The sequence below is a fragment of the Thalassospira sp. SN3W genome, from assembly GCF_038070535.1.
Lineage (GTDB): Bacteria > Pseudomonadota > Alphaproteobacteria > Rhodospirillales > Thalassospiraceae > Thalassospira > Thalassospira xiamenensis.
Window position 1 is genome coordinate 3,331,046 of sequence record NZ_CP121124.1, and the last position, 56,856, is coordinate 3,387,901.

The following is a 56,856-nucleotide window of genomic DNA, read 5'->3' on the forward strand; positions in this document are numbered from 1 at the left end:
GGATGCCGATCTGGTGGCCGATCTGGTGGTGGTTGATATCGCGCCCGTTGACTATGATCATGACTATACCGGCTATATCAATGCGATGAAGTCGGTGGATTTCGATGTGGTATCGCGGCGCGCCGAAGTCGAAGACGCGCTTGTCCGTGGCGTCTCGGAAAAGGGCGTACGTCAGTTTCTGGCGCAGAATGTCGCAACCGACAAGGAAAGCGGCAAAATGTCATGGCAGGTCAATATCGATGCCATGGCAAACCACCTTTCCGACATTACTGGCTGGCCTGAAACGGTGGGGGCCAGTTTTGATCGCGATGTGCTGTTCATATCCGGGGCCAATTCGCACTACGTCGATCCCAAGGATCGTGATCACATCAAGTCGCTGTTTCCCAAGGCGGCCTTTACCAGCATCAAGGGCGCAGGCCATTGGGTTCATGCCGAAAAACCCGATGCGGTATTGCTGACCCTGTCGGCATTTCTGAACCGCTAACGGATATTTTGACATGACAGAGCTTCCCAAAGGTTGGAACTTGCCGGAAAACGACGATATCCGCGTTCAGGACATCGAATGCCTGTCGGACAACTGGTATCACCTGTACCGCGTCAGCTTTGATCTGCGCCGCAGCAACGGCGAATGGCAGAATCAGCAACGCGAAGCCTATGACCGGGGCAACGGGGCGGGCATCCTGCTTTATAATCGCGGGGCTGGCACCGTGGTCCTGACACGGCAATTTCGTCTGCCATCTTTTGTGAATGGCAATGAAAGCGGCATGCTGATCGAAGTTCCGGCGGGTTTGCTTGACGACCGCGATCCGGCATCTGCCGTGATTGCCGAAGTCGAAGAAGAAACCGGCTACAAGATCGGCAAACCGCAAAAGGTGTTCGATCTGTTCATGAGCCCCGGATCGGTCACTGAACGCCTGCACCTGTTTGTGGCCGAAGTCACAAGTGACAATCGTGCGGGCGAGGGCGGCGGTTTGCATGAAGAGGGCGAGGATATCCACGTGCTTGAAGTGCCCTTCAAGGACGCACTGGCCATGATCGCGGATGGTCGTATCAGGGATGCCAAAACCGTCATTCTGTTACAGCACGCCTTGTTGAAGGGGCTGTTTGATTGATGTTTTTGCAGCTTTACCAAGGTAATTCGCTACCATCATAGGCAAAGAAACCGCCGCTTTGTGATGGTTGCAGCCCGTCAATCACCATCAACATATTGGCCGTTGCCAAATCGGGGCTTTGTACATTTAGCCCCGATTTGGCAAACGGGCCCGAAAGGCCGGTATCAACCGTGCCAGGATGCAGGGCGACGCAGATGGCATTGCGTTTGCTGCGTGCAAGTTCGATGGCGGTGCATTTGACCAACTGGTTCAATGCGGCCTTTGCGGCACGATAACCGTACCAGCCGCCCATCCGGTTATCGCCGATGCTACCGACCTTTGCCGACAGGGTGGCAAATACCGATTTGCCGTCGCGCGGCAATAACGGCGTGAAATGCTTCATCAGCAAAGCCGGGCCAATGGCGTTGATCAGAAACGATTTCGCCATGTAATCGGCATCGATCTGGCGCAATGATTTTTCCGGCTGAAATACCTCGTCATGCAGATAACCGGTGGCATCGATGATCAGACGAACGGATTGGTTCTTGGCAGATGCCTTATCACGAACAAAGGCGGCGGCATTTTCGATGCTGCCGGGATCGGCAAAATCAATGGCTGGCTGGGTGCCGCGCGATAGTTCGATCACACCATCGAACCGGCCACAATCGCGAAGATGTTTCACAAAGGCCCGGCCGATGCCGCCGGTTGCCCCGATTACAATTGCGATGCTGGCAGCATCAAAACTTTGCAGTTTGGGGGCGGGTGGTATCGACATGATCTGATCCCCGATCTGGTTTTCTATCCTGTCTGTTTTACGTAGGCAAAACCGTGTTGGTTTATGGATTGTCACAGTAACGGATTGCACCCGTCTCAGATGCGTCAGTTATCATTTATCTTTCGCAAATCAGGGACAATCCAATGCCATATGTTTTTAGCCAGGCCGCCGATACCGAAGCCATCGCCGAACGGGAATGGGGCAAAGCGGCTCAGATCATGTTTACCGGCTTTTCATCGTGCATCGGGATCATGGCAATCAAGAACAATGAGGTCATCGGGGTGCATCTGCCACTGCGCGATGGGAATAACGCGGTGACCAATGACGATATCGATACGGCAATCGGATTGCTGGATGGTGGGGCGTATCCTGTCGTGATCGGATCGATCAGTGCATGGGAAGCATCGGCGTCTGCGGTCTATCAGCATCTGGTCGATACACTGCATCCGGTTGAACAATATGCCTATGGTGATGGTACCTATGGCGGTGAAATCGTCAATGGCCGGATTCAGCCGCGCTTTTGACGTCAAGCTGACTGATGATTGGGGCGGGAACACATCCCCATATCCCCCGTCTCAGGCATCAAAGCCAAAAGCCGCCCCGGATAAGGGCGGCTTTTGAGTGTTCTATTCATCCGAGGATCGGGGCGCTGCCTATTCGGCGGCTTCGATCCGGGTCATGTCGGGGGCGCTTTGGCGGCCTTTGCCCTGCTGGTCGTGGCGGCGGATGAAATCCTTGATCCGCGGGCTGATCTGTTCGCGCCAGCGACGGCCGTTAAACACGCCGTAATGACCAACGCCCTTCTGGATGTGATGCATGCGCATATTATCGGGCAGATTGCTGCAAAGCTTGTGCGCGGCACGAGTTTGTCCCATGCCGGTGATATCGTCGCGTTCACCTTCGACCGTCAGAAGGGCGGTCTTGGTGATGGCGGACGGTTCAACCGGAACTCCCTGCCAGCGCATCGTCCCTTCGGGCAGCTGATGTTCGTGGAACACGGCTTTCAGCGTCTGAAGATAGAACTCGGCACTCATATCCATCACTGCCAGATATTCATGATAGAAATTGCGCTTGGCATCGGCGCTTTCGCCGTCGCCTTCGACAAGATGGGTGAACATCTCGTGGTGGGCGGAAACATGCTTGTCCCAATTCATGCTCATGAACCCGGCCAACTGCATGAAGCCAGGATAAACACGGCGCATCACACCGGCATGGGGCAGCGGTACATGCGAAATGACATGGCGTTCAAACCAGTCCAGACTGTGCTGTTTGGCGAAATTGTTGACCTCGGTCGGGTTTTCACGCGTATCGACCGGGCCGCCCATCAGGGTCATCGATGCCGGCTGGCACGGCTCGTTACCTGCTGCCATTAGCGATACGGCGGCAACCACCGGAACGGATGGCTGGCACACTGCCATCAGATGCGTATTCGGGCCCAGCTTGCGCAGGAACTGCATGACATAGTCGATATAGCTATCAAGGTCGAAATGACCCAGATGCACCGGCACCGTGCGCGCATCGATCCAGTCGGTGATGTAAACATCGTGATCGGGCAGTAATGCCTCGACCGTGCCGCGCAGAAGCGTCGAGAAGTGACCGGACAGCGGGGCCACGATCAGAAGCCGCGGATCGTCGGGTTGATTTTTAAGGTGATCGGTTTCGCGTTTGAAATGCAAAAGATTGCAGAACGGTTCGCTGTGAACGATTTCCTCGGTCACGGCAACGGTTTCACCATTGATGATCGTGGTATCAAGGCCAAATTCAGGCTTGCCATAACGATGCGTGATATGGGTGAACACATCAAACGCGGCGGCCGCCGCACGGCCCTGATGGGTATAGGCAAGCGGGTTGACCGGATTGCGCAGCCACTTCTTGCTGGCATCTGCCGCCATCCGCAATGGACTGATGGTGGCGTGCTGCAGTTCATAGAGATGGTACAGCATTAATCTCTCACTCCCCGGCGATGCAAAGGTTCGGTGGTGGGGTGCATCGACCGTGTTGGTCCCCGGCTGCATTTTTCCGAAAGGATTTCCGGTGGGCAGGCCTTCTGATTTTCGTAAGTTCCGAACCCGCGTCCGGCCGTTTTTTGCGGGTGACCATCCGGGGTTCAGCTGATTGCGGGCTAAGACACCGCAAAATCACGATAAACAGAAATCCTGCAATTCATCAGAATCCTACGATACTTCAGGTTTCAATCAATAGCCTAAAAGTATGATGAATTTCCAAACTTTCGTTTTTCACCTTGATTCAAACCAACATTCGGGGTGCTGTCGAGTGAAATTTTGCAATGCAGCGTAAGTTGTTGCGTTGCAATAATAGTTTTTCCCTGAAAGATGAGGTAAATCCGTCCTGATCTATGCAATGGTATAGTATCTGCGGGACTCGAGGTCCGAAAGAACCAATCAAAGAAAAACGCTGCTGTCGGGGAAACAGCAGCGTCAAGTAGCGCGGAATAACGAAAGTAATATGCAGGTTACAATTTACGTGACCCGGACCGATGGAAGAGGGACGACCGACAGACGGGACAGGGTATGGGTGCGGGGTTGCCTGCCGGTCGTCACCCTGGATGGGAAGTCCATCCGGGTCTCGTAAAAGGTATGAGCTTTGATCAGATCAGACCGCGAAGGGTTTGCGCCATTCCCAGTCCAATCACGAACAGGAAAAATCCGGTGCTTCCGACCACGGCGACCGTGCTGCAAAGCTCGTTTAGGCGGTTCGGATTTTCAAGCAACTTCATCATGGCGATGTCCTCCTCAATCTGTCTGAAGAAACCATACTGATCCCGTTTTGTTCTCACAAGAACAAAATTAGAACAAAGGCCGATTAAATTGTTAAGTTGATGTTTTTAAATGAAATTTATTTGTTCTCGATGTTCTCTTTTTACTGCTGAAAATGAGAACATCGATGGTGAACACTGTGTGTCAGGTCGAATGAAACCCGCAGAAAACAAAGGCTTTACGCGAGTCTTCAAGGGGGTGGGCCATAGGAGAACGCAAAATGGAACATCGTCGCATTCCAGATGTTCCGTATTGCTTCGCAGGACCTATTCTGCGGCGGATGCCGGAATGGCTGTGCGGCGGTCCGGGACACCGTCGACCTCGCTTGGCAGCGGGCGGGCCGGAACGGCGCCGATGCGGGCATCGGGCATCGGTGGGTGATCGGGGAACTGGCCATGAATGCGAATGTTTTCGCGATAGTCGCTGGCTGATTTTCCGCGATACTGGCGAAAACGCCGGTTGAAGTTAGACAGATTGCTAAAGCCGTTATTTTCGGCGATCTGATAGATCGGAAGATCGGTGCGCGATAGCTGCACGCAGGCCCGCGAAATCCGGTATTCGTTCAGATATTCGACAACACTGCGCCCGGTATAGCGTTTGAACAGCCGGTAAAAACTGCTTTCACTGACCCCGGCAACATCGGCAAGCGATGAAACCCGAAGCGGTTCAGCATAATGGGCATGAATGAAGGCCAGTGCGCGATCCACCCGGATAGATTCGCTATTCTTCCCGGCTTCGCCGCCAAAATTGGCCGATGCCAGCGGTTTGTCGATCCCGGCAAGCAGGGCTTCAAGCAGTTCGATCATCAGGATAAAGCGCCGCCGCGGTTTGGCATCATCAAGATGCGGGCAGATTTCCCGAACCTGTTCCACGGTTTCATCGCGAAAGGAAAGACCGCGGCGCGCACGGGCAAACAATTCGTGAAAATCGGCAAATTCAACAAAATCCCGCGTGAGGTTTTCGACCCATTCCTGCGACAGCCAAAGCACATAAACCTCGATCGGGCGGGACGGATCAATGCGTTTGCATTCCCAAAGATGGGGCAGGTTGGGGCCGACCATGGCGAAATCCAGCCCGTCAAACGTCTGCCGATGATCGCCAATCAACCGCGATCCTTTGGCGTTGAGCGTCAGGGTCATTTCATATTCGGGGTGCTGGTGCCAGTTGCAGCGAAAATCATCCCAGACATAGTGAAAATAACCCCAGCTATATCCCTGTGGATTCGTGATCCGTTCCTGAATGATCCGCATATCGTCCTACTATTCGTGTCCTGATCGCCGCGAATTTGCAGAATAGTATCATCCTTTGAAGGATATGACACTTTGAAAAGGTGCGATGAGGCGTATCCTTTTTCAATCGGGCGGCTTCGCGCCGGGAAGCAATCACCAAAACAGATTGCAGCCGGTGATTGCATCTGGGGTTCCGGTACGGGTGCCCGACCCGGACAAAAAGACCAATCAAAACGAACAAAAGCAGCTGCCAAAAGCTGTATGGGAAAACCGATAACATCCTAGGGAGGTCTCAATGACCTTGATGAAAAAATTGCTCGCAACGGCGGGCGTTCTTGGCGCAGCTTTCGTGATGGCCGGACCGGCCAATGCCGCAAAAATTTCTATTTCCTGTGGTGCCGTCGGCCAGGAACTTGCGCTTTGCCAGGAAGGTGTCGATGCATGGGCAAAGCAAACCGGCAACGAAGTTGCGGTAATTTCCACCCCGAATTCGACTACCGAACGACTGGCGCTGTATCAGCAGATTCTTGCTGCCGGATCATCCGATATCGACGTGTTCCAGATTGATGTGATCTGGCCGGGGATTCTTGGCAACCACTTCATCGATCTTAACGAATACATGGCGGACGAGGCCAAGCAGCACTTTGAGGCCATTGTTACCAACAATACCTTTGAAGACCGGCTGGTCGCAATGCCGTGGTACACGGATGCAGGCGTGCTGTATTACCGCAAGGATCTGCTGGAAAAGTACGGCGAAAGCGTTCCTGAAACCTGGGAACAGCTGACTGCGACGGCTCAGAAAATTCAGGAAGGCGAACGCAAGGCCGGTAATGACAAGATGTGGGGCCATGTGTTTCAGGGCCGCGCCTATGAAGGGCTGACCTGTAACGCGCTGGAATGGGTGGTTTCGTTCAATGGTGGTTCGGTGGTCGAACCGAATGGCGATATTTCGATCAATAACGATCAGGCAAAAAAGGCGATTGAAACCGCATCAAACTGGGTCGGCACCATTTCCCCCGAAGGCGTTCTTGGCTATGCCGAGGAAGAAGCGCGCGGTGTGTTCCAGTCAGGCAATTCGGTTTTCATGCGCAACTGGCCCTATGCCTGGGCATTGGCCAATTCGGCAGACAGCCCGGTCAAGGGCAAGGTCGGTGTTGCTGCCCTGCCCAAAGGCGCTGAAGACGGCCGTTCGGCCGCAGCCCTTGGTGGCTGGCAGCTCTCGGTTTCGAAATATTCGGAAAATCCGAAACTGGCGGCCGATCTTGTGAAGTTCCTGACATCTTACGGGGAACAGAAACGCCGTGCGATCAAGGGTTCCTATAACCCGACCATTGCCGATCTCTACAAGGACGAGGAAGTCCTTTCTGCCAATCCGTTCTTTGGCGATCTGTACGAGACATTCACCAGTGCGGCACCGCGCCCGTCAACCGTGACCGGTTCGAAATACAATCAGGTATCAAGCGAGTTCTGGCAGGCGGTGCATGCATCCTTGTCGGGATCGCAGAACGCCGATCAGGCGATTACCGGACTTGAACGCAACCTGAAACGTGTGAAACGTTCCGGCTGGTAAACAGGGTTTGCAACACCGGGAGGCTCTTGTTTTCCCGGTGTTGCTCCAATCCTGTTTTCGTACCGGCTTTGCTTTGGCCGGTTTGATGGATGGCGGTCATGATCGATCATCCCCCTTCAAGATCAAGAGCGGTTCCCATGGCGCAAGCTTCGTCCCTGACGCGTGCAAGACGGCGTTCGGCATGGCTGTTTTTAACACCGATGCTGGTCATTCTTGCCGCAGTGGCCGGTTGGCCGTTGCTGCGGACTTTCATCTTCGGTTTTACCGATGCAAATCTTTCCGACCTTGGCAATTATGGCTTTATCGGCTTTGAAAATTTCTATGCGGTTTATGACGGCGAGACGTTCGGCCTTCTGGCCGATCCGGAATGGTGGCAGGCAGTCTGGAACACGATTTACTTCACCGTGATTTCGGTTTCGCTTGAAACGGTGCTGGGTATCATTGTGGCCCTTGTCCTTAATCAGGAATTCAAGGGGCGCGGTCTGGTTCGGGCGGCGGTTCTGATCCCGTGGGCGATCCCGACGATTGTATCGGCCAAGATGTGGAACTGGATGCTGCATGACCAGTTCGGCATCATCAATGATCTTCTGATGTCACTGGGGCTGATTGCATCGCCGGTTGCCTGGACAGCCAATCCCGATACGGCAATGGTCGCGGTAATCATGGTCGATGTCTGGAAAACCACGCCATTCATGGCGCTTCTGACACTGGCGGCCCTCCAGATGCTGCCAAGTGACTGTTACGAGGCCGCCCGTGTCGATGGCATTCATCCGATCCGGGTGTTTTTCAAGGTGACATTGCCGCTGATCAAACCGGCATTGATGGTCGCCGTGATCTTCCGTGCCCTTGATGCATTGCGTGTGTTTGACGTGATTTATGTTCTTACGCCGAACAATCCGAACACCATGACCATGTCGGTCTATGCCCGGCAGCTTCTGGTCGATTTTCAGGAAGTCGGATATGGCTCGGCGGCATCAACACTGCTGTTTCTGGTCATCGCCTTTTCGATCATGGCCTACATGATGATCGGTCGGGTCCGGCTTGACGAAGGGGGACATTAAGATGAACCGCAATGTCAAATCCCTGATGATGAAGACGGGGTTCTATCTTTTGGTGGCGGTGATCGTGATCTTTGCCGTTTTCCCGTTCTACTATGCGATCCTGACCGCGTTCGAAACCGGATCGGCGTTGTTTGACGTCAATTACCTGCCGGAAAGTTTCAGTTTCTCGAACTATCTGTCGGTATTCGAAGGCCAGCCGTTCGGTCGCAACATCTTCAATTCGATCTTTGTCAGTGTGATGGTTGTGGCCCTGTCGCTTTTGATGGGGGTAACTGCGTCCTATGCGCTTGCGCGGGTTAAATTTGCCGGGCGGGGATTGTTGCTGGTGACGATCCTGTCGGTGTCGATGTTTCCGCAGGTCGCAGTGCTGTCGGGGATGTTCGAACTGATCCGGGCGGTTGGGCTTTATAATTCGATGTTCGGGCTGGCGATTTCATACATGATGCTGACCCTGCCATTCACGGTCTGGATCCTGACCGCCTTCATGCGCGAATTGCCCCGTGAACTTGAAGAAGCCGCCGTGATGGATGGGGCAAGCCCCTGGACCGTGATCACGCGCGTGTTCCTGCCGGTCATGTGGCCTGCCATGGTGACCACCGGGCTTTTGGCCTTCATCATGGCATGGAACGAATTCCTGTTTGCCCTGACCTTCACCCTGACGAATGAACAGCGCACCGTGCCGGTTGCCATCGCCCTGATTTCCGGGGCCAGCCAGTTTGAAATGCCATGGGGCAATATCATGGCGGCATCGGTGATCGTGACGGTTCCGCTGATTGTTCTGGTTCTGATTTTCCAGCGTCGCATCGTGTCCGGCCTGACCGCCGGGGCTGTCAAAGGCTGATGCGGCTTCTCGTCCCACATGACTTAAGGTGACTTAAATGGCTTTGGCCGGAAATCCTGACTGGTGGCGCGGTGGCGTCCTGTATCAAATCTATCCGCGCAGTTTCTTTGATTCGAATGGCGATGGCATTGGTGATCTGCCCGGGATTACCCAGAAACTGGATTATATTGCCGATCTGGGCGTTGATGGCATCTGGCTGTCGCCATTCTTTACCTCGCCGATGAAGGATTTCGGCTATGACGTGGCGGATTACCGTGATGTCGATCCGATGTTTGGCACCTTGGCCGATTTTGATCATCTGGTTGAAAAGGCCCATTCGCTTAGCCTGCGCGTCACCATTGATCAGGTCCTGTCGCACAGTTCCGATCAGCATGTCTGGTTCAAGGAAAGCCGGTCATCACGCGATAATCCAAAGTCCGACTGGTATGTCTGGGCTGATCCCAAGCCGGACGGCACGCCGCCCAATAACTGGCTGTCGATCTTTGGCGGTTCGGCATGGAAGTTCGATACCACCCGGCAGCAATATTACATGCACAACTTTCTGGTCAGTCAGCCGGACCTGAATTTCCATAACCCGGATGTACAGGCCCAGTTGCTTGACGATGTGGAATTCTGGCTGCGTCGCGGGGTGGATGGTTTCCGGCTCGATACCGCCAATTTCTATGTCCATGACGCGGAACTGCGGGACAATCCGCCATGGGTTCCGGGCACCCACCGGCCCGAAGGCGCGCCAAAGGAAAATCCCTATACCCGCCAGATGCATGTCTATGACAAAACGCGGCCGGAAAATATCGCGTTCCTGCAAAAACTGCGTGCGGTTCTTGATAAATATCCCGGTGCCACGACGGTCGGTGAAATCGGGTCTGACAATTCGCTGGCGACCATGGCGGAATATACCGCCGGGGGCGACAAGCTTCACATGGCCTATACGATCAATCTGCTCGAAAGCCCGCTTGAAACGCCGCTGATCCGCGGGATGTTGCGCAATGTGTTTGACGTTCTTGGCGACGGTTGGCCGTGCTGGGCGGTGTCGAACCATGATTTTGTCCGGGTCGCGACCCGTTGGGGCAGGGACAAGGGCGGAGATAATGATGCCCGCCTTCGCATGATCCCGGCCCTTTACACTACATTGCGCGGCACGCCCTGCATCTATCAGGGGGAAGAACTTGGCCTTGAAGAAGCCGTCGTGCCCTTCGAATTGTTGCAGGATCCCTACGGGATTGAAATGTGGCCGGAATTCAAGGGGCGCGATGGATGCCGGACCCCGATGCCGTGGATGAATGCCAATATCCCCCATGGTGGTTTCACCACAAGCGATACGCCGTGGCTGCCGGTCCCCCAGGATCACAGCGCGCTTGCCGTGGCCGAACAGATGGATGATCCCAACTCATTGCGCAGTTTCTATCGTGATCTTCTGGCGTGGCGTAAAATCCATCCGGAAATCATCGATGGCGATATCGAGATGCTCGATATCGATGACAATGTCATTGCCTATGCCCGGATGGCCGGCGTGGTCCGGACCATCTGCGTGTTCAATACGACGCCCGATGCCCGGACCGTGACCTTGCCCGGGCGTTCGGATGCGAATTTCGCCCTTAACAGCGGATCGGTTACCGGCAATCAGCTTTCGCTGCCGGGTTGGGGCTTTTATTTCGGAACGATATAAATCGACAAGTCGAGGGAGGAACCCGCATGTCGGAAGTGGTTCTTAAGCAGGTTAAAAAACGTTTCGGTCCAATCGAAACCATTCATGGTGTCGATCTGAATATCCGCGATGGCGAATTTTGCGTCTTTGTCGGCCCGTCGGGATGTGGCAAATCGACCTTGCTGCGCCTGATTGCCGGATTGGAAGATATCAGCGACGGCGAACTTTCCATTGGCGGCGAGGTCGTCAATGACAGGGCGCCAAAGGATCGTGGTGTTGCCATGGTCTTTCAGTCCTACGCGCTTTATCCGCATATGACGGTCTATGAAAACATGGCGTTCGGCCTTGATCTTGCGAAAAGAAGCAAGGACGAACAACGCGAACGCGTGATGGCTGCGGCCAGGGTGCTGCAACTTGAAGAATTGCTGGACCGCAAGCCAAAGGAACTTTCAGGTGGGCAGCGTCAGCGCGTCGCGATTGGCCGGGCGATTGTACGCAAGCCGAAAGTCTTCCTGTTTGATGAACCGCTGTCGAACCTTGATGCCGGTTTGCGCGTGCAAATGCGCATCGAATTGACAAAACTTCATGAAAAATTGAAGTCCACGATGATTTATGTGACGCATGATCAGGTCGAAGCCATGACAATGGCCGACAAGATCGTGGTTTTGCGGGCCGGTTCGGTCGAACAGGTCGGGACCCCGCTTGAACTCTATCATCACCCGCAAAATCAATTTGTTGCGGGCTTCATCGGGTCGCCTAAAATGAACTTTGTTCCGGCGGTTGTGATGGGGGTTTCGCAACAAACTGTTACGGTTAAACTGGATTCCGGTAAAGAGGTGACGCTGCCTGTTGATGGCAGTGGTCTTGACGCCGGAGATCGTGTAACAGTGGGCATCAGACCGGAACATTGCAGCCTTGCCGATCAGGACACGGCAATGCTGTCAGGAACGGTCGAAGTGGTTGAACATCTGGGCGAGGCGGGTCTCGTCTATGTGCAGGCCGATGGGGACGAACTGTTTGTTGCCCGTGTCACGGGTGATACGGCAATTGTAACAGGATCATCCATCGGCATTCATGCCCGGGTGGAAGATTGCTATCTGTTCGATCAGAACGGACAAGCCAGACGGCGCCTTGATGTGGATAACGAACCGCTCAGAGCCCAGCTGGCAACAGGATAGGCGGTGGCGGGGGAAACCCGGCACCTGCCAACACGGTAAATACCGTGGCCCGGTCGTTTGCCAGAGCCCTTCGGGCTCGGGATCCCACCTTTACGACGGGGAGGAAACGAGTGAGAGCAAAGCAGTTCGCTTGGAAGGCTTAGGGCAAGATGACACAAACGACGACGCAGCGCCAACGGCTGAAGCATCGTATCGCTGATATCGTGATTTTCGGTGGGACCGGAGATTTGGCGTTACGCAAACTTTTCCCCGCACTTTACGAAATGGAACGTACCGGGCGTTTCGATGATACCACCCGTATTTTCGGCGCATCACGTAGCGAACATTCCGATGAAGAATTCCGCGCCAAGCTGGAAGAAGCCGGAAAGAAATACATTCCCAAAGGCGAATTTGACGCCAAGGTCTGGAAAAAATTTGCAGCCCGCATCGCCTATGTTCAGGTTTCCGCCGGGGATGAAGCCGGGTTTAAAATCCTGCATGAAAAGCTTTCCGATCAGTCGGATCGCGACCGCGTCTATTATTTCTCGACCAGCCCGTCGCTGTTTGCCGATATGGCCTTTAACCTCAAGAAAGCCGGTCTGGTAACGCCCAATTCGCGTGTTGTGCTTGAAAAGCCGCTGGGCCACGATCTTGAAAGCTGCCGTGAAATCAACGGCCAGATCGGTGAAGTCTTCGAAGAACACCAGATTTTCCGTATCGACCATTATCTTGGCAAGGAAACGGTGCAGAACCTTTTGATCCTGCGCTTTGCCAATGCCATGTTCGAACCGCTGTGGAACAGCGCGCATATCGATCATGTGCAGATCACGGTCGGCGAAGAAGTCGGCGTCGAAGGGCGCTGGTCCTATTATGACGATGCCGGTGCGATGCGCGACATGGTTCAGAACCATATGTTGCAGCTACTCTGCCTTGTCGCGATGGAAGCCCCGCATGTTCTGGATCAGGACGCGGTGCGCGATGAAAAGGTCAAGGTGCTCAAGGCACTGAAACCGATCAACGATTCCAATATCGACAGTGCCACCGTGCGCGGCCAGTACCGCAATGGTGCCGTTGGCGGCAAGGAAGTCCCGGGCTATCTTGAAGAAGAAGGTGCCAATATCGACAGCACCACCGAGACATTCGTTGCCATCCGGGCCGAACTGAATAACTGGCGCTGGGCCGGGGTGCCGTTCTATCTGCGGACGGGTAAACGGTTGCCGAAACGTCATTCGGAAATTGTCATCCAGTTCCGCGATGTGCCGCACCAGATTTTCCCGCTGGCAAAATCCATGACCAATTATCAGGCCAACCGCCTTGTTCTGCGTTTGCAGCCTGATGACGGCATCCATCTGGTTCTGAATACCAAGAACCCGGGGCCGGGTCTTGTGCGCCTGCGCCCGACCGCGCTTAACCTGTCCTTTGCCGAGGCGTTCGGTGGTCGAAGCCCGGATGCTTACGAGCGTCTTTTGCTCGATGCGATTGATGGCAACAACACACTGTTCGTCCGTCGTGATGAACAGGATATTGCCTGGCAGTGGGTCGATGCCATTCAGGAAGCATGGCAAAGCAATCACATCACGCCCAAGGGTTATACCTCGGGCACGTGGGGGCCTTCGGCGGCCATTGCGCTGATCGAGCGTGACGGCCGGACCTGGAACGAAGAAGCCGGGTTCTGATGACATGCGGGGCGCAACACCTTTTGGTGTGGCGGCCTTGCGTGACGATGAACCGGTTCCCAATTTTCTGGACGAAGACATGACAAACGAACGCATTTTCCAAAGCGGCGATGACATGCTTGCGGCCATGGTCAAGGAAACCGTGGAACGCCTTGAATTCGCCATTGCCACACGCGGCCATGCCAGCATGGCGGTGGCCGGTGGACGTTTCCCCAAACCGCTTTTTGAAAAACTCTCGACCGTCAAACTGGACTGGTCGAAAGTCACCGTCACCCTTGGCGATGATCGCTGGGTGGGGCTGGATGACGATCAGTCGAACGAAAAGCTGGTTCGCGATCATTTCCTGATCAACGAGGCCCAGCATGCGCGTTTTGTGTCGCTGAAAACCGGCGATGCCAATCCCGAAGACGCAATTTCAACGGTTTCAAGCCGCCTTCGCACCGATTTGAACTGGCCGCTTGATATCGTGTATCTGGGCATGGGCGATGATGGCCATACGGCATCCCTGTTCCCGTCATCCGCGCCTGATGCCCTGCAAAAGGGACTTTATCCCGCCCATGGCGAACTGGTTGCCGCCGCGCGCCCGACCGTATCCCCGGTCCCGCGCATCAGCATGACTTTGCCCGCCATCCTTAATGCCCGGTATATTGGCATCCATATTACCGGACAATCCAAATGGTCGACCTTTGAAACCGCGAAAAACGGCACCGAGATCGAAGAAATGCCGGTTCGCGCAATCTTGCAGCAGACTGACATCCCCGTCGATCTGTGGTGGAGCGCCGAGAACCCGAAAGGCTGAACCCCATGAAACGTGAATTAGAACAGATTACCAAACGCATCATCGAACGTTCCAAACCCACCCGCGAGGCATATCTGGAACGCATCGAAGCCGCCGCATCCGACCGTCCGCATCGCTCATCCCTGTCATGCGGCAACCTTGCCCATGCGTCTGCGGGCTGCAGTGCGGCGGACAAGGAACGCATCAATGGTGACGAAGGTGCCAATCTGGGCATCGTGACATCCTATAACGATATGCTGTCCGCCCATCAGCCGCTGGGCGTTTATCCCGACCGCATCAAAAAGGCCGTGTTCGAAGCCGGGGCAACCGCACAGGTTGCCGGTGGCGTGCCCGCCATGTGCGATGGCGTGACGCAAGGCCGTCCGGGGATGGAGCTCTCGCTGTTTTCGCGCGACGTGATCGCGATGTCGACTGCGGTGTCGCTGTCCCATGATGTGTTTGATGCCGCCCTTTATCTTGGTGTCTGCGATAAAATCGTACCGGGTCTTGTCATGGGCGCGCTTGCCTATGGCCATATTCCGGCGGTGTTTGTGCCAGCCGGTCCGATGCCGTCGGGTTTGCCCAACAATGAAAAGGCCCGCATCCGGCAGCTTTACGCGCAGGGCAAGGTCGGCCGCAAGGAACTGCTTGAAGCGGAAACCGCGTCCTATCACAGCCCGGGGACCTGTACCTTCTATGGTACGGCGAACTCCAACCAGATGCTGATGGAAATCATGGGGCTGCATTTGCCCGGTGCGGCGTTTGTTAATCCAAACACCGATCTGCGTGATGCCCTGACCGAAGAAGCCGCCCGTCGTGCGCTTCAGATCACCAAGCTTGGCAACGATTATCGTCCGGTTGGCAAAATTCTCGATGAAAAGGCATTCGTGAACGGCATTATCGGTCTGCTGGCGACCGGTGGATCGACCAACCACACCCTGCATCTTCCGGCGATGGCCCGTGCGGCGGGTATCGAACTTCGTTGGGAAGATTTTGATGAATTGTCGAAACTTGTGCCCTTGCTGTGCCGCGTTTATCCGAACGGGCAGGCCGATGTGAACCATTTCCACGCCGCGGGCGGCATGGGCTTTGTGATCAGCGACCTTCTGAAAAACGGTCTTCTGCATCCTGATCTTCAGACCATCCATACCGGTGGCATGGCGGCCTATGGCACCGAGCCGTATCTGGATAATGGCAAATTGTCGTGGCGTGATGCCCCGGCCACCAGCCATGACGAGGAAATCCTGCGCCCGGCCGAAAAGGCGTTCAGTGCCGATGGCGGCCTTCGCATGCTGGCGGGGAACCTTGGCCGTTCGGTGATCAAGGTATCGGCGGTGAAGCCGGAAAACCGCGTGATCGAAGCCCCGGCTGCGGTCTTTACCTCGCAGGAAGAAATGATGCAGGCGTTCAAGGACGGCAAACTGCATCGCGACGTTGTCTGTGTTGTGCGTTTCCAGGGGGCGAAGGCCAATGGGATGCCGGAACTTCACAAACTGACCCCGCCGCTTGGCGTGTTGCAGGACCTTGGTTACAAGGTCGCCCTTGTCACCGATGGTCGCATGTCGGGTGCGTCGGGCAAGGTCCCGGCGGCAATCCACGTCACCCCCGAAGCCATGATGAATGGTCCTATTGCCAAGGTAAAAGACGGCGATATCGTGCGTCTGGATGCCGAAACCGGCGAACTGATCCTGAACGTGACCGAGGCCGAACTGGCCAAGCGCGACTTTGCGACCTTTGATAACAAGGCCGAACATCAGACCGGTTTCGGTCGTGAATTGTTTGGTGTGTTCCGCGAACATGTCGGACTGGCCGAAATGGGGGCCAGTGCGGTGCTTCCGGGGGCTGTCGAGGTCGAGGTAGCATAATGCGGCTGGTTGGTGATATCGGCGGTACCAACGCCCGCTTTGCCTGGATTGACGAAAATGGCGATCCGCAATCACCGATGACATTGCCGGTCCGCGATTATGCGACCATCGGCGATGCCATGCGCGATTTCATGGTGAAAACCGATTGCGCGGATCTGAATGAATTTGCGGTTGCCGTGGCGTGCCCGGCATCCGCAGACATCATCAAATTCACCAATAATCCGTGGGTGTTTTCCAAGGACGCGCTGAAGGCTGAATTCGGTCTGGATCGTCTGGTGGTGGTCAATGACTTTACCGGTCTTGCGATGTCCGTGCCTTATCTTGGCGACGAAGACCTGATTACGCTGTTTGACGGGCCGGGTCGTCCGGGATTGCCATTGGCGGTGATCGGGGCGGGGACCGGGCTTGGCGTTTCGGGGCTTTTGCGCCATGACGATCACTGGATTCCGATCCAGGGCGAAGGCGGCCATGTGTCACTGCCCGCCGTCGATGATCTTGATTATGAAATCGTCAAATTCCTGAGTGCTGAACTGGGCCGTGTGTCGGCGGAACGTATCCTGTCGGGCATGGGGCTTGAAAACCTTTATCGTGCGCTTGCCGCCATTGACGGGATCGACGTCACACCGCTTAGTGCGGCGGAAATCGTTGAAAATGCCATGCAGAAAAACGATCCACTTTGCCTTAAGGTGCTGGATCGGTTCTGTCTGTTCATGGGCGGGGTGGCCGGTGATCTGGTCCTGACGCTTGGCGCGTTTGATGGTGTGTTTATCGGCGGCGGCATTGGTCCGCGGATTGCCGGTTTTATGAAACAAAGCGGCCTTAAGGATCGTATGATCGCCAAGGGCCGTTTCCATGATTTGATGAATGATGTGCCGGTGCGCCTGATGACGGCGAAATACCCGGCCCTGATCGGTTGTGCCAGGATTTTGACGGCCTGACCGATAAACTGGAGGATACCCAATGAGCCTTTCGTCACGCGAAATTCTGTCCAAGGCCCCGGTCGTACCGGTTCTGGTGATCGAAGACGCCAATGATGCCGTTCCGCTTGCAAAGGCGCTGGTGGCCGGTGGTTTGCCGGTGCTTGAAATCACACTGCGCAGTGCCGCAGCCGAAGAAAGCATCAAACGCATCATCGCCGAAGTGCCTGATGCCATTACCGGCGCAGGCACCGTGATCAATGCCAAGCAAATGGAACGCATGGCAAAAATCGGCTGTGCCTTTGCCGTGTCGCCCGGCCATACCAAAAGCCTTCTGAAGGCGGCCAAGGATACCGGCGTGCCGTTGCTTCCGGGGGCCGGAACCCCGTCCGAGATCATGTATCTGCTTGAACATGGCTACGACATGCTGAAATTCTTCCCCGCCGAACAGCAGGGCGGTGTTTCGATGCTCAAAGCCCTGTCCGGGCCGCTGCCGCAGGTCAAATTCTGCCCGACGGGTGGTGTGTCGCTGGCAAATCTTGGTGACTATCTGGCCCTGCCAAACATCATCACCGTGGGTGGTTCATGGGTGGCGCCCAAGGATGCGGTCAAGGCCGGAGACTGGGCCACCATCACCCGCCTGGCACAGGAAGCCACTGACAAGGTTGCCGAATTGCGCGGCTGATTGGCCGGGATAAACACCCACAAAAGGAGCCCGGTTCGGGCTCCTTTTGCGATGAAGGCTTTGGCGGGGGAATAGGATGGTCATGCCCAAGGCATTGATAAATATGATCTTCTCGCTGCACTGAGCTTTTTCTGGGAACTTTTTCCGGTTTTTTTGAAAAAGTTCTTGATTTGTTCTTTTTGTTGTGGCATAAAGATAAAGTCAACAGGACAAATGGGTCCGGAGACAAAACCCGCAAAGCGTGATTCGCTTTTGCGGGTTTTTGCGTTTCGGGCGGCAAAAACAGGAATGAGACGATGACAGGGCAGCGATCTGAAAGGCCGCAATGGCGGGGGTGGCATCGCCAAAGGAGCATCTCTGGCGCATGGAAAAGTCATTACGGTGGTGGTGTGTTCGTGCCGTAAGGCAGCGGGAAGTTTACGAAAAACGGGTGTTTATCATGACGGGAGAAATGTGCCCTTAGGGCAAGGGCGTTTGTTCGGGGCTGGGATAGCCGGGGCGAGGCTGGTCTGGTTTGGTCCAGTCCGGTCGATGAAGCGTGACAATGCCGAGAATCAGCGGGCCCGAATTGCGCCCGGATTGGATCGGCACGGGGTCGGCTGGCCGGGTTGCCGGGATTGGCTGGCGGGGAGCGGCTGGCAGGATCGGTTGTCAGCGGGCCGATGGTGCGTCGGACATGCCGAAAGGCCGGTCATCGATGGCGGGATTTGTGTGCCTGCCATTCGGCAACGCTGTGGCCCTTGGGGTGAGGTGCGTTTTGGGGCAACCGAGAGCGACGGGTGTTTGCTCGGGGCAATTCGGGGCGCGGTCCGTCCGGTCGGTGGCGTTTGGGGGTGTCGGGGGCAGCGGGTTTGGCTTGTTGGGATTGGATCGTTTGCCCGGAGGGGCTGGCGGGATCGGTTGCCAGCGGGCTGGTGGACCGTTCGAACATGCCGAAAGGTCGGTCATCTCTGGCGGGATTTGTGCCTGCCATGCGGCAACGTGGTTGCCGTTTGGGGTGAGGTGCGTTTCGGGTCAACTGAGGGCGGCGGGTGTTTGTTCGAGGCAGCAGGGTTCAGGGCGCGGTTCGTCTGGTCGGTGGCGTTTGGGGGTGTCGGGGGCAGCGGGTTTGGCTTGGCGGGATTGGATCGTTTGCCCGGAGCGGCGGGCAGGATTGCTTGCCAGCTGGTCGATGGTGCGTTCGGAGATGCCGGGGATAGTCTGGTTTGTTGATTGGCTTGGCGGTTGATCAAAATCGTCGTTCCGGGGCGGCGGGGCGCAGACCCGGAATCCATGCCCGGTCGAAAGAGACTGGATTCCCGTCTTGTCATTCGCGGGAATGGCGATCTGGTTGGCAGGGCCTTGCCGGTTGGGAGGGCTGTGTCAGCGGTTCGGGAGCCCGGTGTGGGCTCCCTTTTGGTTGCTGGTGGTGCGAGGGACGGTCATCAGACAATGCGCGTGACGCGCCACTGGTTGCCGTCAAATGTGCGTTGCAGGCCGACATCGCGAAGCTGATCGTCACTCAGATGCGCCATCACCTCGCGTTCGTTTTTGCGTTTGCGGGCGTCGAGCGAATAGCTTGCGATCTTTTTGATCAGGCGGCCAAACGGGACGCGGTTGGCGATGGGGTCGGTGCGGATGTCGAAGTCCTGTGCTTTGGTCGGGGTCTGATAGGCCATGATGTCCTCCTGATTTTCCAAAAGGTTGTGTTCTGTTGATGAGTTGATCCTCTCATATGCAAAATAAAACGGGAATTTGGTTGTTTTGCAGATTTAATGTGCAAAAATAACCGGAACAGCCGAGACCCGATCATATGGACTGGTCAAGCACATGAATTGGAACGACCTGCGTTATTTCCTGATCCTTGCCGAAGAAGGCAGTCTTTCGGGGGCTGCGCGGCGGTTGCGCAAGGAGCACACCACCGTGGCGCGGCGGATCGAGGCGCTTGAAGAGGCGGTGGGGACCAAGCTGTTTGATCGTCTGCCGCGCGGCTGGCAACTGACGGCTGCGGGGCAGAACCTTGTGCCGGTGGCCGAACGGGTTGAGGCAGAGGCGCTTGGCTTTGAACGGCAGGCCAGGGGCGATGAAGCCGCCCACGGTGTGGTGCGGATATCCGTGCCCCCGGTCGCGGGGCGGGTTTTGTTTGCGCCGCGTCTGGCGCAATTGCTGACCGCGCATAAGGGGCTGGAATTTGAAATTATCGGTGCGTCCAACGTGGTCAATCTGGCCCGGCGGGAAGCCGATCTTGCGGTGCGCATGATTACCCCGCGCGAACCGGGCCTGATTACGCGCAAGCTGGTCGAACTGGGGGTCGGTCTTTATGCTGCACGCGGATATCGTGACCGCGTCCCCGAACAGGATTGGGAATTCTGCGGGTACGAGGACACGTCCTATGGGGCAGCCAAAAAGGAATGGGTGCGTAATATTATGGGGCGGGAATTGCCCTGCCGGTTTCGGGCCGATGATACGGAATCGGTGCGGCAATTCATCGCGGCCGGGCACGGGGTCGGGGTGTTGCCGCGCTACCTTGCCGATGGCGACGACCGGCTTGAACTGATCCGGGCCGATACGGCGGGCGAAAGCCGCGAAACCGCATGGCTGGTTGTGCATCCCGATATGCGCCGGTCCCCCGGTGTGCGGCTTGTCATGGATGCCCTGATCAAGGCCGCCGACAGCATTTCGGCAGAATTTCAGGTGTGAAAAACAAAAAGAGACCCCGTGCTGTGTATCTGCGCGGGATCTCTTTTGCTGCCTGAGGGAGGCATATCAAAGCGTGTCGATTGCCGGGTAAAACAGGGATCACAATCCCCTGATATTGTACGGCCGCTTTGAATTCGATGTAATCACCACATTTTTTCGCGCAGGCTGCCATCCTGGGTGCGCTCCAGACCCATATCGCGCAGTTGGTATTCATTAAGTCGCATCAGAGCCGCATCGGTTTGATGGCTTTTATAGGCTCTGATCACGAAAGCGGCGGCGGCGCGAAGTAGGCGGCCAAGCGTCAAGGTCTTGAAATTCGCCGATTTCTTTGCACGATTGCCCATGGTTTCGCATGCCGTGCGTGCTTCCAGGCTGACTTGTCCGCTCATCATCTGGCCTCCTGTGCCACGAATGTTTGATGTCGATGCACAGACTTTCTCATGCGCATAAAAATCACGTAATCCGATTAATCTGCGCTATAGTTGTGCAAATTTGCGCAAGTTGGGGCGAGGCATCATGAACTGGAATGATCTGCGATATTTTGTTGTTCTCGCTGCTGAGGGAACGCTTTCCGGTGCGGCAAGACGCCTTAAAAAGGATCACACCACCGTAGCACGCCGGATCGAAGCCCTTGAGCAGGATCTGAATTCCAAACTGTTTGATCGACTGGCAACCGGATGGACTCTGACCGAGGCGGGGGAAAATCTTGTGCCCGTGGCGACCAAGATCGAAGAAGACGTTCTGGCGTTTGAACGGCAGGCACATGGCGACGAGACCGCCTATGGCGTGGTGCGTATCTCGGTGCCGCCGGCTGCGGGGCGGCTGCTTTTTGCGCCGCGTCTGGCCGAGGTGCTCAAAGATCAGAAACATCTGCAATATGAAATTCTTGCATCAAGCATTGTCGCCAATCTTGCCCGGCGCGAAGCAGACGTTGCCGTGCGCATGGTGCAGCCCGACCAGAACGGTTTGGTGGTGCGCAAATTGACCCATCTGCGGATGGGTATCTATGCCTGCCGGGGATATTGCGAACAAACCCCGCCTGATGAATGGGAATTTTGCAGCGAAGAACGCAATTCCCGTGGCGAACGGCAACAGGCATGGGTGTGGAAAAAACTGGGGCGGCAATTGCCTGTCCGCGTCCGTGCTGACGATACCGAAACAGTGCGATCCTTTATCGTCGCCGGATATGGATTGGGTATTCTGCCGCGCTATATCGGGGACGAGGATCCGCGCCTTGAACTTGTCCTGCGCGATGATGACTGCGAGATCAGCAGACCGGTCTGGATGGTGGTCCATCCCGATATCCGTCGATCACCGGCGGTGCGCATCGTGATGGATGCGCTGGTGCGCGCGACCGAGAACATCAATCCGGAATTTAAACACGGGTTTTAGTGATCAGTATGCCAGAACCTTTCGTAAAAATTTATGGCTTGGGAACAATCATCCCGAAAAAATGATACATCGGTTCGCCGCAGGGTGGCGGCGGACGTCAATTGGCGGATGGCATGGGGACATCAACCCGGGATCTGGAACAGCTTCTGGCGCGTGCGGCCGATGGCGACATGGACGCCTTCGGGCAGCTTTATCATGCGACATCGGCGAAACTTTTCGGCATTGTCCTGCGTATCTTGAAGAACCGGGCCCAAAGCGAGGATATCCTGCAGGAAATCTATGTGAAGGTCTGGGAACGTGCCGGGGATTTTGAACCGGGGCGTGCGTCGATCATCACCTGGATGGCAACGATTGCGCGGAATCGGGCGATTGATGCGCTGCGTCGTGACAAGCGTCATGAGGTGGTGGTGGATGATTTCGATATCGATCAACTGGCCGATCATGATGATCTGTCGGTTGCCGATGATGCCGAACGCAATGATGACCTGCGCCAGCTTGAAATCTGCCTTGGCGGGCTCGATGATGATCGCCGCACAATGGTCAGGCTGGCCTATCTGGACGGATTCTCGCGCGCCGAGCTGGCAGAACGGTTTGCCCAGCCGGTCGGCACGATCAAGACATGGCTGCATCGCAGCCTGAAACAGTTGAAGGAATGCCTCGGATCATGACCGACCGGGAAGATATCGACATGCTGGCGGCGGAATATGTGTTGGGAACGATTGATCCCGATATGCGCCGCGCTGTCGATGAACGCCGGACAAATGAGGCGGAACTGAATGCGGCGATTGCCGATTGGGAAAAACGCCTGTCGCCGTTAAATGCACATTACCGCGCAGAAATGCCATCGCGCGACCTGTTTCCGGCCATTCGTGCCCGCATTGAAGGGGCACGGATCGAGAGGGAGCGTGTGCAGGCGGATAATATTGTCGAAATCGATCTGCTTAAACGCAAACTCGCCCGTTGGCGGATCGGGACATTTGCCACTGGTGCACTGGCGGCAAGTCTGATGGTGGCGGTTCTGGTATCGGATTTTGCCGCCCCGGTTTCGGATCGGCAATTTGTCGCCGTGTTTCACCGTGACGATACCCAGCCCGCCTTTGTCATGAGCATCGATCTGGATACCCGTGCGGTGATCATCCGTCCGGTTTCGGCAACATTGCCCGAAGGCAAGACCTATCAGTTGTGGATTGCATCCGATGAGTTGGGCCCGGCACCCAAATCGCTGGGGCTGCTTGAAAACGCATCCGCGCCAACAACCCGGTCGCTGGGTGAATTTGATCCGGCCCTGCTGCGCAATGCGACCTTTGGCATCAGTCTGGAGCCCGAGGGCGGTTCGCCCACCGGGCGTCCGACCGGTCCTGCCATTCATGGCCGTCTGATCCCGGTCGAACACTGATTTCAAAAAAAAAGTTTCCCGGTCTGAAACCCGGCCTGTCTGGTCTGCGTAGCTTCGATGCGCGCAACACAGCGCGACACGAGCGGACGGCAGCAAACAGCCCGTCCCGGTTTAACAGACAAGGAGACTTCACATGCTGGTGACCAAGAAAATGGTCGGTATTTTTGGTGGGGCTTTGATGGCCGGTGCCCTGAGCGTCGCCATTCCGGCGGCGGCCAACGCCATGGGGCCGATGGTCGAGGCGATGGATCAGGATGTTTCGGGCGGAACGGTCAGTGCGTCGAAAATCATGGCCGGTGAAAATGGCTGGCTGGTGGTGCATCGCACCGATTCCGAAATGAAGCCAGGCCCGGTTGTCGGTTATGCGCCGCTTAAAAAGGGCGAGAATATGGATGTTACCGCCATTTTGCAGGAACCGGTCAAATCCGGTGAGATGCTGATGCTGATGGTGCATTCCGAACAGGGTGGCATGAAAACCGGCTATTTCGAATATACGCTGGGTGCCAAGGAAGACGGCCCGATCAAGCCGGATGGCAAACTGGTGATGAAGGTCGTGACCGCCCAATAAGCCGGTTGGTCGTTTAAATCAAACGGCCCGCAAGGTTGCTTGCGGGCCGTGACCTTTTACAGCCAGCCAAGCTGCCGGGCCGCCGAAAGCAAAAGCAACAGGCCAAAGAGCGTAATCAACGCCGCCCCCGCCAGGCCAACCCCACGACGAAGCCAGCCCGAAGTGCTTTCCGACACAGTGAAAAGATGCTGGGTGCCGGTGCGAATGCCGATGGCCGCCAACCCGATCAGGCTGATGGTCAGCGCCACGCCGAGCGCCATGGCAAAGGCCGATGCAACCCCGATCAGGAACAACCCGTTGGCCAGGGTAAACAGCAGCACCAGTATCGATCCGGTACAGGGACGCAGGCCGACCACGACACCGCTTGCGATCATCTGCCAGCGCGATTTGATCGGGGCGTGGTTGTGGTCATGATCGTGATGATGGTGCGCATGATCATGATGATGATGGGTGTGATCATGATGGTGATGATCATGCCCGCCGTGATCGCAACAATCATCACGCCCCTGCAAGATGCGGATACACATCAATCCGCCCAGCCCGGCAATCAGGGCATAGGATATGGCTTCCAGTACCAGTCCGTTTTGCGTAACCGCCGCCGGGCCGAGATTAAGGATCAGGGTCAGCGACCCGACAAGGACAATCGCCGTCACCGCCTGAACGGCTGCAATCAGGCTGCCCATGGCGACACCCTGTTTCCAGCCGGCATCGCGTGACAGGAAATAGGTGGTGGTGACCATCTTGCCGTGGCCCGGCCCCGCGGCATGAAACACGCCATAGGCGAATGAAAGGGCAATGATGGTCAATGCGGGCCACCACGCATCGCCGGTTTTGGCGTCGCGCAGCGTTGCGGTCATTTGCCGGTTAAGCTGTGTCTGGATCACCACCACCTGACCAACAATATCCGATAGCCACCCGGGCAGGCTGATCAGGCTTTCGCCATCATTTTGTGTCGTCTGATCAGGGGCATTCGGGGCCTGTTCGCTGCTTGTGCCACGGCCCAGAAGGTTGCTGGCCTGGGCGAGCGCCTGATTACTCGGCAGAAACGAAATCGCCAGCAGAAAGGCCATGATTAGCGCCGGCATCCGCAACCTGTTTTTCGCAGGCAAGGTCGGCGCGTATTGGCGAAACCAGATCAAAATAGATGCGGTTCTTTTCATCTTCGCTCATTTCATAGTGGCATTTGAGATGGCGGTTGCCGCGAAACAGGATCGGATCGACCTGAGTGAAGGCAACATCAATATAGAATTCCGCATCATAGACCGACAGGGCAATCGCATCTTTTATCGGGTCAAGCGGTTCTTTAAGCGTCAGGGTGAAATCGTAACTTACCCGGCGATCATCGGTGATATCGGCCTTGAAGTCTGTTGCGCTGGCAAATGTCACCAGTTCCTCGTTCCGGCGCAGGTGGGTGAGCCAGGAAACTTCGGAAAGCAAGGCAAAGGCATTGTCGTGAACATCGGTGTTTTCTGCGTCAAAGAATCGCAAATCGTGATTTTTGTCGAACTGGTCGATCAGGGTCAGGCTGAACAGGTCATCAAACACCCAATGCAGCCGGATCGCGGTGATTTTGTCGTTTTCAAAAACCATCTGTGCATCGGCATCGATCCAGACATGCGGATGGGCCGATGCCGGTACGCCCGATCCGGCCCAAAGGACGGATGCGAGCATACCGGCGGCAAGATTTTTAGGACTGCGACAGGCAGTCAACCAGTGCGCCCACATTCTGGCGCAGGATGTTCTGATAGGCATCCGGTCCTGCCGGAATATCCGCGCCCAGCGGGTCAAGCGTTCCGATATGCGCGCCCGTATCGGCAACCACGGCCTCGACGATGGCCGGGCGGAATTGCGGTTCGGCAAAGACGCAGACAGCATTGCTGTTGCGGATTTTGTCTTCGATCTCATGCAGGCGCTTTGCTCCGGGCTTCTGTTCCGGTGAAACCGTAATCGAACCAACCGCGTTCAGGCCAAATCCCGCTTCGAGATACTGATAGGCATCATGGAAAACGACGAACGGCTTTTCGCGAACCGGTGCGAGTTGGGTTTCCAGATCATTCCCAAGTGCATCAAGGCTGGCAAGGAACTTTTTCAGATTGTCCTGATAGGTGCCTGCATGGGCCGGGTCGATTTCACCAAGTTCGGTGGCAATTGCTGTTGCGATGGCAGCCCCGTTGGCCGGATCAAGCCAGATGTGGGGGTCGGCACCTTCTTCGTCATGATGGTGACCTTCTTCACCCTCATGGGCGTGATCATGATCATGATCGTGATCGTGTTCTTCGGCATGGGCGTGTTCATCATGACCGTGTTCGTCATGACCGTCATGACCATGTTCATCATGATGTTCGTCTTCATGACCTTCGTGATCGTGACCTTCGTGATCATGGTCATGCGATTCCCATGCGCCACCTTCGCGCATTGCCCGGACGGTCAGGCCGTCAATATCGGCCAGTTCAAGCTGATGGGCACTGCCCGACAGGGTTGCCAGCGGCTTTTTCAGGAATCCCTCAAGGCCGTGGGAGACATAAATCACCAGATCAGCTTCCTGAAGCGAGCGGGCTTCGCTGGGGCGTAGCGAATAGGCATGCGGCGAGGACGCGCCATCAATCAGCAGTGCCGGTTTGCCAACGCCTGCCATGATCGCACTGGCGATACCGTGGATCGGTTTGATCGAAACAACGACCGACGGATTTTCTGCCGCCTGTGCCGTAAATGGCAGGGCAAGCAACGGCAGGGCAAGCAGGGTGCTGCGAAGGCTTGAGAGGGGCATGATATCAATCCGGTTGGGAACAGGGATGGGGTAATCGGTGAGGATATGTTTGTTATGTTATATCATAACGTTTCGTCAAGCGATAATTACATTCCTGATCCGGCGGGGGTGTTTTGATCCTAATAGATGTTTTCTATTGATCAAAATAAGTGAGTTTCGTATTCGTAACGAAAAATCCGCATCCGTAGTTGAAGGCGCATTTTTGCCGATTTCATTGCAGAACAAATGTTGGGGAATGGTAATGATGTGGTTGCCATATGCGACCTGAACCGGCAAGAAACAATCCGCATCGAAGGTGGTTCCATCTTTTCGGGCCGGTTCAAATATCCTGCCGGGATGTTACATCCGGCAGGGAGGACATTTCAGATCCGGGGTGCCGGTCTCGCGATCGGTATGCAAATCAGAAACGTTCAGCCAGAAACGGTCATCGATGTTTCTTGTCGTCTGACTCATGATGGTATTTTCGATGTTGAAAACGTGCCGCCGTTCTGTTTTCAGGGCATCAAGAGCGCGTGCAATTGCCGGGGCATTGTGAAAATGTTCCATGAAGGCACCGGTTCGATACGCTTCAAGAAGGCCGTCTGTAATGGTTTGCCACAGGGCGCTGTTTTTCCTGTTCACATAGATGAAAAAGTCGAACGGATAAACCAGCATGACGGTGTCATTCAGAACCACATCCGGATATTGCGCCTGGATTGCGGGCAATTCCCGATAGGCTTCGTGAACGGCACGGGTTAAAGCATCAAACCGCCTGTTTTCCAGCATTTCCCAAAGGTTGCTGCGCGGGCCGCGTTCAACACAGAAACCGTTATCTTCCATGATGTCGCCATCGGGCCAGTCAGACCCCACCCCGATGCAGAACTGGCGCAATTCGTCCAGGGTTTCGACATTCCTAAGCGCCTCGGCCCGGTCCTTTTTGACCATGAAAACACGGTGCCCCAGAATGCCGCGCGTGATGGGAATATTGACCTGGCGAAATCTGCTTTCACGCTCTGCACTGTAACCGGCAAACATCACATCGATATCACCGGCTAACAGCATTTCGCTGATGCGTGACTGTGTCGCGCCTTTTAATTCCTCGATATCCATAACGTAATCAGTGCCCGACAGGTCCAGCGCCATTTCGATGACGCCGAATTCATAGGCAAAAAATTTCTTCAGACCCTCGGGGAAGGCCATTTTGATGGTTCTGGTATCGGCCTGTGCGGTTTCCTGGAGCAAAAGGCAAACACAAACGACCCAAAATGCAAAACGCAGGATTTTCAAAACATTCGCCCATATAAAGATCACGTGAGGCTCAGCCTACGATGTATATTGGGCGCGCTTTGCGATGTTAAAGAGACCTCCTCTGAATATTATGTATTGTTAATGTTACGGGTGTCTTGTCGAGGACGGCTTCATGCCCTTTAGCCATGGCAGGAAGCCATCGAGAAATCGTGTGGTCGCGGGCATGAAATGGCTGCCGTGATGATACATCGGGTCCAGCGTGGTGACGATCATCCGGCCCGGCGTGGTGACCGTGTCGTCATAAAGAACCGATCCCAGATCACCGACATCAATCAGCGATACCGCACCATCAGGTACGATAAGATGTCCGTGATGATGCCACGTCGCATCGGCCAGCGTGATGTGATCAAACAATGGATGATCGGGCGCGGTTACGTGAAGGCCAAGGCTGCCGCCTTCTTTCCACCACCAGAAATTGGTCGGCGTGAAATGCCATTCGATCCCCGAGATCCATTCCGCCGGTCCGGTCGATCCCATGATGACAAGTGTTCTGCCGCTTTCAAGGAACTGCCTGAATTTTTCACGGTGCGGCCGCAGCACGGACGGATCGGTACGGCATGACACAATCAGCGTGTCATAATCCTCAAGCACCGTATCGCCGAGTTCACGGGTATAGATCACACCATCGAAAAAGTCGCGATAGCGCGGTTCATAAAGCGTTCTGTGGTGGTAATAGGTCCCGCTATCAAGGGCTGCGATCCTATGGGTCATGATACAGCTTCCTGTCCTCTACCGCCGCTACCGGCCCACTGGCAAAGCTGTGGCACGATCCGTGCGGTGCTGTCCTCTGATCCGGCATACATCCATAAATCATTGCCTGCATGCATCAGGATGCGGCCGCCTTCGGGGCGATGATAAATCCAGTCGCACGGCAGACGGTCCGGGCCAACCCCGTGCAGGGCAATCGCGCCCTTGGGCGGCGGGTTGTAACCGCGGGCATAAAACCCCGCCACACCGCGCCGGAATGTCAGATGATGCGTATCCACACCTTCGAAAACCGGGTGATCGGCAAGGCGATGAATGATCAGGTTTTCAAGCGACTGGTTTTCAAGCGGAACAAAGGTCTGGAATTCCGGCAACATTGGCCATGCGACATGCCCGTTGAACACAAGCGTCCCGCCGTCGGCAAGGAACCCCTCGATCTTGGTCGTCAGCGTCCCGAAAAAACGCTGATCAAGATGGGCGGGTAACATCAGGGCGGCATAGGGTGAAAGATCGATATCGCTCAGGTCGTAATGGTCGATCTGTGCGATACCGGGCGCATGATCACCCACATCGGGCAAATCATCCCCGGCCCCCTTGATCGGATTGATAAACAGGCAAAGTCCCATGGCTGTTTCCTGCAAGAAAAGCGGGTAAAATCCCGTCCCCGGCGACAGTGCCGGGGACGGAAAGATCATCAGTCTTTCGACACACTCTTGAAGTCATAGAAGAAGCCGGACGGATGGATGCGATAACCTTCAACATCCTTGGCCGACGCGCCGACCGAAACCTTGTGCACCAGCGGAATGATCGGTGCATCGTCATGCAGGATATTCATCGCCCTGCGATAGGCTTCGTCCTTTTCCGCACCGGGCGAAAGGGTCCGGCCGGTATCGACGGCCTCGTCAAATCCGGCATTGTTCCAGAACTGGTAATTCAGCCCGGCCTTCGAATGGAACTGCGATTTAAGGTGCAGGTCCGGGTGGCCGGTCATTTCCGGGGTCCAGAACACGACCGAGATGTCGTATTCACCGCGCTTGACCAGATCAAGCATTCCTTCCCAGGTATACATCTGCACATCGGTGGCGATGCCGTTCTGGTTCAGAAGGGCGGCGAGTGCCTCGGTAATCGCGGGCATTTCGGTCCGGCTGGAATAGCTGAGGATACGCAGCGTAAGAGGCTTGCCATCCTTTTCCCATTTGCCGTCATTCTGTTGATATCGGGCATCGTTCAGAAGCGACGTCGCCAAAGCGGTGTCAAGCTTGAAGGGGGCATCGGCCTTGGGCGCCCAATCAAATTGCGGGCCAAAAAACTCCCACGCCGGTTCGCCAATCCCGTCAAGGGCACCCTTGACGATCAGGTCGCGATCCACCAGCGCATTGACCGCCTGACGAATGCGCACATCCGAAAGCGGGCTTTTGTCCCCGGCATTGAACGCGCCGTAATAAAGCCCGGCAATCGGTTTGGAATAGACCTTGAAATTTTCATCGCGTGACAGGCGTGCCACATCGGATGGCAGCATATTGTCGATGAAGTCTACCTCGCCGGCCTCAAGGGCCAGCGTGCGCGAATTGTGATCAGGGATGAACCGGTATTCGACTTTCGAAAGGGCCGGTTTTTCACCCCAATACCCATCAAACCGGGTCACAATGGTGCGGTCCTGTTTGCGGTATTCCTCGAATTTCCACGGGCCGGTACCGACCGGTTTGACGAATTCACCTGCATCATTGAACGATGCCTTGGCATAAATGCCGGTGATCGCGTCGGTCAGCTGGTTGGGAAGTGCGGCAAACGGTTCGTTCGTCTCGATCTCCAGAACCAGCGGTGCGGTGGCCGACATCTGTTTGATGTTCAAAAGATCAGCAGCATAGGGCAGCAGCGCAATCACCCGTTCGAGCGAGAATTTGACCGCCCCGGCATCAAGTTTTGTCCCGTCATGGAAGACGACATTTTCACGCAGGTTGAAATGCCAGACCGTCGGTGAAATGCGTTCCCACGATGTCGCAAGACCGGGAACGGTATTCAGGTCATAGTCAAGTTTGACCAGCGTATCAAGGATCTCGCTTTCATTGAAAAAGCGTGACCGGCGCGGCTGCATCGCCAGCGGCAGTGCTTCCCACATGGTGCCGACAACCAGCGTATCCTGTTCGGTTGCGGCTGCTTTCTGTGGTGCGGCTGCGATGGTGCCGATTGCCAATGTTGCAAAGGCAAAAGTGCAAAGGGCCTTCCTGAATATCGTCATAGTGATCCTTCTAGTGAAGATAGTTGATCTGACTGAGCCGGAAACGATCGCCAAGCGCGTCTCCAAGCAGGTTTACGGCAACGACAAAACCGGCAATGGTCAGGCCAGGTGCCAGAACCAGCCGCGGATAATCGCGAAGGTAGTTGCGGGATTCTGCAATCATCAGGCCCCATTCCGGCGTGCCCGGTTCCACACCCAGTCCAAGGAAACTGAGCCCCGCGAAGGACAGGATCACCCAGGACATGGAATAGGCACCAAGGGTCAAAAGCGGTCCGACGATATTGGGCAGGATATGGCGTCTGGCGATCCGGTGGCGTGGCGCGCCAAGCGCCTCGGCGGCCATGACATAGGGCTTGGCCCGTTCAACAATCACCGCATTGCGAACGATCCGGGCATAGTCGGTCCAGTGAATGGCGATCAGGGCGATGATAACGGCGTTAAGTCCAAGCCCCAGCACCCCGGCAATGATCATGCAAATCGCCAATGCCGGGAAAACCGAAATACCCTCGCAGAACCGCATCAGGATACGGTCTGGCGTTCCGCCGATCATTGCGGCAACCGTGCCAAGCAGACTGCCAAACAGGGATGATGCAATCACCACAACAATCGCCGAGGCGGTGGTAAGCCGTGCGCCATAAAGCAATCGCGAAAACACGCAGCGCCCCATCGCATCCGTGCCCAGCGGATAATCCAGACTTGGCGGCTGCAACCGAAACAGGAATTGCGCCTGATAGGGATCATGCGGCGCAAAAAACGGCAGGATCAGGATCGCCACCATTACCGAGACGACGACGGTCGCATACATATTGCCATTTCGGCCAAGAAGGGCGGTCAGCTTTTCGTGGGCGATGGATTTGGGAACAAAGGATCGCGCCAGCATCTAGACGATCTCGCGCGTGCGGGGATCGTAAACCGATATGGTGATATCGACGATCAGATTGACCAGAATGTAGGATGCGGCAATCAGAAGGAAACAGGCCTGTATCGCCGGATAATCACGATTAAGCAGTGATTCCACCAGATACCGCCCGATCCCCGGCCATGCAAACAGCGTTTCGACGATGATCATGCCATCAAAAATCCGGGCAAATTGCAGCCCGGAAAATGTCAGAAGACCCGGCACGATATTGGGAATGGCATGATGCAGAATGACGCGTCTGCGTCGCCCGCCCTTGGCGCGTGCGGTACGGATATAGGGTTTTGACAATTCTTCCAGAAGACTGCTGCGCACGAACCGTGACAGAACGCCAGTGATCGATGTTGCAATCACGAGGGTCGGCAAAATGGCATGTTGCCATGTACCGTGCCCGCCGGTCGGCAACCAGCCAAGTGCAAGCGAAAACAGCAGGGCAAGCAGCAGCGAGTACCAGAAATTCGGGATCGACATGCCGATCACGCTGATGATTCCGGCAACCCGGTCAATCTTGCTGTCGGGATAAACCGCACACAAGATGCCGATTGGCACCGCAAGAAACAGGGCAACCGCCAGCGCACAGATCGCAAGGATCAGCGATTGTTCAATCCGCAAAAGAATGTCGGTGATAATCGGTTCACGGGTCACAAGCGAAAGACCGAGATCGCCCTGCATCAATCCGCCAAGCCAGCGCAAATACTGCATCGGCAACGGATCGTTCAGACCATGACTATCGGCAAATCGTGCAACCTGGGAGGCATCGGGCAGGGTGCCATCCATCTGCGCCATTAACAGAACTTCGGCAAAATCACCGGGCATCAATCGAAGCAGCATAAAACCCGCAACCGAAACGGCAAGCAGCAGAACAAGGGCATGTGCAATGCGGGCTGCCAGGCGGGACGCCATCGGATCGATTTTCCATCTTGTGTCATGAACCGGGAATTCGAAACCGCATCGGACACGGTTCGAATTAATATCGCAAGTAATATGCAGTTGCATTAAAATGATGCAACTGATTTCCATTATTAATTAAGTAGCTTGCGAATATGTTGATTGTATCTGCTGATAAGACACAATCTTTGGGTGTGGATGTGCTGAAGTCACGGTTTTAGAGGGATAAGTTCGTGGTCTGATACAGCTTCAGGTTTTCTTTGGCGCGCAAAAAGGCAAATCCGGTTCCGCCGTATTTCAACGATACGGATCGGATTCTGGGGCGGCTAAACTGCGGTAACGCCAGGATCAGGTGTTGGCAAGGTCTTCGGGCGTGAAGTTCATTTCATGCAGGATTTCACCGGTTTCATTGTCAACCGCCTGCAAGGTCACGCCATATCCCCATAATTGCCCGATATAGCCCAGTGTCATTTCCGCTTCGGATTTTTCAAGCCGGATGCCGTCATGTTCGGTGTGCTGGATGTAAAGCTGCCGGTTGCCGCGCAGGTCGACATCAACCACCTGCATGTCGGGTTCGCGTACCGAAATGTCATGCATGCGTGCCAAGGCGCGGCGTACCTTGCGGTATCCGTTATCATCGTGGATGGCGGCCACTTCCAGATGCGGGCTGGAGCTTAGATCGTCGATCAGAAACATCCGCATGTCGCGCATCAGTTTGGGCGACAGGAATTGCAGGATGAAACTTTCATCGCGGTAATGCGCCCATGCTTCTTTTAGCGTTTCGACCGGCGCGTTATTGCCCGCAATATCGGGGAACCATTTGCGGTCTTCCTCGGTCGGGTCGACACAGATGCGGTGAATGTCCTGCATCATGGCAAAGCCAAGCGCATAGGGGTTGAACCCGGAATAACGCGGATCGTCATATTCGGCCTGAAACACCACGCGCGAATGGTAATCGATGAATTCCATCATCGCACCTTCGGAAATCAGGCCCTTGTCATAGAGGCTGTTCATGATCGCGTAATGGACATAACACGCACAGCCTTCATTCATCATTTTGGTCTGTTTCTGCGGATAGAAATATTGCCCGATATTGCGCACGATCCGCAAAATCTCGCGCTCCCAGGCTTGCAGGGTCGGGGCGTTTTTCTCCAGGAAATACAGCAGGTTTTCTTCGGGTAATCCGAACTGGGCCCGGCGTTCCTCGACCCGCATCTTGCGACGCATTTCATCAAGGTCTTCGTCGTCTTTTTCCGCCTGCGGCAAGGTCCGCCACAGATCGTTATAGGTTTCGTCCTCGTATTTGGCGCGTTCGCGTTCACGTTCCAGTTCTGCCGCCAGATTGGGCTTTTCCGGGTGGGAATACCGGTTTACCCCCTGTTCCATCAGCGCATGCGCCGCATCAAGAACCCGTTCGACCGCATCAAAGCCAAACCGGTCCTCGCATTTGGCGATATAGCGTTTGGCAAATTGCAGATAATCGAGAATACCTTCGGCGTCGGTCCATTGCTTGAACAGGTAATTGTTCTTGAAAAAATGGTTATGGCCAAAGGCCGCATGGGCGATCACCAATGCCTGCATGACGATGGTGTTTTCTTCCATGACATAGGAAATGCAGGGGTTGGAATTGATCACGATCTCGTATGCCAGACCCTGATATCCCTTGCGATACATCACATCGTCGCGCACGAACCGTTTGCCGAACGACCAGTGATGATACATCAACGGCATGCCGATGGATGAATAGGCGTCCAGCATCTGCTCGGACGTGATCACCTCGACCTGATTGGGATAGACATCCAGTTTCAAGTCGTTGATCGCGATATCCTCGATCGCGTCATAGGTGGCTTTCAGGGTGTTGAAATCCCAGTCGGCACCGGAAAACAGCAATTCGGGGGCGGTGGCTGGTTCGGTCTTTTTGGTCATCCTTTGACCCCGCTTAGTTTTTCGGCGCGATTTTTGGCAAACAGTTCCCGGAATACCGGGAAGATATCGGCGGCCTTGGTCACCCGTTTAAGGGCAAATCGCGCATTGGCGCGGGCAACCGGGGCATAGGCCTTCCAAAGCGCGGTTTCGCCTTCGGCGGAGGAGAAAATTTCGGCCTCGCGCTCGTCCGTGATTTCGATATAGGCGTAATACTGGCATTTCGGCAAAAGGTCCTCGGCCAGCAAGGCCGTGCATTTTGCCCCGTCGTTGGAATAATTGTCGCCGTCCGATGCCTGGGCGGCATAGATGTTCCATTGATCGGTCGGGTAACGATCTTTCATCACCCGTTTCATTTCTTCCAGCGCGGTCGAAACGATGGTGCCGCCGGTTTCGCGTGAATAGAAAAACGTTTCCTCGTCCACTTCGGCGGCGCGCGATGTATGGCGGATAAACACCACATCGACATGTTCGTAGCGGCGATGCAAAAACAGATGCAGCAGCATGAAGAACCGTTTCGCCAGTTCCTTCATCTGTTCGGACATTGATCCCGACACATCCATCAGACAGAACATGACGGCCTGAGTATTCGGATCGGGGATTTGCTGAAACTGGTTGTATCGCGTGTCGATGGGATCAATGAACGGGATCGCCTTCATGCGGCGCTTGGCTTCTTCAAGATCGGCCAGAAGCCCGTGAAGGGTATCCTCATCGGGCTTGGTCAGTTTGCCGGACGGGCGTTTTTTGGCCTTGGCCTGAAGGGCGGCGATTTTTTCTTCAAGGTCGCGGATTTCGGCGGTTTTCGGGCGGCGCAGGCCAATCCGGCGCGCCAGCGAATTGCGCATGGTGCGAACCAGGCTAAGATTGGCGGGCGTTCCGTCCGATGAAAAACCCGCGCGCGCCGTGCGAAAGGCGGTGGTCTGTTTCAGACTTTTTTTCAAAAGGTCGGGCAGTTCCAGATCTTCGAAAAAGATATCAAGGAACTCGTCACGCGACAGGGTGAACTGAAATTCGTCTTCACCGTCGCCATCGGGGCTGGCCTGTGATCCGCCTGCACCGCCATCACCACCTTGCGGGCGGGCGATCCGGTCGCCAGGGACAAACTTTTTATTGCCGGGCAGCACATAATTGCGATCCCCGCCGCGGCGTGCGTGATGAAAACCCGGTTCATGCAGGGTCTTGCCCGGAATGGTGATGGAATCGCCGCTATTGATATCGGTGATGCCACGCGTGCGAATGGTGTCTTCTACCGCCTTTTTGATCTGTGCCTTTGCGCGCCGCATAAAGCGCTGCCGGTTGCCAAGACTTTTGCCTTTCGGGTTTTTGCGGCGGTCGACGATATAAAGCATGGGCAGTTACATCCTTGCTTGCGCACGTATCGTTTCGAGAACCCCGGCCGACGGATCGTTGGAAAACCGTCGACCGGGAGCTCGGTGCACCGGGCGGACAAGGGGACAAACCGCCCGGTGCGGGTCGGCAAAGCCGCAGCTTGGGCTTAACCGGCCTTATTGACACGCATGTACCATTCGACCAGACGGCGTGTCTGACGTTCGGTATAGCTTCGATCAATCATGCGTTTGACGAACTCGTTGTGTTTCTTCTCGGTGTCGCTGTCTTTTTTCGATCCGAATGAAATCACCGGCAGCAGGTCTTCGACCTGGCTGAACATGCGTTTTTCGATGACTTCGCGCAGTTTTTCATAGGACGTCCATGCCGGGTTCTTGCCCTTGTTATTGGCGCGTGCGCGTAGGGCAAACTTGACGACCTCGTTGCGGAAATCCTTCGGATTGGCGATGCCCGCGGGTTTTTCGATCTTGGACAGTTCCTGATCGATGATCTTGCGATCCAGCAACTGACCGGTATCGGGGTCCTTGAAGTCCTGATCCTCGATCCAGGCATCGGCATAGGCAACATAACGGTCAAACAGGTTCTGGCCGTAATCGGAATAGCTTTCGAGATAGGCCTTCTGGATTTCCGCCCCGATGAACTCCGCATAACGCGGGGCCAGTTCGGATTTGATGAAATCCATGTAATCCTTTTCGCGTTCTTCGGGGTATTGTTCACGCCGGATCGCCTGTTCGAGCACATACATCAGATGTACCGGGTCGGCCGCGACCTCGTGGGTGTCATGGTTGAAGGTTTCCGAAAGCACCTTGAAGGCGAAACGGGTTGAAATGCCGTCCATGCCTTCGTCGACACTGGCGGTATCGCGATATTCCTGCATCGATTTTGCTTTGGGGTCGACATCCTTCAATGTTTCGCCGTCATAGACGCGCATCTTGGAATACAGGTTTGAATTTTCGTGTTCTTCAAGGCGCGACAGAACCGAAAACTGTGCCAGCATCTTAAGCGTGCCCGGCGCGCAGGACCCCTGTTCCAGTTCGGATCCCTGCAACAGTTTGTCGTAAATCAGGGTTTCTTCTGTCACCCGCAGGCAATAGGGAACCTTGATCACGCTGATACGGTCGATAAAGGCCTCGTTATTCTTGTTGGCCTTGAAGGTTTGCCATTCCGCCTCGTTCGAGTGCGCCAGAATAAGGCCCTGGAACGGGATCGCACCAAGGTTTTCGGTGCCGATATAGTTGCTTTCCTGCGTTGCCGTCAGCAACGGGTGCAGCATCTTGATCGGGGCTTTGAACATCTCGACAAATTCAAGAAGCCCCTGATTGGCGCGGTTAAGGCCGCCGGAATAGCTGTATGCGTCCGGGTCGTTCTGGCTGTAATATTCAAGTTTGCGGATATCGACCTTGCCGACCAGTGACGAAATGTCCTGATTGTTTTCATCGCCCGGTTCGGTTTTGGCAATCGCAATCTGGCGCAGGCGCGACGGGATCAGTTTTACGACCGAGAATTTGGAAAGATCGCCGTTAAACTCATCAAGCCGTTTCACCGCCCATGGCGACATCAGCCCGGTCAGGCGGCGTTTGGGGATGCCGTATTTGTCTTCGATGGCATCACCCATTTTGGCCGGATTAAACAGGCCAAGCGGGCTTTCGAAAACCGGGCTGATCTGATCGCCGGCTTTGAGCACGTAGATCGGCTCGACCTCCATCAGTTCCTTTAACCGTTCGGCAAGCGAACTTTTACCGCCGCCAACCGGGCCCAGCAGATAAAGAACCTGTTTGCGTTCTTCCAGTCCCTGGGCGGCATATTTGAAGAAGCCAACGATGCGTTCGATGGTTTCTTCCATGCCAAAGAAATCTTCAAAGGCCGGATATCGTTTGATGGTGCGGTTCAGGAAAATTCGGCCGAGACGGGAATCGGTCGAGGTGTCGATCATTTCGGGTTCGCCGATTGCCTTGATCATCCGCTCGGCTGCGGATGCGTAGGCCGATGGATCATCGCGACATAGATTAAGATAGTCCCGGATGGTTAGTTCGGTTTCGCGTTTTCCGTCATAGCCTTCCGCATACAGCTCGAAGATGTCCTTGTCTTCAGCCATGGCGCGGTCTCCTTTCCAACGTTATCGCACTTCTGTCAGATGTCGTTTCCTGTGTTCTTTTGATCTTGGGGCTTAACCGGCATGATGGCCGGATTGCCCGATCCTGTTGCAATACGGCAGCGGGTTTGCTGCGCTGCGGTGGCATTGAAAGTAGCCGCCGTTCATTCTGTCTACGTCCGAAATAAACGAATCGTTCAATCGGGCGGTGAGTAAATAAACTAATGAACTTTATTTAAGGTTCGTTTAAAGGTCTGCCAGATGATGGCAAAGAAAATGGGTTTGATGACTTTTTAGAATGGCTTTCAATATTTGCAACCGGCAATGGTAATAGTCAAAGTCCCGCTTTGCGGCGACCCAAAGTCACTTTTTCCTAGGGGCGGGCGTAGCCGGTGAATGCACCCGGATAAGGTCCGCTCCTGTGACCCTGTCTCTTTGACGTGGGGCTTCCGGTATCATTCCGCAATGGTCAAGCTACGAATATTGTTGGTAAAAACGCTTGCGAAACGATCACGTCGAAGTGACCGGGCCGGATGCCGGGAAACCGGCACTCTGACGGCGAATTCATCCGCCGTACCCATTTTGCAATTGCACAGTCAAACAGCAAAATTATATCAGTTCTGTCTTTCTACTGTGCGCCAAACCCGCCCCGAAGGGAAGTATCGAATGACCGATGGTAGCGTGAATTTCGTCGAAAGTGGTGAACTTGATCACCTGATCGCACAGGGTAACGTGACCCTGATTGACGTCCGCGAACCCGACGAATTCAGGTCCGGTCATATCAGCGGGGCGATCAATATGCCGACCTCGACTTTCGATATTCCGGCACTTGTCGACCTTGCCGACGATACAGAGACGGATTTCGTGTTCATTTGTGCCGTCGGACAGCGATCTTTCGGGGCTGCCAACGCCGTTCTGCCGCATCTTGATTGCAAGGTGATGAACCTGAAGGGCGGTTTGCAAAGCTGGACACGCGACGGGTTTGATCTCGCCCAAGGCTAACAAACGCGCCTTGTGCCTTTGCCTCTATCTCATTCTCATTCTGTGTTTGCCGCCCGGCGCTATCACCTTTTTATCGTATGAGGCCCCAAAAATGAGCGATCAGATCACCATTGCAAGCTTTGACGCCGATCAGCTTGAAAACCACCTTGAGGCGTTTGGCGAGATGCTGCATGCCTGCGTTCATGACGGGGCCAGCATCGGGTTTATCGACCCGTTTGACACCGAGGATGCGGTGGCATTCTGGCGCGATATGGTCCTGCCTGCGATGAGGGGCGGGAAGCGTGATCTGTTTGTCGCATTGGCGGACAACAAGGTGGTCGGAACCGTGCAGCTTGATTGCGCGACCATGCCCAATCAGGTCCATCGCGGCGAGGTCTGCAAGCTGATGGTCCATCCGCACTATCGTCGTCTGGGCATTGCGCGGAAACTGATGGAGGCACTGGAAAAACGGGCGTTTGCGAAAGCACGTCATCTGCTTACACTTGATACAAGAACCGGCGACAGTGCCGAGCCGCTTTATGCCTCGCTCGGTTTTGAAACGGCCGGCGTGATCCCGGCCTATGCCCGCGATCCGTTTTCCGAAAAACTGAGTGCAACCACCGTGATGTATAAGCGGCTTGCTGTGTAATACGCTGGTGGACGATTCCCGTATTCTGTATTCAAAACCGTTTTGCTGGCATGCCAGATTGTTCGGAAAATGTGCGTAATCTGGCCGGTTATTCACGTTTTGCGGTGCAGCATGACATGGCCTGAATGGTCGATTTTTCCCTGAAATAAAGGACATTCATGCTGCTGTGCGGTGCACTAAGGGTTAATGCGTGTGACAGTGGTATGACCAAAACATCTTGAATGCCAAACCGGGTTGAGCGCATCTTTGCGCCTGAAAGCTTTTGTATAAAATAAAAAAACCCGGAGGACGTTCGTCATGAAGAAATTTGCCCTTGCGGCGGCCCTGATGACTGCCGTTGGTTTTACCGGCATGACCCATAATGCCGTTGCGGCCGATCTGACCCTGCGGATTTCGCTGCAACTGCCGATGAAAAGCCACCTTGGCCAGAACCTTTTGATGTTCAAGAACGAGGTCGAGGAAAAATCGAACGGCGATATCGCGGTCGAGATTTATGACAGTGCGCAGCTTTACAAGGACAAGGAAGTTCCCGCCGCCGTCGGTTCCGGGGCGATTGAAATGGGTGTGGCGTCGCTGACCCGTTATGTCGGGGATGTTCCGGCGGTTGATGTGTTCTATCAGCCGTTCCTGCTTGATTCCGAAGAGAAAGTCCGTGCCGCCGTTGCCAAGGGATCGCCGGTGCGTGGCCCGCTGGACGAGGCGATTGCCGATACCGGCGCGACCGTTCTGTGGTGGCAGGCTTATGGCGGATCGATCATGCTGTCGAACGGTGGTCCGATCAAAGGCCCGGAAGGTCTTAAAGGCCAGAAAGTCCGCGTATTTTCCAAAACCCAGGGCGATTTCATTTCAGCAGCCGGTGGTGCGCCGACCCTTGTTTCCGGGTCCGAGCAGTATATCGCCTATCAGCGTGGTACGGTTGATGTCGGCATGACCGGCATGTCGGGCGTCAAATCCCGCCAGCTTTGGGAAGTCATGGATACGGTGACCGTCACCAACGATGCCGATGTTGAATTCATCGTGGTGATCAATACCGATTTCTGGAACGGCCTTTCGGATGCGCAGCGTGACATCATTTCGACCGCAGCAATGAACGCGGAAAAAGACGTCCGTGATCGCATGTCATCGATCGAAGCCGAGGCCTATGCCGAAGCCAAAGCCAACGGCATGACCGTCTATACCCCGACGGACGAGGAAATGGCGGCATGGCGTGAAGTAGCCAAACCGGTTTACGAGGAATTCCTCAACCACGCCGGTGATCTGGGCAAGCAGGTCTTTGATGCGGCCAGCAAGCTTTAAGCCTTGCCCGGTGATTGCAGACTGAACTGCCAATAAGGAAGACATCACCGCATTTTGGGCAACCAAGCCGTTGCGGTGATGTCTTTTCATCTATTCATCTGTCTCTCTTTTCAGGAGGCGGTCGCGACCGGGGCGCATATTCCCGGCACGGCCAAGATTTCATCATGTTTGATCGTTTGATGCTTTTGCTGGCCTGGATTGCGGCCCTGCTGTTTGTCGCAGCGGGTGTGATGCTGACCTATGAGGTCGTGGCCCGTTATTTCTTTATCCGCCCCACCATCTGGGCGGCAGAGCTTTCGCAGCTTTGCCTGATCTGGGGATCGTTGCTTGGCATGCCATGGGCATTGGCGGCACGGCGGCATATTTCCGTCGATGCGGTGACCCGGCTTTGCAAACCATCGATGCGCCGTGTGCTTGAAATCATCGCCATGGCGGTGGTTCTGGTGTTTTCCGTGATGGTGACGGTCAAGGGCTGGGAAATCTTTTTTGAGAGTTTCGAGCGGGGCCGCACCAGCGGCACGATGCTTGACCTTCCGGCATGGGTTGCCGAAATCCCGGTCGTGATCGGTTTTGCGCTTCTGGCTGTTCAGGCCGTCATTGAAATTGTCGGCGTGATCCGCGGCAAGGATATTCCGGAAGGGGCGCACGAATGACGATTATCCTGACACTTGCGGCAATGTTCGCCTTGCTGCTGATCCGTGTGCCGGTGGCCTTTGCGCTGGGCGGGCTTGGCCTTGCCATGCTGATCCTTGGCGGGTTTTCGCCGCTGATGGCACCGCAGGCGATCCTGTCGACACTGGATGGTTTTATCCTGCTGTCGGTGCCGCTGTTTTTGCTGATGTCCAATATCCTGCTGCGTGCCGGTGTGGGGAACGATCTGTTTGCCGCGGTCAGTGCGTGGGTCGGTCATTGGCCGGGCGGGCTTGCGGTGGCGACGATCCTTTCGTGTGGCGTGTTTGCCGCGATTTCGGGATCATCGGTGGCAACCGCAGCCACGATTGGCACGGTCGCCATCCCGGAAATGATCCAGCGTGGCTATAACAAGCGTTTCGTTTATGGCCTGATGGCGGCGGGCGGTACGCTTGGCATCCTGATCCCGCCATCGATCCCGATGATCATTTATGGCTTTGTCACCGAAGAATCGGTGATTGCGCTGTTTCTTGCCGGGGTCGGGCCGGGCATTGCGTTGCTGTTGCTGTTTATCATCTATTCGATGATCTATGCCCGGTTTGGCGGGCAGGAACGCGAACCCAAACGCGGCTGGGAAGAGCGCAAGCGCGCCACGTTAAAGGCCCTGCCTGCTGTGCTTCTGGCGGTGCTGATCATATCGGGGATCTATTCCGGGGCCTTCACCCCGACCGAGGCCGCGGCGATTGGCTTTGCTGCCGCCCTTCTGATTACCGCAGCGATGCGGGTTCTGACCTGGAAGGCGTTGAAGCTTGCGATTTTCGATACCATGGCGACCACGGTTGCGATCATCCTGATCATTGCCGGGGCGAAGGTGTTTGGCAAGGCGATCACGCTTTATCGCATCCCGCAGGATATCTCGATGATGATCAGCCAGGGGATCGATACCGAATTTGGCTTTATCATCGTGGTGACGGTCGTGTTGCTGATCATGGGGCTGGTGTTTGAAGCATTATCAATGGTGCTGATCATGACGCCGGTTCTGTTGCCTGCGGCCCTGGCGCTTGGCTTTGATCCGATCTGGTTCGGGGTCTATATGGTGATCATGGTTGAATGCGCGCTGATCACGCCGCCCGTGGGGCTCAACCTTTATGTCATTCAGTCGGTGGCGAAAACGCGATTGGGCGAGGTGGCGCGCGGTGTGTTGCCGTTCCTGCTTCTGATGTTCCTGACCGCGGCCATTCTGTATGTCTGGCATGATCTTGCCCTTTATATACCCTTTAAAATGTGACGCTTATGACCAAACAAATCTCTTCTGCCGATAAACTCCGTGCGCTTCTGGCAACGGGTGATCTGATTACCATGCCATGCTGCTTTGATGCGCTGTCGGCCAAGCTGATCGAACAGGAAGGCTTTGGCCTGACCTTCATGTCGGGCTTTTCGGCCGCGGCATCGCGGATTGGCGAACCTGATCTTGGCCTGATGTCTTATGGCGAAGTGCTTGATCAGGCGCGCAACATCACTGATGCGGTTTCGATCCCGGTGATCGGTGATGGCGATACCGGTTATGGCAACGCGATGAATGTGAAACGCACAGTGGCGGGCTTTGCCAAGGCCGGCTGTGCCGCGGTGATGATCGAGGATCAGCTTGCGCCCAAGCGTTGCGGCCATACCAAGGGCAAGGAGGTCGTTGGCCGGGACGAGGCATTTGATCGTATCAAGGCCGCCGTTGATGCCCGCGAGGCCGGGGCGGATATCCTGATCCTTGCGCGCACCGATGCCCGGCATCAGCATGGTCTGAGCGAGGCGATTGACCGGGCCGCAAAGTTTGCCGAACTTGGCGCTGACATATTGTTCGTCGAAGCCCCGAAAACCGTCGCGGAAATGCGTGAACTCTGTGCCGCCCTGCCGGGGCCGAAAATGGCCAATATCGTCGAAGGCGGGGAAACCCCCGACCTGACGCCCGAAGAGCTGAGTGATATCGGCTATCAGATCGCGGCTTATCCGTTATCGCTTATGGCAGCCGCGATGAAGGCGATGGTTGAAACCCTGCAATTGATGAAAGCGGGCAAGCCACGCACCGATATGCTGATGGATTGGGGCCAGTTGCGCAATCGCATCGGCTTTGATGCCTATTACGAGGAATCGGAACGCTACGCGACCTCGAAACGCGGGTAGGGCAAGCGTTCATCTGATTGTCGGTCAAACGGCGCGCGAGGGGCTTCTCGCGCGCCGTTTGGTGTTTTAGCCCGGAATGCGGGCGATAACCTTGATTTCGAAGTCAAACCCGGCCAGCCAGTTCACCCCGATTGCGGTCCAGTTCGGATAGGGGGCTTTTGGGAAAACGTCACCCTTTACCTTCATGATCGTTTCAAACTGGTTTTCGGGATCGGTGTGGAAGGTCGTCACATCGACGATATCGTCACGCGTGCAGCCACCAGCCTTGAGCGTTGCTTCAAGATTGGCGAATGCCAGACGCACCTGTGCCTCGAAATCCGGTTCGGGCGAACCGTCAGAGCGGCTGCCGACCTGACCGGAAACGAACAGAAGATCGCCCGATTTGATCGCGGCGGAATAGCCGTGTTCGGCATAAAGGGCATGTCGGTTGGCCGGGAAAACGGCGTTGCGCTGTGCCATGTGGATTTATCCTTTTATCCGGGTGTGCAGTTTCACATACGATGCGTATATAAATCTCGGATACATTGCGTATGTCAAGTTTTATATACGTGGCGTATGTGGGATGATATGTGTCGGGTAATTTACCAAGGAGGATCGCAATGGCCGCACGGCGTCGCCAGGAAACGATGGAAGAAAACCGCGAAAAACTTGTTTCGGCGGGGCGAAAGGCGTTCGGAACGCAAGGATTTGCCGCGGCGTCGATGGATGAATTGACCGCATCGGTTGGCCTGACGCGGGGCGCGCTTTATCACAATTTCGGCGATAAAAAGGGGCTGCTTGCCGCGGTGGTGGCGCAGGTCGATGGCGAGATGGCCGCGCGGGCGCGGGCGGCAAGTGCCAGCGCCGGGGACGGGTGGCAACAGCTTCTGGCAGAGGGGGCGGCCTATATCGCGATGGCGCTTGATCCCGAGGTGAGGAGAATCGTTCTGCTTGACGGGCCTGCCATTCTTGGCGATCCGTCGCATTGGCCGAGCCAGAATGCGTGCCTTGAGGCCACCAAAGAAGCGGTCGAAAGGCTGATTGCCGACGGGGTTATGAAACCGGTCGATACCGATGCCGCTGCCCGGCTGCTGTGCGGGGCGGCCCTGAACGCGGCGTTATGGGTTGCGGACAGTGATGATCCGAAGTCTGCTTTGCCCAAGGCGGTTGATGCCTTCAGCCTGATGGCCGAGGGGTTTCTGGTCGAGAAACGCAAAGGGCTTTAGTTCCCGATTTTCTGACGGGAACCGGGCGTGATGCAGGCCGTTGGACCCGGCCAGTTGTTTGATATCAGTCGTCGCCAAGCTGAACGGTCGCGTCGCGGGCAGCGTGCAAAACGCGCATGATAGCAAGCGCCGACGGTATCACGCGGTAGTAGATCGCGTAATTTCTGTGGTGATGAACACGAAGGCCCGGTGACAGGTAATCGCGTTTCGGGCCAAGTTCGGGATGAAGGCAAAGAGGATCAAACCGTTCCCTGATTTCATGGAGCAGTCGTGTTGCCGCATCGGGATTGTCCGTGGCGATAAAGGCCCAGATTTCCGCAAGATCATTCTGTGCCGTGGCGGTGATCAGGAGCGGGAGCGGCTTTGTAATATCTTCTGCCCCTGTTCTGCGATTCTGTTGACGTCGAATGTGTCAACCCGTCCTTCTGCAATGTCCCTGTCGGCAACGGCGATATCTGCCCGCAAGGTTTCAAGCTCGGTTGAGCGGAGCTTGCGCTTATGCTGCCAGTCGCGCAAGGCTTCACGGATGATCTCGCTGCTTGACGCATAGGCACCTTCGTTCAGGGCGGAACGCATGGTATGGGCCATTTCCCGCGTCACAGTGACAGTCATTCGTTCTATCGCATTGTTCTCGCCCATGATCATTCTCCAAGTCTTGATAGTATGACTATATCATACTTTATTGCCTTCATCATCTCTGATTGCGCGCATGGCGGGGCTGGGAGAGATCAGACGGGATTCCCGTTCCGGTTTTTCCGGAAAACTGGCAATATTGCGCAAATCCCGCGACACGGGTCTATCGCACCATTCAGGGCGTGATGGGGACGGCATTTGTTTTAATGGGTGGGCGGTTGATTGCGAATTGATTGATCTTTCGCAAATTGGAAAAGGCGATATTTGCTAAAGCAGGGGCATTTATTGTTACGTTTATCTAAGGTGCTAATTTGTACCTTTAAGGGTTTTAGGGGATCTTTAGTGGCGCATCGGAACTTCAAAATTCCTTGGAACCTAGAAGATTGCTGTCCGTGTGGTAGTAATAATTCTTTTGGAAACTGTTGTTTCGATAAGAACTTTGGTTTTAAGGCTCGACGGCCAAATTTGAAACCGACAGGAGAATGCACTGGATATAGAAACCCTCGCTGTTATTTGGGGGTTAGTGCCAACTGCAGTAAAGAAATATCAAAGGAACACTATATTTCTCATAGCTTGCTTAAACAATTTGAGAGGCTAAGAGTTACCGGAATTCCTTGGGATCCAAATCCCATTGAGTTACCTGCAAAAAAACTAACTTCAAAAATTCTCTGTCAAAGGCACAACAACGCTCTATCAAAATTGGACGCTGAAGCAGGGCGTTTTTTTGAAGCCATAGATGACGCTATGAAGCATGCCTCAGAAAAATCACTTTCCAGAAAGGCAAAAAACTTTCTTCTTAATGGAGATGCTTTTGAATTGTGGGGAGTAAAGACCATAGCTGGTTTATACCACGCTAAAGTTTCTCAGGCTCATGGTCAGATTTTGAAGGGAAAGTACAGTATTTCAGACTCTACTATTTCCACTTCTTTGATGGGCCGTGGATTGCCTCAACCTTTAGGCTTGTATATCGGGCAGGCTGGGAACGCGATCCTCCCATCTCTAAAGTTTAGTCCATTCATTTCTGAAAAATTAGCTCTCACATCTGGCCTTAAGGTAATTATGGCTGGAGCTGAATTTGATTTTTTAATCGATACAAATGGCGCGAACTCGAGCTTCCTTCATAACAATCGTTACTACAGGCCAAGTATGGTCGAAATAATTGGAGCACGTAGAAATGCGAGGATTTTTCTAACTTGGGCTAATGATCTTGGAGTGATTAAAAAGGCCGTCACATTGAATCTGAGCAAATTCAAACGGCCTAATCCTGATTTCTTTTAAATGGTTACGAAATTTAAGCAGCCAAAAGAAAACCCCGCAGCCAAAAGGCGATGCGGGGTTTTCTTTTAATGGTGCCGGCAGAGAGACTCGAACTCCCAACCTTCGAATTACAAATCCGCTGCTCTACCAGTTAAAGCTATGCCGGCGTGGGCGGCGCGAAACATAGTCCGGGATGCGCGCGATTGCAAGCCTTTGATGCAGGGAAAATAGCATCAAATTTTGCGGCATATTTTCCCTGCTTCTGGCGGTGCCCTGGCTGCCGGGAATCCCGGCTTTGGGTCTTGTTCCTAGCGACGATACAGCTCGTACAGGGCAACTGCGGCGGCGTTGGACACATTGAGGCTTTCGATGCGGTCCGACATCGGCAGTTTGACGAGGAAATCGCAATTTTCGCGCGTCAGGCGGCGCAGCCCTTCGCCCTCGGAGCCCATGATGATGCCGACCCGGCCCTTGAGCTTGGCTTCGGCCAGTGTTTGTTCGGCATAGCCATCCATACCGGCCAGCCAGAAATTCGCACCTTTAAGTTTCTCGATGGTCTGGCTGAGATTGCCCGCGTGAATATAGGGCACGGTTTCAAGCGCGCCGCTGGCCGATTTGGCGAGAGTGCCGGTTTCGGGCGGGGCGTGACGGTCGGGCACGATGACGGCAGCCGCACCAAAGGCCGCCGCACTGCGGAGAATCGCGCCGACATTGTGCGGGTCGGTGACCTGATCAAGGATCAGAACCGTGCATTGTTCCTCGTCCCTTGTGTCGGCGATCAGTTCTTCGACCGAAATCTGGGGCAGGGGGGCGCAATGCATCGCCATGCCCTGATGGACGGTGCCCGGTGGCAGCATTTCATCCAGATCGGTGCGCCCGGCGGCGTCAAGCTGGACATCGGTGCGTTCGGTATCGGTGAGGGCAGCGACAATTTCATCACGCACGGCCTCGGACGCCCAGATTTTGTGAATCGTGCGTTGCGGATTGTAAATCGCGTTCAGAACCGGGTGACGACCAAATAGAATCAGGCGCGAAGCCCCACCGGCATTGCCGCCGTCACGACCGCGTTTTCGTCCGCGACGCGAATTGCCATCGCGTTTATCATCGTCTTGCGGGAAGCTGTCGCCCGGACCCGTCCCGGTCGAACGGTTGGCAGAACGTGAATTGTTGCGACGCGACATAATGGCGGAAACCTCCGGACGGTAAGGGTGTGAATGCTGTTTGTTTCGCTTTGGAACGAAAGCACGGGGAACATATAGGAAAGGAAATACGATTTCGTGTTTTTTTTGCTGTTGACAAGGAAGGGCCCTGCAACGTATTCCCTCCCTCGCCGAACGAAGCCGGGGGCAACCCCGACAACGTTTTGACCCTGATGGAGGGGTGGCAGAGCGGTCAAATGCAGCGGACTGTAAATCCGCCGACTTAGTCTACGCAGGTTCGAATCCTGCCCCCTCCACCATTCTCTCGCCCTCGCGAGAGCTCGCAATAAAAAATATGCGGGTGTAGCTCAATGGTAGAGCAGAAGCCTTCCAAGCTTACGACGAGGGTTCGATTCCCTTCACCCGCTCCAGATTTTATATGATCCCGTCGGCTCGTGCGGTGGGTTCTTACGTGTTTTTTTTGGTTCGGATTAGGATCTGAGTGTAATGGCTAAAGAAAAGTTTGCGCGTACAAAACCGCACGTGAACGTTGGCACCATCGGCCACGTTGACCACGGTAAAACCACGCTGACCGCAGCGATCACCAAAGTTCTCGCAGAGAGCGGCGGCGCATCGTTCCAGGACTACAGCATGATCGACAAAGCACCGGAAGAGAAAGCTCGTGGTATCACGATCTCGACCGCGCACGTCGAATATGAAACGGCGAACCGCCACTATGCGCACGTCGACTGCCCGGGCCACGCTGACTATGTCAAGAACATGATCACCGGTGCGGCACAGATGGACGGCGGCATCCTGGTTGTTTCGGCAGCTGACGGCCCGATGCCGCAGACCCGCGAGCACATCCTGCTCGCCCGTCAGGTTGGCGTTCCGGCCCTCGTCGTGTTCATGAACAAGGTTGACCAGGTCGATGACGAGGAACTCCTCGAACTCGTCGAAATGGAAATCCGTGAACTTCTGTCGTCTTACGACTTCCCGGGCGACGATATTCCGATCGTTAAAGGTTCGGCTCTTGCTGCCCTTGAAGGTCGTGATGACGCGATTGGCAAAGAAGCGATCCTGAAGCTGATGGAAGCTGTTGACAGCTACATCCCGGCACCGGAACGTCCGAAAGACCGTCCGTTCCTGATGCCGATCGAGGACGTGTTCTCGATCTCGGGTCGTGGTACGGTTGTGACCGGTCGTGTTGAAACCGGTATCGTCAAGGTTGGTGAAGAAGTCGAAATCGTCGGTATCAAAGACACCGTCAAAACGATTGTCACCGGCGTTGAGATGTTCCGCAAGCTGCTCGATCAGGGTGAAGCTGGCGACAACATTGGCGCGCTGCTGCGCGGCACCAAACGTGAAGACGTCGAACGTGGCCAGGTTCTGGCGCATGTCGGTTCGATCAAGCCGCACACCAAGTTCACCGCAGAAGCCTACATCCTGACCAAGGATGAAGGTGGCCGTCACACGCCGTTCTTCTCGAACTACCGTCCGCAGTTCTACTTCCGTACCACTGACGTCACCGGCTCTATCGAGCTGCCGGCAGGCACGGAAATGGTTATGCCGGGCGACAACGTCCAGATGACCGCGACCCTCATTGCACCGATTGCAATGGACGAAGGTCTGCGTTTCGCAATCCGTGAAGGCGGTCGTACCGTCGGTGCGGGTGTTGTTGCGAAAATCATCGAATAATTTTTGAAGATTTGCACCATTGGGTGCTTGATCTTTGATGTGCGGGCGGATATAAGCCGCCCGCACACCCTGCCGCCCGGGCAGGACTGTGTCGGAAAGACCTGAAGAAATTCAACTTTCTGATTACCTTGTAGGAGTGTAGCTCAGTTGGTAGAGCATCGGTCTCCAAAACCGAGGGCCGTGGGTTCGAGTCCCTCCGCTCCTGCCATTTACCCGGGTCCTGGAATTGAATTTTTGAAAGCGGTGTAACCCCGACAATGGCTAAAACGTCGCCGGCACAATTCGTACAGCAGGTTCGCACCGAGGCCAAAAAGGTCTCGTGGCCGTCCCGCAAGGAAACAACCGTTTCGACCATCATGGTTTTCGTCATGGTGGCCTTGGCGTCTGTTTTCTTTTTTGTTGTCGATCAGCTTCTCGCCTGGGGCGTTCAGTTGATCTTTGGTGTCGGGGGTTAAGTCATGGCGCATCGCTGGTACGTTTTGCACGTCCATTCGGGTTTTGAGAAAAAAGTCGCCCAGTCGATCCGCGAGCAGTCCATCAAGAAAGGTCTTGAGGGCGAAATCAAAGAGGTCCTGGTTCCGACGGAAGAAACTGTCGAGGTTCGTCGCGGTGCGAAGGTTAATGCCGAGCGGAAGTTTTTCCCCGGTTACGTGCTGCTGAATATGGACCTGACGGATGAGAGCTGGCATCTGGTGAAGAACACCGCCAAGGTCACCGATTTCCTTGGCAGCCGTGGCAAGCCGATGCCGATTTCCGAAAAGGAAGCCCAGCATATTCTGCATCAGGTGCAGGAAGGTGTCGAGCGTCCGAAGTCGACCATCTCGTTCGAGGTTGGCGAGGAAGTCCGTGTTTCCGACGGTCCGTTTGCATCGTTTAACGGTGTCGTCGAAGGGGTTGATGAAGAACGTTCGCGCCTTAAGGTGTCGGTTTCGATCTTCGGTCGTTCAACCCCGGTCGAACTGGAATATACCCAGGTCGAAAAGCTTTAACGAGCTTATCAAGTGAAGTTTCTGTTTGCGTGATGCAGGCAGTTTTTAAAGCGCGGGAGGTCAGCCATGACCGTACCGCGCGCTTCTGTAATGAGGTACTCTAATGGCGAAGAAAATCGACGGCTATATCAAGCTGCAGATTCCCGCCGGCAAAGCCAACCCGTCGCCGCCTGTCGGCCCGGCTCTTGGTCAGCGCGGCGTGAATATCATGGAATTCTGCAAGGCGTTCAACGCAGCGACCCAGCAGATGGAACCTGGGATGCCGATTCCGGTCGTCATCACCGTTTATTCCGACCGTTCCTTCAGCTTTGTCACCAAAACCCCGCCGGCATCCTACTTCCTGAAAAAGGCAGCAGGCATTCCGAAAGGTTCCGGTACGACCGGTAAAGGTTACATCGGTAAAGTGACCAAAGCACAGGTCAAGGAAATCGCGGAAGCCAAAATGGCTGACCTCAACGCGTTTGACGTTGAAGGCGCGATGTCGATGATCGAAGGTTCTGCCCGTGCTATGGGCCTCGAGGTTGTGGAGTAAGACGATGGCCAAGACTGGTAAGCGCCTTGCCCAGGCTTATGAGGGCATCGACCGTAATACCCAGTACGAACTGACCGCAGCGGTCAAGCTCGTCAAGGATGGTGCAAAAGCGAAATTCGACGAAACCGTTGAAATCGCAATGAACCTTGGTGTTGATCCGCGTCACGCAGACCAGATGGTCCGTGGTGTTGTTTCGCTTCCGCATGGTACCGGTAAAACCATGCGCGTCGCCGTCTTCGCAAAAGACGCCAAAGCAGAAGAAGCCCAGAAAGCTGGTGCGGACGCTGTTGGTGCCGAAGACCTGATGGAAGCAATGCAGAAAGGCGATCTGAACTATGATCGCGTTATTGCAACCCCGGACATGATGGCTGTTGTCGGTCGTCTCGGTAAGGTTCTGGGCCCGCGCGGCCTGATGCCGAACCCGAAACTCGGCACCGTGACCATGGATGTTGCCCAGGCTGTTTCCGATGCCAAAGCTGGTCAGGTTCAGTTCCGCGCTGAAAAGAATGGTATTGTCCATGCCGGTATCGGCAAGGCATCCTTCAGCGAAGAACAGCTTGTTGAAAATGCCAAGGCATTCGTTTCTGCGATCGTCAAAGCAAAACCGACAGGCGCAAAAGGTGTATACCTTCAGCGCGCCGCCATCAGCTCGACCATGGGCGCTGGCGTGAAACTGTCGATTGCGGACATCGCATCGAAGTAATTCAAGAATTCTGACCGGTCGCATGCGGCCGGTCAGGACCGGAGAGGGTTGCAAGATCCTCTCTACCTGTCTGTCCCAGACTGCAGGTGAACGGTATCTGCCGTTCTTAATCTCCTGCATAGGCAGAGGTTCCGGTTTTTAGTTTTCCCCGGTTAACGGGGCATCACAAAAGGCTTGGACATCTGGCAAACGGACGGGCGTCACAGACCGGTTCGAAAGGACTGGTCACGTCTGTGAACCCCCCATGGGGTTCAGGGCAATAAGCAATGTCGGAGACTTAAAGTGAACCGCGATGATAAAACACAGTTCGTAGCAGAAATGCGCGAAGTGTTCGAAGGTGCGGAAGGCGTTATCGTTACCCAGTACAAAGGGTTGACGGTTGCGGAAATCACCGCTCTTCGTGCGCAGATGCGTGATGCTGGTGCGGGCTTCAAGGTCACCAAAAACCGGCTTACGCGACTTGCTCTGGAAGGCACCAAATTTGCTGGTCTTGCAGACCACTTCACCGGCCCGACCGCGATCGCCTATTCGGCTGATCCTGCGTCGGTCGCGAAAGTGGCCTCAACGTTCGCAAAAGCCAATGACAAGCTCGTTCTTGTTGCTGGCGCCATCGGTGAACAGATTCTGGACGAACAGGGCGTTAAAGCTCTGGCAGAACTGCCGTCGCTGGACGAACTGCGCGCGAAACTGGTGGGTATGATCCAGACCCCGGCACAGCGTATCGCTACGCTGACCTCCAAGCCGGCGGCCCAGATTGCCCAGGTGCTGAAGGCATACGCCGAAAAAGGCGAAGCCGCGTAACCCAATTTACCAACTTATCCAAGTTCAAGCCTAGGAGTTTATACAAATGGCCGATCTTAAGGCACTCGTTGAAGAGCTTTCGAAGCTCACCGTTCTTGAAGCTGCAGAACTTTCCAAAATGCTCGAAGAAGAGTGGGGCGTTTCCGCCGCTGCTCCGGTTGCTGTTGCTGCTGCTGGTGGCGCTGCTGCCGGTGCTGCTGCTGCAGAAGAAAAAACCGAATTCGACGTTATCCTGGCTTCTGCTGGTGACAAGAAAATCAACGTCATCAAAGAAGTTCGCGCAATCACCGGTCTTGGCCTGAAAGAAGCCAAAGACCTGGTCGAAGGCGCACCGAAAGCTGTTAAAGAAGGCGCGTCGAAAGACGAAGCCGAGTCGATCAAGAAGCAGCTTGAAGAAGCTGGCGCAACCGTCGAACTCAAGTAATCGACGGCTTCTTGCCAAGGTTTGGGTCGGCGGCCTTCGGGTCGCCGACCTATCCGTCTCTGCGGTGCGGGCAATGGGTGTCCGGACTGTCGGGGCGCGAAAAGGAAATTTACGGTTGACGCTGCCAAAGGTAATCGTACATAACGTAAGGCCGTTTAGGTCAGAGGTTATCTTTGACGGCGTCGACAGCCGAGGGATCAGTGATCTCATTCATGTTGGATGTCACATAACATCCACGGTCATAATCAAGTGAACGCCCGCCCCGTACGGGGCTCGGGCGTCGTTGTGCTGTATGCTTTCTGCATAATGGCACGGGGACGAACGAGTTACGACGGTGTGGGGAGGCGCGATTAAAGGAACGATGATGGATAAGTCCTTTACCGGTCGAAAGCGCATCCGCAAGAGCTTTGGACGGATCAGCGAAGTCGCTCCGCTCCCGAACCTGATTGAGGTTCAAAAGAATTCTTACGACAAGTTTTTGCAGACTGGTACCCCGCGGGAGCAGCGGGACGATGCCGGCCTCCAGGAAGTGTTCAAGAGCGTCTTTCCGATTAAAGATTTCTCAGAGCGCGCAACCCTCGAATTTGTGTCGTATGAGCTGGAGCAGCCCAAATACGATACCGAGGAGTGCCGTCAGCGTGGCATGACCTTTGCCGCGCCGCTGCGCGTGACACTGCGTCTGGTTGTCTGGGATATTGACGAAGATACCGGTGCCCGTTCGATCCGCGATATCAAGGAACAGGACGTGTATATGGGCGACATGCCGCTCATGACCGAACACGGTACCTTTATCGTGAACGGCACCGAGCGTGTTATCGTCTCGCAGATGCACCGCTCGCCGGGCGTCTTCTTCGACCACGACAAGGGCAAAAGCCACAGCTCGGGCAAGTACCTGTTTGCTGCGCGCGTGATCCCGTATCGCGGGTCGTGGCTCGATTTCGAATTCGACGCGAAAGACATCCTGTATGTCCGTATCGACCGTCGCCGCAAACTGCCGGCGACCACGCTGCTTATGGCTCTTGAAAACGAAGAGTCCCAGGCCCTGCGTGCCCAGCGTGCCGAAGAAGGCCGCTCGGTTGATCCGTCGGAAATCGAAGGCCTGACGCCTGAAGAAATCCTCAACTATTACTATGAGTCGGCAGAATACCGCCGCACCAAGGATGGTTGGGTAACCGATTTCAATGCAGATCGCTATATCGGCCAGAAGCTGGTCTTTGACCTGCTTGACGCCGACAGCGGTGAAGTTGTTGCCGCCGCAGGCAGCAAGATCACCAAGCGTTCGGCAGCCAAACTGGTCGAGCAGGGTGTCAAACACATCCTGGTGCCGGAAGAACAGCTTAACGGCTGGTTCATGGCAGAAGACCAGATTGACGGTGAAACCGGTGAAATTCTTGCCGAAGCCGGCCACGAACTGACCGAAGGTGTGTTCGAGCAGCTGAAAGAATGGGGTGTCGATACCATTCGTCTGCTGATGATCGATCACAACAATGTCGGTGCGTATCTGCGCAACACCGTTGCCCTTGACAAGAACAGCAACCGCGAAGAAGCCCTTGTGGACATCTATCGCGTCATGCGCCCAGGCGAGCCGCCCACCATCGAGGGTGCGGAAGCCATGTTCAAGGGTCTGTTCTTTGACTCGGAACGTTACGACCTCTCGGCTGTTGGCCGTGTGAAAATGAACGCGCGCCTTAATCTGGAATGCCCGGATACGGTTCGTGTTCTGCGTCGTGAAGACATTCTGGAAGTCGTCCGCGTTCTGATCGACCTGAAAGATGGTCGTGGCGAAATCGACGATATTGACCATCTTGGCAACCGTCGTCTGCGTTCGGTCGGCGAGCTGATGGAAAACCAGTTCCGTGTTGGCCTGCTGCGTATGGAACGTGCGATCCGCGAGCGTATGAGCTCGGTCGAGATCGACAACGTCATGCCGCATGACCTGATCAATGCGAAGCCGGTTGCGGCTGCTGTTCGTGAATTCTTCGGCTCTTCGCAGCTGTCGCAGTTCATGGACCAGACCAACCCGCTTTCGGAAATCACCCACAAGCGTCGTCTTTCGGCACTTGGACCGGGCGGTTTGACCCGTGAGCGTGCAGGCTTTGAAGTTCGTGACGTTCATCCGACCCACTATGGTCGTATCTGCCCGGTTGAAACGCCGGAAGGTCCGAACATTGGTCTGATCAACTCGCTGGCGACCTTTGCCCGCGTCAACCAGTACGGCTTCATCGAAAGCCCGTACCGCAAGGTTGTCGATGGTGTGGTTACCCCGGAAGTCATCTATCTCTCGGCCATCGAAGAAGGTCGCTATGTCATTGCACAGGCGAACGAACCGCTGACCAAGGAATTCGGCTTCGAAAACGAACTGATCAACACCCGTAAAGCCGGTGACCACTATATGGCCCGCTCCGAAGAGATCGACCTTATGGACGTCTCGCCGAAGCAGCTGGTATCGGTCGCATCCGCGCTCATTCCGTTCCTTGAGAACGATGACGCGAACCGCGCACTGATGGGTTCGAACATGCAGCGTCAGGCGGTTCCGTTGATCCGCTCCGAAGCGCCGTATGTCGGGACCGGTATGGAAGTTCCGGTGGCACGTGATTCGGGTGCAACCCTGATCGCACGCCGTGATGGTGTTGTTGAATCTGTTGACGCCACCCGTATGGTTATCCGCGCAACCGGTGACATTGCCGCATCGGAATCGGGTGTCGATATTTACACTCTGCTGAAATATCAGCGTTCCAACCAGGGCAGCTGCATCAACCAGCGTCCGCTGGTGAAGGTGGGCGATGTTGTCCAGAAGGGCGACATCATCTCGGATGGTCCGTGTACCGATATGGGTGAACTTGCCCTCGGCCGTAACGTGCTGGTCGCGTTCATGCCGTGGAACGGTTACAACTTCGAGGATTCCATCCTTCTGTCCGAGCGTATCGCACGTGATGACGTTTATACCTCGATCCATATCGAGGAATTCGAAGTCATGGCCCGCGATACCAAGCTGGGTCAGGAAGAGATCACCCGTGACATTCCGAACGTCGGTGAAGAAGCGCTCAAAAACCTCGACGAGGCGGGCATTGTTTACATCGGCGCGGAAATCAAACCGGGCGATATCCTTGTCGGTAAAGTGACGCCGAAGGGCGAAAGCCCGATGACGCCGGAAGAAAAACTTCTGCGCGCCATCTTCGGTGAAAAAGCATCCGACGTCCGTGATACGTCGCTGCGTGTCCCGCCGGGACAGTTCGGTACCGTTGTTGAAGTCCGCGTGTTCTCGCGTCGTGGCGTTGACAAGGACGAACGTGCCCTGGCAATCGAACGTTCCGAAATCGAACGTCTTGCAAAAGACCGTGATGACGAACGTGCGATCCTGGAACGCAACTTCTATGGTCGTCTGAAAAACCTGCTGCTTGGCCAGACCCTGGTCGATGGACCGAAAGGTCTGAATGGCGAGATCACCGAAGACGCCCTTGCGGGTGTTGCACGTGGT

Annotated in this window: 55 protein-coding genes and 4 tRNA genes (2 of these 59 only partly in view); 37 read left to right on the top strand and 22 right to left on the bottom strand. The window is 55.3% G+C overall.

Features of this window, described 5'->3' with window-relative positions; all coding sequences use genetic code 11:
• Positions 1–484, top strand: the 3' portion of a protein-coding gene (locus P8T57_RS15130; protein WP_341363580.1) for an alpha/beta fold hydrolase. Its footprint begins 302 nt before the window's first position; 484 of the gene's 786 nt are visible here — the last part of the coding sequence; its start codon lies beyond the left edge, outside the window; its stop codon occupies positions 482–484.
• Positions 485–497: 13 nt separating this feature from the next.
• The gene (locus P8T57_RS15135) at positions 498–1,112 is read left to right on the top strand and encodes an NUDIX domain-containing protein (protein WP_341363581.1); all 615 of its coding nucleotides are present in this window, start codon (positions 498–500) and stop codon (positions 1,110–1,112) included.
• A gap of 13 nt (positions 1,113–1,125) precedes the next feature.
• On the opposite strand, the gene P8T57_RS15140 is transcribed toward P8T57_RS15135, so the two are convergent.
• Positions 1,126–1,866, bottom strand: a complete 741-nt coding sequence (locus P8T57_RS15140; RefSeq protein ID WP_114094934.1) for an SDR family NAD(P)-dependent oxidoreductase — start codon at positions 1,864–1,866, stop codon at positions 1,126–1,128.
• Positions 1,867–2,009: 143 nt separating this feature from the next.
• Between P8T57_RS15140 and P8T57_RS15145 the strand changes: the two genes are divergently transcribed.
• Positions 2,010–2,390 (top strand): hypothetical protein, encoded by a 381-nt coding sequence (locus P8T57_RS15145; protein WP_037992407.1) that lies wholly within the window; start codon positions 2,010–2,012, stop codon positions 2,388–2,390.
• A gap of 129 nt (positions 2,391–2,519) precedes the next feature.
• On the opposite strand, the gene phaZ is transcribed toward P8T57_RS15145, so the two are convergent.
• The 3 genes from phaZ to P8T57_RS15160 all read right to left on the bottom strand — a co-directional run bounded on the left by phaZ (position 2,520) and on the right by P8T57_RS15160 (position 5,893).
• Positions 2,520–3,809, bottom strand: coding sequence for a polyhydroxyalkanoate depolymerase (gene phaZ, locus P8T57_RS15150; protein WP_037992408.1), 1,290 nt, complete (start codon positions 3,807–3,809; stop codon positions 2,520–2,522).
• A gap of 665 nt (positions 3,810–4,474) precedes the next feature.
• Positions 4,475–4,606, bottom strand: coding sequence for a hypothetical protein (locus P8T57_RS15155; protein WP_255356831.1), 132 nt, complete (start codon positions 4,604–4,606; stop codon positions 4,475–4,477).
• 303 nt (positions 4,607–4,909) lie between these two features.
• Positions 4,910–5,893 (bottom strand): AraC family transcriptional regulator, encoded by a 984-nt coding sequence (locus P8T57_RS15160; protein WP_114094931.1) that lies wholly within the window; start codon positions 5,891–5,893, stop codon positions 4,910–4,912.
• Between the two features lie 274 nt (positions 5,894–6,167).
• Here P8T57_RS15160 and P8T57_RS15165 point away from each other — a divergent pair, with 274 nt between their 5' ends.
• The 10 genes from P8T57_RS15165 (at position 6,168) to P8T57_RS15210 (ending at position 18,067) form a co-directional block, all read left to right on the top strand.
• The gene (locus P8T57_RS15165) at positions 6,168–7,442 is read left to right on the top strand and encodes an ABC transporter substrate-binding protein (RefSeq protein ID WP_341363582.1); all 1,275 of its coding nucleotides are present in this window, start codon (positions 6,168–6,170) and stop codon (positions 7,440–7,442) included.
• A 137-nt stretch (positions 7,443–7,579) separates the two neighbouring features.
• Positions 7,580–8,503 (top strand): sugar ABC transporter permease, encoded by a 924-nt coding sequence (locus P8T57_RS15170; RefSeq protein ID WP_007090837.1) that lies wholly within the window; start codon positions 7,580–7,582, stop codon positions 8,501–8,503.
• Position 8,504: 1 nt separating this feature from the next.
• Positions 8,505–9,344, top strand: coding sequence for a carbohydrate ABC transporter permease (locus P8T57_RS15175; RefSeq protein ID WP_341363583.1), 840 nt, complete (start codon positions 8,505–8,507; stop codon positions 9,342–9,344).
• A gap of 37 nt (positions 9,345–9,381) precedes the next feature.
• Positions 9,382–11,010 carry an alpha-glucosidase gene (locus P8T57_RS15180; RefSeq protein ID WP_341363584.1) on the top strand — a complete coding sequence of 543 codons (1,629 nt, stop codon included), beginning with the start codon at positions 9,382–9,384 and terminating at the stop codon, positions 11,008–11,010.
• A gap of 26 nt (positions 11,011–11,036) precedes the next feature.
• Complete coding sequence (gene ugpC / locus P8T57_RS15185; protein ID WP_341363585.1) at positions 11,037–12,167, top strand: sn-glycerol-3-phosphate ABC transporter ATP-binding protein UgpC; 1,131 nt, start codon at positions 11,037–11,039, stop codon at positions 12,165–12,167.
• 149 nt (positions 12,168–12,316) lie between these two features.
• Positions 12,317–13,822 carry a glucose-6-phosphate dehydrogenase gene (gene zwf / locus P8T57_RS15190; RefSeq protein ID WP_341363586.1) on the top strand — a complete coding sequence of 502 codons (1,506 nt, stop codon included), beginning with the start codon at positions 12,317–12,319 and terminating at the stop codon, positions 13,820–13,822.
• A 4-nt stretch (positions 13,823–13,826) separates the two neighbouring features.
• The gene (pgl, locus tag P8T57_RS15195) at positions 13,827–14,621 is read left to right on the top strand and encodes a 6-phosphogluconolactonase (RefSeq protein WP_341363587.1); all 795 of its coding nucleotides are present in this window, start codon (positions 13,827–13,829) and stop codon (positions 14,619–14,621) included.
• A 5-nt stretch (positions 14,622–14,626) separates the two neighbouring features.
• A complete protein-coding gene (gene edd / locus P8T57_RS15200) occupies positions 14,627–16,465 on the top strand; it encodes a phosphogluconate dehydratase (RefSeq protein WP_341363588.1) in 1,839 nt (612 codons plus the stop codon).
• The gene (glk, locus tag P8T57_RS15205) at positions 16,465–17,403 is read left to right on the top strand and encodes a glucokinase (protein WP_097050756.1); all 939 of its coding nucleotides are present in this window, start codon (positions 16,465–16,467) and stop codon (positions 17,401–17,403) included. The genes edd and glk overlap by 1 nt, the downstream gene beginning before the upstream one ends.
• Before the next feature lie 22 nt (positions 17,404–17,425).
• Positions 17,426–18,067, top strand: a complete 642-nt coding sequence (locus P8T57_RS15210) for a bifunctional 4-hydroxy-2-oxoglutarate aldolase/2-dehydro-3-deoxy-phosphogluconate aldolase (protein WP_007090845.1) — start codon at positions 17,426–17,428, stop codon at positions 18,065–18,067.
• 1,424 nt (positions 18,068–19,491) lie between these two features.
• On the opposite strand, the gene P8T57_RS15215 is transcribed toward P8T57_RS15210, so the two are convergent.
• Complete coding sequence (locus P8T57_RS15215; RefSeq protein ID WP_071240381.1) at positions 19,492–19,725, bottom strand: hypothetical protein; 234 nt, start codon at positions 19,723–19,725, stop codon at positions 19,492–19,494.
• A gap of 151 nt (positions 19,726–19,876) precedes the next feature.
• Between P8T57_RS15215 and P8T57_RS15220 the strand changes: the two genes are divergently transcribed.
• A complete protein-coding gene (locus tag P8T57_RS15220) occupies positions 19,877–20,746 on the top strand; it encodes a LysR family transcriptional regulator (RefSeq protein WP_037992416.1) in 870 nt (289 codons plus the stop codon).
• Positions 20,747–20,889: 143 nt separating this feature from the next.
• Here the strand turns inward: P8T57_RS15220 and P8T57_RS15225 are convergent, their stop codons facing one another.
• Positions 20,890–21,138 (bottom strand): hypothetical protein, encoded by a 249-nt coding sequence (locus P8T57_RS15225; protein WP_139192129.1) that lies wholly within the window; start codon positions 21,136–21,138, stop codon positions 20,890–20,892.
• A 124-nt stretch (positions 21,139–21,262) separates the two neighbouring features.
• Here P8T57_RS15225 and P8T57_RS15230 point away from each other — a divergent pair, with 124 nt between their 5' ends.
• From P8T57_RS15230 to P8T57_RS15245, 4 genes are all read left to right on the top strand, one after another.
• Positions 21,263–22,138: a LysR family transcriptional regulator gene (locus P8T57_RS15230; protein ID WP_341363589.1), complete on the top strand. Its 876-nt coding sequence runs from the start codon at positions 21,263–21,265 to the stop codon at positions 22,136–22,138.
• Between the two features lie 113 nt (positions 22,139–22,251).
• The gene (locus P8T57_RS15235; RefSeq protein WP_071240384.1) at positions 22,252–22,806 is read left to right on the top strand and encodes a sigma-70 family RNA polymerase sigma factor; all 555 of its coding nucleotides are present in this window, start codon (positions 22,252–22,254) and stop codon (positions 22,804–22,806) included.
• Complete coding sequence (locus P8T57_RS15240; protein WP_341363590.1) at positions 22,803–23,534, top strand: anti-sigma factor; 732 nt, start codon at positions 22,803–22,805, stop codon at positions 23,532–23,534. Before P8T57_RS15235 ends, P8T57_RS15240 begins: the two co-directional genes overlap by 4 nt.
• A 133-nt stretch (positions 23,535–23,667) precedes the next feature.
• Complete coding sequence (locus P8T57_RS15245; protein ID WP_341363591.1) at positions 23,668–24,102, top strand: hypothetical protein; 435 nt, start codon at positions 23,668–23,670, stop codon at positions 24,100–24,102.
• Positions 24,103–24,158: 56 nt separating this feature from the next.
• Here the strand turns inward: P8T57_RS15245 and P8T57_RS15250 are convergent, their stop codons facing one another.
• The 12 genes from P8T57_RS15250 to P8T57_RS15305 form a co-directional block, all read right to left on the bottom strand.
• Complete coding sequence (locus P8T57_RS15250) at positions 24,159–25,172, bottom strand: high frequency lysogenization protein HflD (protein ID WP_341363592.1); 1,014 nt, start codon at positions 25,170–25,172, stop codon at positions 24,159–24,161.
• Positions 25,135–25,773, bottom strand: coding sequence for a DUF1007 family protein (locus P8T57_RS15255; protein ID WP_341363593.1), 639 nt, complete (start codon positions 25,771–25,773; stop codon positions 25,135–25,137). Before P8T57_RS15255 ends, P8T57_RS15250 begins: the two co-directional genes overlap by 38 nt.
• Before the next feature lie 16 nt (positions 25,774–25,789).
• A complete protein-coding gene (locus P8T57_RS15260; RefSeq protein ID WP_341363594.1) occupies positions 25,790–26,869 on the bottom strand; it encodes a zinc ABC transporter substrate-binding protein in 1,080 nt (359 codons plus the stop codon).
• A gap of 339 nt (positions 26,870–27,208) precedes the next feature.
• Positions 27,209–28,090 carry a hypothetical protein gene (locus P8T57_RS15265; protein ID WP_258548548.1) on the bottom strand — a complete coding sequence of 294 codons (882 nt, stop codon included), beginning with the start codon at positions 28,088–28,090 and terminating at the stop codon, positions 27,209–27,211.
• A gap of 150 nt (positions 28,091–28,240) precedes the next feature.
• The gene (locus tag P8T57_RS15270) at positions 28,241–28,867 is read right to left on the bottom strand and encodes a hypothetical protein (protein WP_341363595.1); all 627 of its coding nucleotides are present in this window, start codon (positions 28,865–28,867) and stop codon (positions 28,241–28,243) included.
• Positions 28,864–29,556 (bottom strand): hypothetical protein, encoded by a 693-nt coding sequence (locus P8T57_RS15275; RefSeq protein WP_341363596.1) that lies wholly within the window; start codon positions 29,554–29,556, stop codon positions 28,864–28,866. Before P8T57_RS15275 ends, P8T57_RS15270 begins: the two co-directional genes overlap by 4 nt.
• A complete protein-coding gene (locus P8T57_RS15280; protein WP_341363597.1) occupies positions 29,556–31,100 on the bottom strand; it encodes an ABC transporter substrate-binding protein in 1,545 nt (514 codons plus the stop codon). Before P8T57_RS15280 ends, P8T57_RS15275 begins: the two co-directional genes overlap by 1 nt.
• Before the next feature lie 10 nt (positions 31,101–31,110).
• On the bottom strand, positions 31,111–31,980 hold the full coding sequence (locus P8T57_RS15285) for an ABC transporter permease (RefSeq protein ID WP_063096184.1): 870 nt from the start codon (positions 31,978–31,980) through the stop codon (positions 31,111–31,113).
• The gene (locus P8T57_RS15290) at positions 31,981–32,919 is read right to left on the bottom strand and encodes an ABC transporter permease (RefSeq protein WP_040060629.1); all 939 of its coding nucleotides are present in this window, start codon (positions 32,917–32,919) and stop codon (positions 31,981–31,983) included.
• Between the two features lie 333 nt (positions 32,920–33,252).
• Positions 33,253–34,830 carry a SpoVR family protein gene (locus tag P8T57_RS15295; protein WP_007092243.1) on the bottom strand — a complete coding sequence of 526 codons (1,578 nt, stop codon included), beginning with the start codon at positions 34,828–34,830 and terminating at the stop codon, positions 33,253–33,255.
• Positions 34,827–36,176, bottom strand: coding sequence for a YeaH/YhbH family protein (locus tag P8T57_RS15300; protein ID WP_341363598.1), 1,350 nt, complete (start codon positions 36,174–36,176; stop codon positions 34,827–34,829). The genes P8T57_RS15295 and P8T57_RS15300 overlap by 4 nt, the downstream gene beginning before the upstream one ends.
• 146 nt (positions 36,177–36,322) lie before the next feature.
• Positions 36,323–38,269, bottom strand: a complete 1,947-nt coding sequence (locus P8T57_RS15305) for a PrkA family serine protein kinase (protein WP_007092241.1) — start codon at positions 38,267–38,269, stop codon at positions 36,323–36,325.
• A 663-nt stretch (positions 38,270–38,932) separates the two neighbouring features.
• Between P8T57_RS15305 and P8T57_RS15310 the strand changes: the two genes are divergently transcribed.
• The 6 genes from P8T57_RS15310 to P8T57_RS15335 all read left to right on the top strand — a co-directional run bounded on the left by P8T57_RS15310 (position 38,933) and on the right by P8T57_RS15335 (position 43,997).
• Entirely contained in the window at positions 38,933–39,268 is a 336-nt protein-coding gene (locus P8T57_RS15310; protein ID WP_007092240.1) for a rhodanese-like domain-containing protein, read from the top strand.
• Positions 39,269–39,359: 91 nt separating this feature from the next.
• The gene (locus tag P8T57_RS15315) at positions 39,360–39,896 is read left to right on the top strand and encodes a GNAT family N-acetyltransferase (RefSeq protein WP_341363599.1); all 537 of its coding nucleotides are present in this window, start codon (positions 39,360–39,362) and stop codon (positions 39,894–39,896) included.
• A gap of 297 nt (positions 39,897–40,193) precedes the next feature.
• Entirely contained in the window at positions 40,194–41,192 is a 999-nt protein-coding gene (dctP, locus tag P8T57_RS15320) for a TRAP transporter substrate-binding protein DctP (protein WP_037992437.1), read from the top strand.
• Positions 41,193–41,356: 164 nt separating this feature from the next.
• Positions 41,357–41,845, top strand: a complete 489-nt coding sequence (locus tag P8T57_RS15325; protein ID WP_037992438.1) for a TRAP transporter small permease — start codon at positions 41,357–41,359, stop codon at positions 41,843–41,845.
• Positions 41,842–43,110, top strand: a complete 1,269-nt coding sequence (locus tag P8T57_RS15330) for a TRAP transporter large permease (RefSeq protein ID WP_341363600.1) — start codon at positions 41,842–41,844, stop codon at positions 43,108–43,110. Before P8T57_RS15325 ends, P8T57_RS15330 begins: the two co-directional genes overlap by 4 nt.
• A gap of 5 nt (positions 43,111–43,115) precedes the next feature.
• Positions 43,116–43,997, top strand: coding sequence for an isocitrate lyase/PEP mutase family protein (locus P8T57_RS15335; RefSeq protein ID WP_341363601.1), 882 nt, complete (start codon positions 43,116–43,118; stop codon positions 43,995–43,997).
• A 66-nt stretch (positions 43,998–44,063) separates the two neighbouring features.
• Here P8T57_RS15335 and P8T57_RS15340 read toward each other — a convergent pair whose 3' ends face one another.
• Positions 44,064–44,456 (bottom strand): RidA family protein, encoded by a 393-nt coding sequence (locus tag P8T57_RS15340; RefSeq protein WP_341363602.1) that lies wholly within the window; start codon positions 44,454–44,456, stop codon positions 44,064–44,066.
• Between the two features lie 140 nt (positions 44,457–44,596).
• On the opposite strand from P8T57_RS15340, the gene P8T57_RS15345 reads away from it, so the two are divergent.
• A complete protein-coding gene (locus tag P8T57_RS15345) occupies positions 44,597–45,202 on the top strand; it encodes a TetR/AcrR family transcriptional regulator (protein ID WP_071240398.1) in 606 nt (201 codons plus the stop codon).
• Between the two features lie 345 nt (positions 45,203–45,547).
• On the opposite strand, the gene P8T57_RS15350 is transcribed toward P8T57_RS15345, so the two are convergent.
• The gene (locus P8T57_RS15350; protein WP_341363603.1) at positions 45,548–45,841 is read right to left on the bottom strand and encodes a hypothetical protein; all 294 of its coding nucleotides are present in this window, start codon (positions 45,839–45,841) and stop codon (positions 45,548–45,550) included.
• Positions 45,842–46,300: 459 nt separating this feature from the next.
• Between P8T57_RS15350 and P8T57_RS15355 the strand changes: the two genes are divergently transcribed.
• Complete coding sequence (locus P8T57_RS15355; RefSeq protein ID WP_139192131.1) at positions 46,301–47,113, top strand: hypothetical protein; 813 nt, start codon at positions 46,301–46,303, stop codon at positions 47,111–47,113.
• Positions 47,114–47,182: 69 nt separating this feature from the next.
• Here the strand turns inward: P8T57_RS15355 and P8T57_RS15360 are convergent.
• Positions 47,183–47,259 (bottom strand) — tRNA-Thr (locus P8T57_RS15360).
• 141 nt (positions 47,260–47,400) lie between these two features.
• Positions 47,401–48,273 (bottom strand): 23S rRNA (guanosine(2251)-2'-O)-methyltransferase RlmB, encoded by an 873-nt coding sequence (gene rlmB, locus P8T57_RS15365; RefSeq protein ID WP_341363604.1) that lies wholly within the window; start codon positions 48,271–48,273, stop codon positions 47,401–47,403.
• Between the two features lie 193 nt (positions 48,274–48,466).
• Between rlmB and P8T57_RS15370 the strand changes: the two genes are divergently transcribed.
• The 11 genes from P8T57_RS15370 to rpoB form a co-directional block, all read left to right on the top strand.
• Positions 48,467–48,551 (top strand) — tRNA-Tyr (locus tag P8T57_RS15370).
• 37 nt (positions 48,552–48,588) lie between these two features.
• A tRNA-Gly gene (locus P8T57_RS15375) sits at positions 48,589–48,662 on the top strand.
• Positions 48,663–48,738: 76 nt separating this feature from the next.
• On the top strand, positions 48,739–49,929 hold the full coding sequence (gene tuf, locus P8T57_RS15380; protein ID WP_040059651.1) for an elongation factor Tu: 1,191 nt from the start codon (positions 48,739–48,741) through the stop codon (positions 49,927–49,929).
• Positions 49,930–50,061: 132 nt separating this feature from the next.
• Positions 50,062–50,137: transfer RNA gene (locus tag P8T57_RS15385), tRNA-Trp, on the top strand.
• Positions 50,138–50,186: 49 nt separating this feature from the next.
• Entirely contained in the window at positions 50,187–50,384 is a 198-nt protein-coding gene (gene secE, locus P8T57_RS15390) for a preprotein translocase subunit SecE (protein ID WP_007092435.1), read from the top strand.
• Between the two features lie 3 nt (positions 50,385–50,387).
• Positions 50,388–50,918: a transcription termination/antitermination protein NusG gene (nusG, locus tag P8T57_RS15395; protein ID WP_071240402.1), complete on the top strand. Its 531-nt coding sequence runs from the start codon at positions 50,388–50,390 to the stop codon at positions 50,916–50,918.
• 103 nt (positions 50,919–51,021) lie between these two features.
• Complete coding sequence (gene rplK / locus P8T57_RS15400; protein ID WP_007092433.1) at positions 51,022–51,450, top strand: 50S ribosomal protein L11; 429 nt, start codon at positions 51,022–51,024, stop codon at positions 51,448–51,450.
• Positions 51,451–51,454: 4 nt separating this feature from the next.
• Positions 51,455–52,153: a 50S ribosomal protein L1 gene (gene rplA, locus P8T57_RS15405; protein WP_007092432.1), complete on the top strand. Its 699-nt coding sequence runs from the start codon at positions 51,455–51,457 to the stop codon at positions 52,151–52,153.
• A 282-nt stretch (positions 52,154–52,435) separates the two neighbouring features.
• A complete protein-coding gene (rplJ, locus tag P8T57_RS15410; RefSeq protein ID WP_037991699.1) occupies positions 52,436–52,954 on the top strand; it encodes a 50S ribosomal protein L10 in 519 nt (172 codons plus the stop codon).
• Between the two features lie 46 nt (positions 52,955–53,000).
• Positions 53,001–53,378 carry a 50S ribosomal protein L7/L12 gene (rplL, locus tag P8T57_RS15415; RefSeq protein ID WP_037991698.1) on the top strand — a complete coding sequence of 126 codons (378 nt, stop codon included), beginning with the start codon at positions 53,001–53,003 and terminating at the stop codon, positions 53,376–53,378.
• Between the two features lie 364 nt (positions 53,379–53,742).
• Positions 53,743–56,856: the 5' portion of a DNA-directed RNA polymerase subunit beta gene (gene rpoB / locus P8T57_RS15420; protein WP_341365379.1), read on the top strand. Its footprint extends 1,053 nt past the window's final position; 3,114 of the gene's 4,167 nt are visible here — the first part of the coding sequence; its start codon is at positions 53,743–53,745; its stop codon lies off the right edge, out of view.

Excerpts from the sequence above, each read along its gene's own strand:
- P8T57_RS15330 (WP_341363600.1), top strand. The coding sequence starts at position 41,842 with ATGACGATTATCCTGACACTTGCGGCAATGTTCGCCTTGCTGCTGATC.
- P8T57_RS15135 (WP_341363581.1), top strand. The coding sequence starts at position 498 with ATGACAGAGCTTCCCAAAGGTTGGAACTTGCCGGAAAACGACGATATC.
- tuf (WP_040059651.1), top strand. The coding sequence starts at position 48,739 with ATGGCTAAAGAAAAGTTTGCGCGTACAAAACCGCACGTGAACGTTGGC.
- P8T57_RS15155 (WP_255356831.1), bottom strand. The coding sequence starts at position 4,606 with ATGATGAAGTTGCTTGAAAATCCGAACCGCCTAAACGAGCTTTGCAGC.
- P8T57_RS15310 (WP_007092240.1), top strand. The coding sequence starts at position 38,933 with ATGACCGATGGTAGCGTGAATTTCGTCGAAAGTGGTGAACTTGATCAC.
- P8T57_RS15270 (WP_341363595.1), bottom strand. The coding sequence starts at position 28,867 with ATGACCCATAGGATCGCAGCCCTTGATAGCGGGACCTATTACCACCAC.
- P8T57_RS15170 (WP_007090837.1), top strand. The coding sequence starts at position 7,580 with ATGGCGCAAGCTTCGTCCCTGACGCGTGCAAGACGGCGTTCGGCATGG.
- P8T57_RS15250 (WP_341363592.1), bottom strand. The coding sequence starts at position 25,172 with ATGGCCTTTCTGCTGGCGATTTCGTTTCTGCCGAGTAATCAGGCGCTC.
- secE (WP_007092435.1), top strand. The coding sequence starts at position 50,187 with ATGGCTAAAACGTCGCCGGCACAATTCGTACAGCAGGTTCGCACCGAG.
- P8T57_RS15295 (WP_007092243.1), bottom strand. The coding sequence starts at position 34,830 with ATGACCAAAAAGACCGAACCAGCCACCGCCCCCGAATTGCTGTTTTCC.
- P8T57_RS15290 (WP_040060629.1), bottom strand. The coding sequence starts at position 32,919 with ATGGCGTCCCGCCTGGCAGCCCGCATTGCACATGCCCTTGTTCTGCTG.
- P8T57_RS15245 (WP_341363591.1), top strand. The coding sequence starts at position 23,668 with ATGCTGGTGACCAAGAAAATGGTCGGTATTTTTGGTGGGGCTTTGATG.
- glk (WP_097050756.1), top strand. The coding sequence starts at position 16,465 with ATGCGGCTGGTTGGTGATATCGGCGGTACCAACGCCCGCTTTGCCTGG.
- P8T57_RS15300 (WP_341363598.1), bottom strand. The coding sequence starts at position 36,176 with ATGCTTTATATCGTCGACCGCCGCAAAAACCCGAAAGGCAAAAGTCTT.
- P8T57_RS15345 (WP_071240398.1), top strand. The coding sequence starts at position 44,597 with ATGGCCGCACGGCGTCGCCAGGAAACGATGGAAGAAAACCGCGAAAAA.
- P8T57_RS15285 (WP_063096184.1), bottom strand. The coding sequence starts at position 31,980 with ATGCTGGCGCGATCCTTTGTTCCCAAATCCATCGCCCACGAAAAGCTG.
- edd (WP_341363588.1), top strand. The coding sequence starts at position 14,627 with ATGAAACGTGAATTAGAACAGATTACCAAACGCATCATCGAACGTTCC.
- P8T57_RS15315 (WP_341363599.1), top strand. The coding sequence starts at position 39,360 with ATGAGCGATCAGATCACCATTGCAAGCTTTGACGCCGATCAGCTTGAA.
- P8T57_RS15305 (WP_007092241.1), bottom strand. The coding sequence starts at position 38,269 with ATGGCTGAAGACAAGGACATCTTCGAGCTGTATGCGGAAGGCTATGAC.
- rplL (WP_037991698.1), top strand. The coding sequence starts at position 53,001 with ATGGCCGATCTTAAGGCACTCGTTGAAGAGCTTTCGAAGCTCACCGTT.
- ugpC (WP_341363585.1), top strand. The coding sequence starts at position 11,037 with ATGTCGGAAGTGGTTCTTAAGCAGGTTAAAAAACGTTTCGGTCCAATC.
- P8T57_RS15210 (WP_007090845.1), top strand. The coding sequence starts at position 17,426 with ATGAGCCTTTCGTCACGCGAAATTCTGTCCAAGGCCCCGGTCGTACCG.
- P8T57_RS15220 (WP_037992416.1), top strand. The coding sequence starts at position 19,877 with ATGAATTGGAACGACCTGCGTTATTTCCTGATCCTTGCCGAAGAAGGC.
- nusG (WP_071240402.1), top strand. The coding sequence starts at position 50,388 with ATGGCGCATCGCTGGTACGTTTTGCACGTCCATTCGGGTTTTGAGAAA.
- P8T57_RS15255 (WP_341363593.1), bottom strand. The coding sequence starts at position 25,773 with ATGCTCGCATCCGTCCTTTGGGCCGGATCGGGCGTACCGGCATCGGCC.
- phaZ (WP_037992408.1), bottom strand. The coding sequence starts at position 3,809 with ATGCTGTACCATCTCTATGAACTGCAGCACGCCACCATCAGTCCATTG.
- P8T57_RS15180 (WP_341363584.1), top strand. The coding sequence starts at position 9,382 with ATGGCTTTGGCCGGAAATCCTGACTGGTGGCGCGGTGGCGTCCTGTAT.
- rplK (WP_007092433.1), top strand. The coding sequence starts at position 51,022 with ATGGCGAAGAAAATCGACGGCTATATCAAGCTGCAGATTCCCGCCGGC.
- rplA (WP_007092432.1), top strand. The coding sequence starts at position 51,455 with ATGGCCAAGACTGGTAAGCGCCTTGCCCAGGCTTATGAGGGCATCGAC.
- P8T57_RS15160 (WP_114094931.1), bottom strand. The coding sequence starts at position 5,893 with ATGCGGATCATTCAGGAACGGATCACGAATCCACAGGGATATAGCTGG.
- P8T57_RS15175 (WP_341363583.1), top strand. The coding sequence starts at position 8,505 with ATGAACCGCAATGTCAAATCCCTGATGATGAAGACGGGGTTCTATCTT.
- P8T57_RS15145 (WP_037992407.1), top strand. The coding sequence starts at position 2,010 with ATGCCATATGTTTTTAGCCAGGCCGCCGATACCGAAGCCATCGCCGAA.
- P8T57_RS15240 (WP_341363590.1), top strand. The coding sequence starts at position 22,803 with ATGACCGACCGGGAAGATATCGACATGCTGGCGGCGGAATATGTGTTG.
- P8T57_RS15165 (WP_341363582.1), top strand. The coding sequence starts at position 6,168 with ATGACCTTGATGAAAAAATTGCTCGCAACGGCGGGCGTTCTTGGCGCA.
- P8T57_RS15335 (WP_341363601.1), top strand. The coding sequence starts at position 43,116 with ATGACCAAACAAATCTCTTCTGCCGATAAACTCCGTGCGCTTCTGGCA.
- P8T57_RS15215 (WP_071240381.1), bottom strand. The coding sequence starts at position 19,725 with ATGGCCTATCAGACCCCGACCAAAGCACAGGACTTCGACATCCGCACC.
- zwf (WP_341363586.1), top strand. The coding sequence starts at position 12,317 with ATGACACAAACGACGACGCAGCGCCAACGGCTGAAGCATCGTATCGCT.
- P8T57_RS15230 (WP_341363589.1), top strand. The coding sequence starts at position 21,263 with ATGAACTGGAATGATCTGCGATATTTTGTTGTTCTCGCTGCTGAGGGA.
- P8T57_RS15275 (WP_341363596.1), bottom strand. The coding sequence starts at position 29,556 with ATGATCTTTCCGTCCCCGGCACTGTCGCCGGGGACGGGATTTTACCCG.
- P8T57_RS15280 (WP_341363597.1), bottom strand. The coding sequence starts at position 31,100 with ATGACGATATTCAGGAAGGCCCTTTGCACTTTTGCCTTTGCAACATTG.
- P8T57_RS15140 (WP_114094934.1), bottom strand. The coding sequence starts at position 1,866 with ATGTCGATACCACCCGCCCCCAAACTGCAAAGTTTTGATGCTGCCAGC.
- rlmB (WP_341363604.1), bottom strand. The coding sequence starts at position 48,273 with ATGTCGCGTCGCAACAATTCACGTTCTGCCAACCGTTCGACCGGGACG.
- P8T57_RS15340 (WP_341363602.1), bottom strand. The coding sequence starts at position 44,456 with ATGGCACAGCGCAACGCCGTTTTCCCGGCCAACCGACATGCCCTTTAT.
- P8T57_RS15225 (WP_139192129.1), bottom strand. The coding sequence starts at position 21,138 with ATGATGAGCGGACAAGTCAGCCTGGAAGCACGCACGGCATGCGAAACC.
- P8T57_RS15350 (WP_341363603.1), bottom strand. The coding sequence starts at position 45,841 with ATGGGCGAGAACAATGCGATAGAACGAATGACTGTCACTGTGACGCGG.
- P8T57_RS15325 (WP_037992438.1), top strand. The coding sequence starts at position 41,357 with ATGTTTGATCGTTTGATGCTTTTGCTGGCCTGGATTGCGGCCCTGCTG.
- P8T57_RS15235 (WP_071240384.1), top strand. The coding sequence starts at position 22,252 with ATGGGGACATCAACCCGGGATCTGGAACAGCTTCTGGCGCGTGCGGCC.
- pgl (WP_341363587.1), top strand. The coding sequence starts at position 13,827 with ATGCGGGGCGCAACACCTTTTGGTGTGGCGGCCTTGCGTGACGATGAA.
- P8T57_RS15260 (WP_341363594.1), bottom strand. The coding sequence starts at position 26,869 with ATGCCCCTCTCAAGCCTTCGCAGCACCCTGCTTGCCCTGCCGTTGCTT.
- dctP (WP_037992437.1), top strand. The coding sequence starts at position 40,194 with ATGAAGAAATTTGCCCTTGCGGCGGCCCTGATGACTGCCGTTGGTTTT.